Origin of the sequence: Flavobacterium sp. IMCC34852 (assembly GCF_030643905.1) — a bacterium.
Lineage (GTDB): Bacteria > Bacteroidota > Bacteroidia > Flavobacteriales > Flavobacteriaceae > Flavobacterium > Flavobacterium rivulicola.
Genome location: NZ_CP121446.1, coordinates 1,730,140 through 1,787,810, shown reverse-complemented (window position 1 = coordinate 1,787,810; position 57,671 = coordinate 1,730,140). Strand labels below are relative to the sequence as shown.

The following is a 57,671-nucleotide window of genomic DNA, read 5'->3' as shown; positions in this document are numbered from 1 at the left end:
CTGCACAAGGTGTTGACAGTATTGTTCAAGGAGATTGTCCTAACTCGTTCACTGTAACCAGAACTTGGACTTTCACTGATGCTTGTGATAACACTTCAACTGTATCGCAAACTATTACTGTAAATGACACTGTTGTTCCAACATTTAATGAGGTGGCACCAGCTAATACTACTGCTTCATGTGATAACATTCCTGCTGCAGCTGTATTAACCGCTACGGATAACTGTGGAACTGCAACGGTAGCAATGGTAGAAACAATTATTCAAGGTAACTGTCCTTCAAACTATGAAATTACCAGAACATGGACAGCTACCGATGCTTGTGGAAACACTAGCACACAAACTCAAACTATTGGAGTTTCTGACACTGTTGGACCGGTATTAATTACGCCATTAGATCCAAAAGTTGATGTAGAATGTACAGAAATCCCTGCGCCTCCTACATTAGAGTTTACTGATAATTGTTCAGCTGTTGGTACACCTGTATATACTGAAACCACATCTGAAGTTAATAATGGTTCTTATACCATTACCAGAACATGGGTTGTATCTGATGCTTGTGGTAACTTATCGCAAACTTACACTCAGTATGTTTATGTAAATCAAACTTCTGAAGTAGTTAATCTTACTGAGGTAGAGACAAGTAACAATCTTGACACAAATATACCTCTAGCCGATCAATTACCTGCAAATGTTATCGGTGGAGGAACATGGACGAATGTAAATAATGTTGGAGGATTTAATGCTGCTAACAATACATTTAATCCATTAGGAATAACACCGGGTGTATACTTATTCAGCTACACTGTTTATGACGGTACTTGTCCTACAGTATATAATTTACCAATATCTGTCGGTGAAGTTCGTGATTGTGAAAACATTATTATTCACAATGCCTTTACACCAAATGGTGATGCTTTCAATCAATATTTTAACATCGAAAATATTGAAGACATCACTTGTTATCCGACAAATAATGTTCAAATTTACAACCGCTGGGGAATTTTAGTTTATGAAACTAAAAACTATGACAACAATACCAGAAGATTTGAAGGTATCTCTGAAGGAAGAGTTACTGTAAGTAAATCTGAAGAATTGCCTACCGGAACGTATTTCTACATTATTGAGTGGACCACAAGTGAAGGTAATAAAGTTGTAAAAGACGGATATTTATACTTAACCAGATAAACCTACTAACTCCTGAGGGTGTAAAAACCCTCAGGATAAATAAAGAAAATATGAGAACAAAAATTTTAATTTTCGCTTTGATGTTAACGTGTTATACCGGTTTTGCTCAGCAAGACGCACAGTATACCCAATACATGTATAACACCATCAATATCAATCCAGCCTATGCAGGATCTAGAGGAGTTATGAGTATTTTCGGATTACATCGTACCCAATGGGTAGGATTAGACGGAGCGCCAACAACAAACGCTTTTTCCATCAATACTCCGATTAACAACAGCAATTTAGGCGTAGGAGTATCTGTCGTAAGTGACAAAATCGGACCTACTAAAGACAATACCATTTCAGCAGATTTGTCATATACGATTCAAACCTCTGACGAATATAAATTATCTTTTGGTATCAAAGCCAGCGGTAATATATTTAATTTAGATGTGAATCAATTAAATCCTGCCGATGCAGGCGATCCGAACCTACAAAATTTTGACAATGAATTTTCGCCAAACTTTGGAGCGGGTATTTATTTACATTCTGATAAATTGTACTTTGGTCTTTCGGTTCCTAACTTTTTACAAGATTCAAAATACAACGACAATGAAGTAGCGGTATTTCAGGAGAGAATGAATTTTTATGCGATTGGAGGTTATGTCTTTGACATTTCTCCTTCTGTTAAATTCAAACCCGCTTTCTTGACTAAATTAGTTACCGGTTCACCTTTACAAGTAGATGCTTCAGCTAATTTCTTATTCTTTGATAAGTTGATGCTTGGCGGTGCCTACCGTTGGGATGCTGCCGTAAGTGCCTTGGCCGGTTTTCAGGTTACTGATGGTCTTTTTATTGGCTATAGTTACGATATGGAAACAACTGAATTAAGAAATTATAACTCCGGTTCACACGAGGTATTTATTCGTTTCGAGTTGTTCAATAAAGTTAGTAAATTGGTATCACCTAGATTCTTCTAATAACACAACGATCATGAAAAATAAAATTATATATTTAGTACTATTGACTTTCGCTACTGTGAGCGGATATTCTCAAGGTGGAAGAACAGAGGTAAAAGGAAATAAGGAGTATGATAAATACGCTTATATTGATGCCATCAAAACTTATGAACGCATCTATGAAAAAGGGTATAAATCTCCCGATATGATACTCAAAATCGGTAACGCTTACTATTTTAATGCCGAATTAGAAAAAGCAAACAAATGGTATAGTGAACTATACACCACTAACCCTGAGCAAGAAGCAGAATTTTACTATCGTTTTGCCCAAACATTGAGAGCCGTTAAAGACTATCCCAAAGCGGATGCCATGATGGCCAAATTCAATGACAAAAGCGGTAACGACACCAGAGCCAAATTGTTCAACAAAAAGAAAGACTATTTAGCCGAAATCAAAAAGAATTCCGGTCGATATAAAATAGAAAATGCCGGAATCAACTCAAAGTACTCAGATTACGGACCGGCTTACATGGGAACCAAAGTAATTTTTACTTCGGCTCGTGATACCGGAAACTTCTCGAAAAGAATTCACACTTGGACCGGTCAGTACTTTACTAACCTTTACAGTTCAGCTCTAAGCGAAGACGGTTCTTTGAGCGGTGTAGATAAATTTGGTAAAAAAATCAATACCAAATACCACGAAGACACGCCGGCTTTTACCAAAGACGGAAAAACGGTTTATTTTACCAGAAATAACTATTTAGACGGAAGAGGTTTTGATGCTAACAAAGTAACTTTACTAAAAATTTACAAAGCCAATTTAGATGATGAAGGTAAATGGATAAATATTACACCTTTAAATTTTAACAGTGATAGCTATCAAGCGGCGCATCCTGCCCTATCTCCGGATGAAAAAACATTGTACTTTGCCTCAGACATGCCGGGAACTCGCGGACAATCTGACCTTTACAGAGTAAAAATTAACGAAGACGGAAGTTTAGGAACACCAGAAAATCTTGGCGATGCCATCAACTCTGAAGGTAGAGAAACTTATCCTTTTATCTCCAGTGATAATGAATTGTACTTTGCTTCAGACGGACAACCGGGCTTAGGTGGTTTGGATATATTTGTTACCAGAATCCCTAAAGACGGTAGTCTTAACTTCAAACAAGTTTTAAACATCGGTGAAGAAGGAAACAGTCCTAAAGACGATTTTGGTTTTATCATTGACTTTAAAAGCAAAAGAGGTTTCTTGAGTTCTAACAGAGATGGTGGACAAGGAAGTGATGACATCTATAAATTCTTAGAAACTCGTCCTATTTTCTGTGACCAAATTTTACATGGAGTAATCACCGATGAAGATACCAAAGCTGTATTACCCAATACTAAATTGGTGTTGATGGATGAAAAATTCAACAAAGTAAAAGAAACCGTTTCTGATGCTGAAGGTAAATATGAATTCACCGAAGTAGAATGCGGTGCCAAATACTATGTTAACGCTTCTCTTGAAGATTATGAAACCAAAGAAGTACCGGTAATCATTGGTACTGAATCAGGAAAAACGGAGTTGAACATTGAACTTAAAACTAAAACTTGTCGCGTGAAAGTTGGTGACGATTTAGCCGATTGTTTCAAAATTAACATCATCTATTTCGACTTAGACAAATGGAATATCCGTCCGGATGCTGCTGTGGATTTAGCTAAATTGTTAGACGTATTGAACCAAAACCCAACGATGAAAATCAATATCCGTTCACACACTGACAGCCGTGCTTCACATGCCTACAACGAAAAACTATCTGACCGTAGAGCAAAATCTACCAGAGATTGGTTGATCAAAAACGGTATTGCTGCCGATCGTTTAACTTCTGAAGGTTTGGGAGAAACAGAATTGGTTAACAAATGTGCCGATGGTGTTAAATGTTCTGAAGAAGAGCACCAATTAAACAGAAGAAGTGAATTTATCATCACAAGTCTATAACCCAAAAAACTTTTATAATTACTCTAAAAGCATCCGGAAACGGGTGCTTTTTTTTATCTTTGAAACATGAGAATTACCAAACTATTCAAAGATTTTTTTGAAAGCGAAAGAGCTGGCGGATTTGTACTGATAGCTTGTACGCTACTTTCACTGTTACTTACTAACTCATTTTTGAGCGAAAACTATTCAGCCATTTGGCATTTTAAAATCGGGCATCATTCCTTTGAACACTGGATCAATGACGGCTTAATGACCATTTTCTTTTTGCTGATTGGATTAGAATTAGAGAGAGAAATTTATGCCGGTGAATTGTCGAATATCAAAAATGCTTTACTGCCCATTTTTGCAGCGATTGGTGGTATGTTAGTGCCAGCTGGCCTCTATTTGTTTCTGAATTATGGCACCGAAACCCAATCGGGTGCCGGAATTCCTATGGCTACCGATATTGCTTTTGCTCTGGGAATTCTGTCTTTACTGGGAAACCGAGTGCCTGTTTCGCTAAAAGTCTTTTTAACCGCACTCGCTGTAATCGATGATTTAGGTGCTATTTTAATTATTGCTATTTTTTACACCAAAAATTTAGTCTGGAGTAATTTACTGATGTCTTTAGGCATCTTTGTTTTCTTATTGGTTTTAAACCGACTTAAAGTCCGCAACCTCATTCCATATCTGACTTTGGGTGTTGTTATGTGGTATTTCATGCTGAATTCGGGTGTGCATGCTACCATTACCGGTGTTTTATTGGCTTTTGCCATACCATTCGGAAACGGAAATACAAAATCAACTTCCTATATCTTACAGCACTTTCTTCACAAACCGGTTGCGTTTGTTATCTTACCGCTTTTTGCTTTGGCCAATACTGCTATTGTCTTGAATTCTGATTGGCATTATGCCTTGAGTCACAATTATACGCTGGGGATTGCCCTCGGACTAATTATCGGCAAACCGATAGGCATTTGGTTGTTCAGCTTTTTAGCCGTAAAATTGAAACTAAGCCATCTGCCATCCGACTTAAACTGGAAATCCATTTTTGGTGTGAGCTTTTTAGGCGGTATCGGATTTACCATGTCTATTTTTATCACGCTACTCGCCTTTTCAGATGCGGAACATATCAACAATGCTAAAATTATGATTCTGATTTCTTCCTTAATCGCCGGAATTCTTGGATTACTCTATTTGAAAGCAAGCTTAAAAAAATCGTAATTCGTAATTCATTTAATACCATTTCTTCTTTTTGAAATAGTAAATCATGCCGAGCAACAAAACAAGCATACAACCTAAAACTATAAAATAGCCATACTTCCAATGCAGTTCGGGCATATTATCGAAGTTCATACCGTAAACGCCGACAATAAAGGTCATTGGCATAAAAAATACAGAAACCACAGTTAAAGTTTTCATGACTTCATTCATCTTGTGGTTTTGTTGGGAAAAATAAAAATTAGAAGCGCTGTCTAACGAAGTAACATCATATTCGATTTGCTCTAACAATTCCAAACTCTCTTGATGCAAACGGTCAAAAAAACTATAATTTTCCATTTCAATTGCATTAAAAATATTGTCGTCTTTTATACTCTTGATAGAATACAATGAATCTCTCAACGGAATTATAGATCGCTTTAAAAAATTAAAATTATCTCGATGCTTTTCAACCAATTCCAAAATCATCGGATTGGTACTAGTTTTAGAAAGGTTGATTAAATCTTCTACTTTGTTCTCTTCACTTTCTATGGTCACATAAAAATTCTCCATAATAGCATCAAGCAATAAATATAAAAGATAATCAACTTTCTTTTCTCGAATTATACCCGAATGCGTTCTAAGTCGCTCTCTCAAGTAAGTGAAATGATCGCCACGCTTTTCTTGAAAAGAAACCAAAATTCCGTTCTTTAATAAAAAACTGATTTGTTCGACACTAATGTTATCACTGTTTTCTATAGGCAACAATGATTTGATATTAAAGAAAAGTACATCGCGATACTCGTCTAATTTGGTGCGTTTTGTGGTATTTAAAATATCTCCTAAAATAAAATTGTCAACTTTTAAATACTCACCTATTGACTTAATAACTTCAACATCATTCAAACCGTGAACATTGAGCCAATTTGATTGGGTTGTGTCAAAACATTTGTCTAAATCATCTACTTTGAACTCTTGATATTCTGTCAGATTATTCACGTCATAAACAAACATCTGCATCTCTGTTTTGATTTGTTTATGAATTCCGGTATAGTCTAAAAATGTTGGCTGAACTTTTCGCTCTTTTTTATATTTTATTTTTCTCACGAATTCTAAATTTGTTTAAAATTAAGCATATTTATTTTTTTCAAACTATTTTTACCAAAAATCATGCTTATGCAAACATTAATCATCAATATTAAAGAATTGTTGCAAGTCAGAGAAACTCACGTTGACAAAGTTTCGGGCAACGAAATGGCAGTTTTGCCGTCGATAAAAAACGCCTTCCTTTTAATAGAAGATGATACGATTGCAGCTTTTGGTTCGATGAATGATTGTCCGAAAATCAATGCTGACAAAACCATTGAGGCGGACGGAAAAATAGTTTTGCCAAGTTGGTGCGACAGTCACACTCACATTGTTTATGCCGGCAATCGCGAACAAGAATTTGTAGATCGAATTAATGGCCTGACTTATGAAGAAATTGCCAATCGCGGCGGCGGGATTTTAAACTCGGCCAAAAAACTCAACGAAACTTCTGAAGATGACATTTATAACCAATCCAAAAAACGTTTGGAAGAAGTCATCCAACAAGGCACCGGAGCTGTCGAAATCAAATCGGGTTACGGTTTGACGGTGGAAGGCGAATTGAAAATGCTGCGTGTGATTAAAAAATTAGCCCAAAATTATCCTATTGCCATCAAAGCTACTTTCCTTGGAGCGCATGCATTTCCTTTGGAATATAAAGAAAACCACTCGGCTTATATCGATTTAATTATCAACGAAATGTTACCCAAAATTGCTGAAGAAAAGCTGGCCGATTATATCGATGCTTTTTTAGAAACCGGTTATTTCTCCGTAGAAGAAACCGAGCGTATCATGGAAGCCGGAAAACAATACGGTTTGCGTTCCAAAATACATGTGAATCAATTCACCGCCATCAATGGCATTGCCGCTTGCGTGAAGCATAACGCACTTTCGGTAGACCATCTTGAAATTGTAACCGATGAAGATATAGAAGCTTTAAAAAACAGCGAAACGATTGCCGTTGCTTTACCGAGTTGTTCCTATTTCATCAGCATTCCCTACACTCCGGCGAGAAAAATGTTGAATGCAGGTTTGCCATTGGCCCTAGCTTCCGATTTTAATCCAGGAACGACGCCTTCAGGCAATATGAATTTTGTGGTAGCTACGGCTTGTATCAAAATGAAAATGACACCCGAAGAAGCGATAAATGCAGCCACTATCAATGGTGCTTACGCCATGGGATTGTCAGCGACTCACGGAAGTATCACTATCGGTAAAAAAGCCAATCTTATTATTACTAAACCGCTCAATTCCTTTTATGAATTGCCCTATGCCTTCGGCAGTAATTTAATCGAACAAGTACTGCTCAACGGAAAAGTGATTTCATAAAAAAAGTCCTGATTGCTCAGGACTTTTTCATTTCTATTAATTAATTATGGTTTATCTTAAAGAGAAACTGCTTTTAGAAACCAATTCGCCTTTGTCAAATACATTCACAAAGTAAGTTCCTTTAGCAAAATCTTTACCCGGTAATTGCTCTTTTACATCTACCGTTTTGTTCTCGTATTTCACTGTAGTAGTGAAACTGTAAGTTAGAGAAGTATCGCCAAACGAAATCGTGGCTTTATCTCCTAAAACATTGTTTTTGGCATCAATCACTTGAACATAGTAAACTTTGTCTCCTGATTTTGCAATCTTGTTCTCTGCAATAGTGAACCCAATTTGCAATACATCAGCTCTGCTGGCTTTGTCTGTTTCAATTTGCTTTCCTGAACTTCTTAATTTGTAAGCCGCTGTTTTCAAATTGGTCACCGACAATTTTTGTCCTTTTTCAACCGTTTTAGCCAACTCTTCATTTTGGCCTACCAATACTTGATTGTATTTTTTTGAATCTTCTAATACTACTTTTGTACTATCGAGGTCTGTAGTCAAGTCTTGGTTTTGGGCTTTCAAAACTTCTACTTCCTGCATTAGATTTTTCATTTTTACCTCTAATTGCTTGTACTGTTCTTTGTATTTTCTCAAAGAAGCTGCATCACCTTTAGCGGTTTTTAATTCGGCTATTAATTTTGTTACTTTGTCTCTTTCTGCAATCAGTTCATCGGTCATATCTTTGTTCTCAGCAATAGCTTCATCATAGGTCGCTTTTAGAGTTTCTAAGTCTTTTAAAACAGCTTCTTTCTCAGACTTAATTTCTACTACTGTAGTTTCCATCGTCTTCGCATCAGAAGTCAATTTGAAGATGTAAACCAAACTTCCCACTAATAATATAGCTAAGATTGCTACGATTGCCTTAAGTTTCGAATTACCGTTTTGATTTTCCATAGGTTATAAATTTTAATTTTAACAAAAGTAATAATATAAAGTAATAATATTTATTATAGTAACGTTAAATAAACAATTAAATTATATTTTTGAGCAAATATTCTTCAAATGGAAAGATTAATTCCTTTCACAATAACAGATTTGGCCAAGGTTACCAATCACAGAAGTGGCGAAGTAAAGTTTGGCGAAAAAATGTTAACCATTCCCAAAGGCGAAAATCCAATTGATTTTTTGAAAAGATGCGAAGCCAAATATGTATTGGTCGGAATTCCGGAAGATGTTGGTGTTCGCGCCAATTTTGGTCGTCCCGGTGCCGCATCAGCATGGCAAAGCGCTATCAGTAGTATTGCCAACATTCAGCACAACCGATTTTGCAAAGGAAGTCAAATTGTAGTGTTGGGAAAACTCGATGTGTCGACAGAAATGCAAGAAGCCAAAGAACTTGACTTTCACAAAACCGCCGATAGAAAATTACTAAGTACACTAGTTGAAAAAATTGACAAAGAAGTAGTTCATATTGTTACCACCATCATCAAATGCGGTAAAACTCCGATTATCATTGGCGGCGGACACAATAATGCCTATGGAAATATAAAAGGTACGGCTTTAGGATTGGGAAAACCCATCAATGCTGTCAATTTTGATGCGCACTCCGATTTCAGAATTCTTGAAGGAAGACACAGTGGTAACGGTTTTTCTTATGCGTATGAAGAAGGATTTTTGAAGAAGTATTTCATCTTTGGATTACACGAAAACTACACTTCCAAGAATGTAATTGATATACTGAAAAAAATGGAAGATCGTGTGAATTATAATACTTATGACGAAATAAAAGTACGCCAACAAAAAAACTTCCAACAAGAACTGAATACCGCTTACGATTTTATTAAAAACGATGCTTACGGTATTGAAATTGATTTAGATGCTTTACCCAATATCGCCAGCAGCGCTATGACCATGAGCGGTTTTTCTATTGAAGAATTGCGGCAGTTTGTATCGTTCTTCGGCAAAAATAAAAATGCAGCTTACATGCATATTTGCGAAGGCGCACCCGATTTAGGCGAAGAAAAAAACAACCATCTTATCGGAAAATTGATTGGCTATTTAGTGACTGATTTTATCAAGTCGAGAAAGGAATTGATATAATTACGAATTTGAAATTACGAATTACGAATTTAATCCAGAAACTGCAGCTCATTTGCCTTTCACTGAAATCCTACAATTCGTAATTGATAATTCATAATTCGTAATTAATTAACCTTATCTTTGCTTCGGCTTACACTTAATCGTAAGCAAATTTTATGTTATTCGAAGATTTATCATTATCCAACAGTATTCAAAGAGCTGTCTTTGAAGAAGGATACACCAACCCTACGCCTATTCAAGAAAAAGCGATTCCGATTATTTTATCGGGAAAAGACTTGGTAGGTTGTGCCCAAACGGGTACGGGGAAAACAGCCGCTTTTGCCATACCAATTATACACAACCTCCACAGAATAGTAGGTTCGTCTAAAAAGACCAAACAAATCCGTTGCCTTGTCGTTACACCAACTCGTGAGTTGGCCGTTCAAATCGGAGAAAGTTTTGACACTTACGGAAAGTATACTAATTTGAGACAATTAACCATATTTGGTGGTGTTTCTCAAGTGCCGCAAGTTGACCAACTTAAAAAAGGAGTCGATATTCTTATTGCTACACCGGGAAGATTGTTGGACTTACACAAACAAGGTTTTGTAGATTTTGATCACTTGCACTTTTTGGTTTTGGATGAATCCGATTTGATGCTCGATATGGGTTTTATCAATGATGTTAGAAAGATAGTGAAATTGGTGCCAACCAACAGACAAACGTTATTATTTTCGGCGACTATGCCAATGGCGATTCGCGAATTGGCGGACACATTTTTAAACCAACCCGAATATGTATCGGTAACTCCGGTTTCTTCTACGGCAGAAATTATTGAGCAGCAAATTTATTTTGTCGACAAATCAGACAAACGCGGATTGTTGTACCATTTGATACGCAATGAAAACTTGAGCAATGTATTGGTTTTTGTTCGAACCAAACACGGTGCAGATAATGTGGTTAAAGCTCTGAAAAAACACGGCGTCAATGCGGAAGCCATACACGGCGACAAATCGCAAACGGCGCGTCAAAGGGTTTTGGATCATTTTAAAAACAAAGAAATCTCCGTGTTAGTAGCAACTGATATTGCAGCGCGTGGAATTGATATTGAAAGTTTGCCTTATGTGATCAACTTTGATTTGCCAAACATTCCGGAAACCTACGTTCACCGTATCGGTAGAACCGGTCGTGCCGGAAATGGCGGCATTTCGATTTCATTTTGCGGGAAAGATGAAGAACCTTATTGGAAAGACATTCAGAAACTAATCAAGGTCAATGTAAAAATCATCAAAGACCATCCGTTTCCATGGAAAGACGAAATCCCGAATCCGGACGCTAAACCCGATTTGAGAAACAAAAAAAAGCCGGAAGGCCAAAACAAGTCGAGAAAATCAGAAGGTTCTAAGAAAAATAAAAAGCGTTGGTATTAATCAACGCTTTTTTATTTATTGACATTTCGTGATTTTAATTCCTTTTGTATTTCTTGTTCCAAAATTTTATTATTGGCCGAATTCCTGACAATTACATAAGTTATCAGTAGCGGAAAGAAAGTAAAAAATCCGAAACCATTTTTAACAGCACTGTAAATAACAATTCCCAAAGTAAATCCAACAATTACAGCATCGATTCTTTTATTGGTTTTAATTGTTTTTATTTTCTCCAAAAGCTCTAAATCACTTAAATCTGCTAAGTTTTGGGTATTCATATTTTAAATTTTTAATGTTGCGCTTATAAACTGACATTAGTCAACGCTTTCTTTCTTTTTGATGTTATTAGTAATCACCTGGAATAACTTTGAGGGTTCGAAAGGTTTGACCATAATGTCATTCATCCCGGCCGAAATGGCTTCCTCGGTTACTTCTTGCTTGTCAAAAGCAGTCAAAGCAATCACCGGAATATCGATTCCTTTTTCTCTAATTTTTCTGGTGGTTTCAAATCCGTTAATCAGCGGCATATTGATATCCATTAAAATCAAATCGAATCTTTCTCTTTCCAAAGCCACAATGGCTGCGTAACCATCATCAACTATGGTACAACTCATATTGCTGTTTTGGATGATTTTTTTGGTCACCATTTGGTTGATTTTATTGTCTTCAACAACCAATATATTATACAAATGACTATCGGATAAATCAACTTCTATATTATTGATAATTTCTCTGGACTTGTCCTCATCATATTCAAAACCGATAGTAAAAGTAAAAGTTGTCCCAACATTTTCTTCACTTTCCAAATAAATCTCACTGTCAAAAAGCTTTATCAATCTGGACACTATAGACAATCCTAAACCTGTGCCTTGGTAATCTTCTTCTTTGCGTTCGATTTGCACAAACTTATCAAAGATTTTTTCTTGGTGCTCTTTTGCGATTCCAATGCCGTTGTCTTTGACTTTGAATTCGATAAAATACTTGCTTCCTTCTACTTCTTTCAAGTCAGCAATAAGTGCTACATCACCATTCTTGGTAAACTTTAGCGCATTGCTGAGCAAATTCATAATAATCTGAGAAAGTCGAAGTTTGTCACCAATTAAAAACTCCGGTATCGCCGTGTCAATCTCAATGATTAGTTTGTTGTTATTTTTGTCAGCGATGTATTCAACCGAATTTTGTATGGTGGTGATTTCATCGGTGAGGTTGAAAATTAAATTCTCTAAAACCACTCTTTTTTCTTCTATTTTATTGATTTGAAGAATGTCATTAACCAGCGATAACAAATACTTGGCTGAAAACTTTAATGATTTCAGATGCGGACTGTTGGTCAACTCCTTGTGCTCATCAGTGATAATATTGGTAATTCCGATAACACCATACAAAGGCGTTCGCAATTCGTGCGTGATGGTGGAAACAAACTGAGACTTGAGTTGCGAGGCTTCTTCGGCTTTTTCTTTGGCTTCTTGCAAAGCTTCGTTGGCTTGCGTTAATTCTAAATTGGCTTGTTCTCTTAGTTTGATGTTCTTGTATAAAGTTAACAACAGCAAGAGTAAAATAATGAGAATTACGATAAAAAGGATTACGATTAATTTAGAATCCTTGAGTGATTTTTGTTGTTGTTCGTTCTCTTTTTCAATTTTACCTAACTGAATCTTATACTCTTGCAGCTCAATTTGAGTAGCGGCTTTTTTTAGGTTGTCTATTTTATCTTCCGAATAAACAATCTTGTTGAGTGAGTCTAATTTTTTTTGGTACAATTCCGCCTTTGCTGACTCGTTGTGCTGTTTGTAATGTCTGACAAGATTCTCGTAAATATTAATCAAAAAAGAATCAAAACCATTTTCCTCTGCAATAGTTTTGGCGGTTAAAAAATGCTCTTCTCCTTTGGCTTTTTGCTGGTTATTGCTGTCGTAAATTCCCAATAAAAGATGCAGCGACATTTTGGCTTCTTGATTGTCCTTTTTAAAAATCTGCTCTTTGATATCATTGATTTGGCGGTTACCTAAATCATATTTATGGATGGCAAAATAGGCACTGGCCAAATTTAACTTGGTGTATTCTATTTGGGCAGTATCTTTTATTTTAATCGCATAAAAAAGGGCTTTTTTATAATAGGTGATTCCTTTAGGTACATCAATATCATTGAAATAGTAAACACTACCCAAATTGCTGTAAATCCAATTGAACATCTTGTCGTTGTTGAGCTTTTTAGCATAAGCAAGCGCTTTGTTGTAAAACTCGATGGCTTTGGCTGTTTCGGAACATTCGTTAAAAATAGCACCGATAGTGTTATAGGATTGGGCAATCAGCAAGTCGTCATTGATGGCAAAAGCTTTTACCAACGCTTGTTTGGAAGATTCGAGTGCTTTGTCATAATTGGCATCACTAAAATCAACAACCGCTTGATTGAGGTGTTTTTTAATTACTTCTTTTTCCGCACTATTATCCTGCGAATAAACGGAGCAAAACGAAAGAAGTAAAAATAAAAATAAACAACAGTGTTTAATCTTATTCATTAGGTTAGTTAGAGTTCCCAAATATAGGCTTTTTATTCAAAAAAAAATCCTGATTACTCAGGATTTTAGATGTATTTGGTTAATTTCTAATCAACTTTCTATATTTAATTCGTTTCGGTGTAACATCAACTCCTAAACGTTTCTTTTTGTTTTCTTCATATTCAGAGAAGCCGCCTTCAAAATAATACACCTCAGAGTTGCCTTCAAAAGCCAGGATATGTGTACAAATTCTGTCTAAGAACCATCTGTCGTGACTGATTACTACAGCACAGCCGGCAAAGTTTTCTAAACCTTCTTCTAAAGCACGAAGTGTATTAATATCTAAATCATTGGTCGGCTCATCGAGTAACAATACGTTTCCTTCTTCTTTTAAAGTCATGGCCAGATGCAAACGGTTGCGTTCACCACCCGACAATGAGGCAACTTTTTTATTTTGATCGCTGCCACCGAAATTAAAGCGAGACAAATAAGCTCTCGAATTCACTTGTCTTCCGCCCATCATGATCAACTCTTGTCCGTCACAGAAATTTTCCCAAATAGATTTATTCGGGTCGATATTGGAATGGGATTGATCTACATAGGCAATCTTCACAGTATCACCAATGGTAAATTCTCCGGCATCGGGTTTTTCTTCACCCATAATCATTTTGAAAATAGTCGATTTTCCCGCACCATTCGGACCGATAATCCCAACTATTCCGGCTTGAGGTAAAGTAAAGTTTAAGTTATCGTATAGTAATTTGTCTCCGAAAGCTTTGGCAACACCTTTGGCTTCGATTACATTAGTTCCTAATCTCGGGCCATTCGGAATGTAAATTTCTAATTTCTCGTCGAGCTCCTTTTGGTCTTCGTTTAAGAGTTTGTCATAGTTCTGCAAACGCGCTTTTTGTTTCGTTTGTCGACCTTTGGCTCCTTGACGAACCCAATCCAATTCTCGTTCTAAAGTTTTTCTTCGTTTGGAAGCCACTTTTTCTTCTTGCTCCATGCGTTTTGATTTTTGGTCTAACCAAGAAGAATAATTGCCTTTCCAAGGAATACCTTCGCCTCTATCTAATTCCAAAATCCATCCTGCTACGTTATCTAAGAAATAACGGTCGTGCGTTACCGCAATTACCGTTCCGGCATATTGAGCTAAATGTTGCTCTAACCAAAGAACACTTTCAGCGTCTAAGTGGTTGGTTGGCTCATCCAATAACAATACATCCGGTTGTTGCAATAACAAACGACATAAAGCCACACGGCGTTTTTCACCACCGGATAAATGTTTGATTGGCGTATCGCCTTCCGGAGTTCTTAAAGCATCCATGGCTACTTCAAGCTTGTTGTCAATTTCCCAAGCGCCGGCAGCATCAATTTTGTCTTGCAAATCGGCTTGTCTGTCCATTAGTTTTTGCATCTTATCGGCATCTTCATAGACTTCCGGCAAACCAAACATATCATTGATTTTATTGAATTCATCAAGAATTGCCATAGTTTCGGCAACTCCTTCGCGAACGACTTCAATTACTGTTTTCGTATCATCTAAGATGGGTTCTTGTTCCAAATAACCAACGGTGTAACCCGGTTGAAAAACCACATCACCTTGGTAGTTTTTATCAACTCCGGCAATAATTTTCAATAACGAAGATTTACCCGAACCGTTTAAACCGAGGATTCCGATTTTGGCTCCGTAGAAGAAACTCAAATAGATATTTTTCAATACTTGTTTATCACTTCCTTGATATGATTTACTCAAGCGTTGCATGGAGAAAATCACTTTCTTATCATCTGACATAATTTATTTTAAATTTTAGATATTAGATTTTAAATTTAGGGTTTCAATCTGCCTACTGCGAACTGAACACTGATTACTATTTTAAACTCTTCCTTTGAGTGAACTGAAAACCCAAGCATTGGCTAAAAAGCCAACTCCCACGGCACCAAAACCCCAACCGGCTGTTTCATCGTAGCGAAATGCGCCAAGGGCAATTAGTAATAATCCCATAATTATCATTATAAAAGTAGCCCAACCCAAAACGGTATTTTTATTCATTGCCATATATTGTGGTATTTAATTTTAGGAGAGCAAATTTAGGTAAAAAAAGTGAGTTAAAAAAGGGATAAGAGATAAGGAAAAGGGATAAGAAAAATTAAAAAAACTTGTCCCTTTTTTCTATTTACTTTTATAGATAACACCATCTTTCATAACAAACACAACATTCAATACCGTACTAACCTCTTGCGTTGGGTCGAGTTCTGTTGCTATAATATCTGCCAAATAGCCCGCTTCGATAACACCGATTTTTTTATCCATATCCAACAACATGGCATTGGTAACCGTTGCTGATTGAATGGCTTTCATGATGGGCATTCCGGCTTCAACCATATAGATAAATTCTTTGGCATTTTGACCGTGTTCAAATACACCGGCATCGGTACCAAAAGCAATAGGAACACCTCTTTTGTAAGCTTTACCGAAAGTAGCCTGAATTTTTGGTCCAATCGCTAAAGCTTTGGGAACAATAATCGCCGGATAATAATTTTCTTTTTTTGCATTTTCTTCAACTTCTTTTCCGGCTGTGATGGTTGGCACCAAATAAGCGTTGTTTTTTATCATTAAATCCATAGTAGCTTCACTCATTTCTGTGCCGTGTTCAATAGTCTTAACACCAGATTTCACTGCTCTTTGCATTCCTTCATCGCCATGAGCGTGAGCGGCTACTTTCATACCGTAATCTTTAGCAGTACTAACTATAGCCGCAATTTCTTCTTCTGTGAACTGCGGATTCGAACCACTTTTGGCCATGCTTAAAACACCGCCTGTGGCTGTAATTTTGATCCAATCGGCACCATTTTTATAGCGTTGTCTTACCGCTTGTTTGGCATCATCTATACTATTTACTACACCTTCTTTTGGACCGGGATTGCCCATCAAATCTTTTCGATAACCACTAGTTGGATCGGCATGACCACCGGTAGAACCAATGGCTTTTTCGGCTGTAAAAATTCTCGGACCGGTTATCTTACCGCTATTTATAGCATTTCGCAAAGACACATTAACACCGGTTCCTCCCAAATCTCTGACGGTTGTAAAACCTGCCATTAAGGTAGTTTTGGCCAATACTTCGGCATTGTAAGCCACATCTGCATCATTTAATGTAAACTCTTCCAAGTAAGCTGTCGGACTGGTTTCTCCTTCTAAATGCACGTGCATATCAATCCAACCGGGCATAACAGTTTTGGTTTTTAAATCGATTACTGTCGTAATTTGGTCTGAAGGATTGAGAAATCCATCTTCTACACTACTGATGGTTTTTCCGGATACAACAATCGTTTTATTGGTCAGTACTTTACCATTTTTAGTATCGATAAGCTTGCCACACTGAATATAAGTTTGTTGTGCAAAAAGGAATGAGGAAAAAAATAATGAGGTAAAAAGAAACAGTTTTTTCATCAGTATAAAATTAGACTGATAAAGATAGTGATTTTTAAAAGATATAAACTATCTGAAAATGCTCGTCAACATTTCTTTGTACAAATCAGTATCTTCCAGATTGGCAGCACCAACTCCTTTACCTTTGATATCAATATCGCGCAGCGTTGCTATAATACTACTCACTTTTTTCATCGGATAGTTTTTAGCCGCACCAATATAATCATTGACAAAATACGGATTTACCTTTAACGCTTTGGCTACATTTCCCTGCGATTTATCTTTGAGACCATGATACTGAAGTAAAGCAGAAAAAAACGAAAAGACTTGTCCATTGACTACAACCAATGGATTTTCCTTTTGATTTTGCGCAAAGTAATTGGCAATTTGATAAGCTTTTAATTGGTTTTTATCTCCTATGGCTTTTCGGAATTCAAACACATTAAAATCTTTACTGAAACCAATGTTTTCTTCAATATGATGAGGAGTTATGGTACTTCCTTTGGGTAAAATAATTTCCAACTTGTTTAACTCGTTAGCTATTCTGCTTAAATCATTGCCTAAAAAAGCGACTAACATGGCATTGGCTTTGGGTTCAATCGAGTAACCTCTGCCTTGCAAAACACGAGTAATCCATTGTCCGACTTGGTTTTCGTACATTTTTTTACTCTCGTAAACCAAACCCATTTTATCAATAGTTTTGACTATTTTTTTGCGTTTATCAAGGGTTTTGTATTTGTAAGCCAATACCAAAACGGTTGTTGGTTGAGGATTTAAAGCATACGATTCAAGACTCTCAATGGTTCTTGATAAATCTTGGGCTTCTTTAACGATTACAACCTGGCGCTCAGCCATCATTGGATAGCGTTTGGCGTTGGAAACTATTTCATCAATGGAAGTATCGCGTCCGTAAAGCACCATTTGGTTAAAGCCTTTTTCGTCTTCCGTTAAAAGATTTTGCTCGAGATATTCTGTAATTCGGTCTATGTAATAAGGTTCTTCACCCATTAAAAAATAGATGGGCTTTATTTTTCCGGCTTTAATGTCATTGATGATTTTTACAACCTCATCCATTTTTATGGCATTTTGAATTTTAATTTTTGAATTTTAAATTACATTTGCTTTATGCAAAAACTGAATTTTCCTTCCTATTCGTTTCGCTTCAAAAATAGTGAAAATAAAGTGGCTATTTTTGATGACATCAGGAAAAAATTTATCATTCTCACACCCGAAGAATGGGTTCGCCAACACACTGTTCAGTTTTTGTTACAAGAGAAAAAATATCCGAAATCCTACCTCAACGTTGAGAAATTAATTAAGATTAACGATATAAATAAACGATACGATATTGTTGTTTTTCAGCCGAATGGCGAAATATTTTTATTGATTGAATGCAAAGCACCGGAAGTCAATATTACCCAAAATACTTTTGACCAGATTGCCCGATATAATCTCAAACTTAATGCAAAATACTTAATGGTAACCAATGGACTAAATCATTATTTTTGTCAAATGGACTTTGAAAAAGAACAATATATTTTCTTAAAAGAGTTACCGGATTTTACAAACTTATAAGCCTTGAAAAAAATAGCCGTAGTCATACTCAATTGGAATGGAGCCAAATTGCTGGAGCAGTTCTTGCCTTCAATAATAGCTTTTTCTAATGAAGCTAAAATATATGTCGCCGACAATGCTTCGACAGATAACTCTATTGAAGTGATTAAGACAAAATTTCCGCAAATAACTATCATTCAAAACGACGGTAATTTTGGCTTTGCCAATGGTTATAATGTGGCTTTGCAACAAGTAGAAGAAGACTATTACGCCTTAGTCAATTCGGATATAGAAGTTACTGAAAACTGGCTTGCCCCTATTCTATCTATCTTTGATAATGAACCTAACATAGGTATCATTCAACCCAAAATTTTAGACTATAAAAACAAAGCCTACTTTGAATACGCCGGAGCTGCCGGTGGTTTTATAGACCAATACGGCTATCCCTATTGTCGCGGACGAATATTTGACACTATTGAAAAAGATAGCGGTCAATACGATGATGAAACCGAAATCTTTTGGGCCAGCGGTGCGTGTTTGTTTATCCGAAAAGACATTTACCGAACCTTAAACGGTTTTGACGGTGATTTTTTTGCTCATCAGGAAGAAATTGATTTGTGTTGGCGTGCTTTCAACTTGGGTTTTAAAGCCAAATACACTCCGAAATCGGTGGTGTATCATGTTGGCGGCGCGACTTTAAACGAAAGCAATCCGAGGAAAACATTCCTGAATTTTCGTAATTCCTTGTTGATGTTGACCAAAAATTTACCCGGCAGCAAACTGTTTCCCATCATTTTTACCCGACTTTGCTTAGACGGTTTAGCGGGAATTCAATTTATTTTTAAAGGAAAATGGGCTCATTGTTGGGCCATAGTTAAAGCGCATTTTGAATTCTACCATTTGATAAACAGAAACTTAAAAAAACGCAACGCTCCAAATTCTGAAAACTATTACCATTCTAAAAGCATAGTATACCGTTATTTCATTAAGAACGGCACCGTTTTTGAGCCTTGATTTTAACAAGAGTTTATCATTCGCTAAAACTCGTCACATCCAAAATAATCGTATTTTTGTTCAAATTTTAATTAAACACTTATGAGAAAAGTAATTTTTGCCCTTTCGTTAGTTACTTTAACGCTGACTTCATGCGGAACTAAGAAAAAAATTGCCGCATTAGAAGCACAAAACAAGGAATGTCAAGACTTATTAAATTCAACTACCGTCAAATTGAATTTGTGTTTATCTGAAAAAGAAGCACTTTCTAAACAAAATGATTACTTAAAGCAAAACAACTCCGACTTGATCAACAATCAAAAAGAGTTGACCCTTTTGACTTCAAAAGGAGCTCAAAACTTAGAGAAATCTTTAGAGAGTTTGAAAGAGAAAGACTTAAAAATCACCCGTTTACAAGATGCCTTAACCCGCAAAGACAGTGTGACTTTGGCTTTGGTAACCAGTTTAAAAAGCTCTGTAGGTATTTCTGATCCTGACATTGAAGTAAATGTTGATAAAGGTGTAGTATTTATTTCCATAGCCGATAAATTGCTTTTCAAAAGCGGAAGTTATGTGGTAAGCGACCGAGCTAAAGAAGTGTTGGCCAAAGTAGCGAAAGTAATCAATGACAAACCAACTTTTGAATGTATGGTTGAAGGCCACACCGATAATGTTCCCTTTACCGGAAATGCCATTTTAGTAGACAACTGGGATTTGAGCGTTAAACGTTCAACCGCCATCGTAAGAGTGTTGACCAAAGACTTAAAAGTCAATCCAAAACAATTAATTGCTGCCGGAAGAGGCGAATACATTCCTTTAGTGGAAAACAATACTTCTGAAAACCGTTCCATCAACAGAAGAACCCGTATCGTGATTTTACCTAAAATCGACGAGTTCTATGAAATGATTGAAAAAGAAATGAAAAACCAGAAAAAATAGTGTTCAATATTCAGTGAACAGTGTTCAGATAAAAATCGTCCCAATTTCTTGGGACGCTTTTTTTATAGGCCATAATTCAAAGGCAGTGTATCTCCTAATCGCTTGAATTGAATGAATCCGGAGAAGGAAACATCTCGAGAACTTAAATTATTTCCATAAGGATCAACATAAATTGTTTCGGCATTGAACTGCACTATGGAATTTTCATTACCGTCAAATAATAATCCAAAAAAAGCAACCAAATTATCATTTTCAAAATCTATTTTTTGTCTCTTAATATCTACTTTATACCTATCGGCTTCTTTGGTTACCGTAAAATGATTTGAGGGATTTGTCAAGTGTCCTCTCAGAAATAATTGAAAATCATTTTTGCCCCAAATTCCATTGATTAAATTTCTATAAAAGTGCATTGGTGAACCTCTGTAAGCTTGTTCTCTTTTTTTGAGGATACGAGAACTATTTTCTATTTCCTCAAATCGAGTGTATCCGGCATAATAACTTCTCTTAATCGCATGCGGATTGAGTGATAATATAGAAAATTGCACCTCAAAATCCACCAATTCATAATTGATTTTGTAACCCAACGAAGGATTGACAATCACCAAAGGCTTGTTGGCATAAGCCTTTAACATAAAGGTTTCCTCATCATATTCCAACACTATATCATCTTCATTTTCAATAATTGTTTTTAAACCAAAAGCAGTTTTTCCTAAAAAATGTTCTTTAAAAATGGCCATTTTCTCCTTTCTGGAAAACTTGTCTTTTTTAACCACAACTTCACGTAAAGCGCCAATATCTTGGGTTAACTTTATGGTCAAATGTTCACTAATAGTATAACTTTCAACGTAAGTGGTAACATAACCAATATAACTAACCACTATAGGTCTTTTCAATTGAGGTTCATATACCAATATAAAATCACCATTATCATTTGTAAAAGTTGATAAAGTTGTTCCTTCGTAATAAACATTTGCAGCTGCCAAAGGCTGATTTAAATCATCGACTACTCTGCCTTTGATGTATTGTGCAAAAGAAAAATTGAAACATAAAAAGTACAGGAGAAGATAGTGTAATCTCATAGGCTAAAAAATATCCGGATCGCCTTTGCCTTCACGAATAACAACCGGTTCATAGCCAGACAAATCAATTATAGTAGAACCAACATTATCTCCGTAACCGCCATCGATTATCAAATCTACTTTATGTTGCCACTTTTCAAAAATCAATTCAGGATCGGTGGAATATTCTAATACTTCGTCATCGTCGTGTATTGAGGTTGAAACAATGGGGTTGCCCAACATACGAACAATCTCTAATGCAATATTGTTATCGGGTACACGAATACCAACGGTTTTCTTTTTTCGAAATTCTTTGGGCAAATCATTATTCCCCGGAAGAATAAAGGTGTAAGGCCCGGGTAGCGCTCTTTTCAGAATTTTAAAAGTCGAAGTATCAATTTGACGAACATAATCCGATAGGTTACTTAAATCGCTGCACACAAAAGAAAAGTTAGCCTTTTCCAGCTTAATGCCTTTGATTTTGGCAATGCGCTCTAAAGCTCTTGAGTTGGTAATATCACAACCCAAACCATAAACCGTATCCGTAGGATAAATAACTAAACCGCCATCTCGAAGCACTTTCACTACCTTTTTTATAGCCGCTTCGCTGGGTTTGTCTTCGTATATTTTGATAAATTCGGCCATAATTATGATTGTTAGACTACTTAGAATTTTAGACCTTTTAGAGCGTATTTTTGAGTTTGACTAGCCAATAACTTCAAGTTTAGCAAATCGCAACAATAATTTCTTAATGCCACCTACTTCAAACTTGATTTCCGCTTTCCTGTCGGCACCAATGCCTTCGAGGTTTACAATTTGTCCTTTGCCGAAGCGCTCGTGCATTACCACATTGCCTATTGCTAATTTGCTGTCAAACAAATTGGTATTGCCCGGTGCCTGACTCGATACCGGTTTCAATTTACGAATATTTACTGAAGATGTTGGTTCTTCTCCGTAAGTTTTTGGTGGTGTTCCTGCAACGGGTTTTGCCAAACGCAATTTCGACTTATCGATGTCGCCAAAAATATCTAAGTCAATGGTTGGTTTGTAACTGTAACCACCTCGGTCCATCGGATTGATGTACTCTAAATATTGATCGTCAATTTCTTCTATAAAACGCGAAGGTTCGGCATCAGTTAATTTACCCCAACGGTATCGTGATTGTGCATAAGTCAAATACGCTTGGTGTTCGGCACGGGTTAAGGCTACATAGAACAAACGGCGTTCTTCTTCGAGTTCGCTGCGGGTATTTAAACTCATCGCACTTGGAAACAAATCTTCTTCCATTCCCACCACAAACACATACGGAAACTCCAAACCTTTTGCCAAGTGAATCGTCATCAAAGCCACTCTGTCATCATCGCCGGTATCATTATCTAAATCGGTGGCCAAGGCGACATCTTCTAAAAATTCAGACAAAGCACCGCGCGCTCCGTCAATTTCCTTTTGCCCTTCGATAAAATCTTTAATACCGCCCATTAAGGTTTCGATATTTTCTATACGAGCTATTCCCTCGGGTGTGGCGTCTTTTTTAAGTTCCTGAATCAAACCTGTTTTCTTGGCCACATGCTCTGTCAAGACAAAAGCGTCTTGCTGCTCATTAATCACCTGAAAACTTTTGATCATCGTGACAAAGTCTTCTATTTTTTGTTTGGTTCCCGAATTGAGTTTTAAATCGATTTTATCGATATGCTCCATGACTTCAAAAATGGAACGCTTGTAATGATTAGCAGCAACGGTTAATTTCTCGACAGTCGTATCACCAATTCCTCTGGCCGGATAATTGATGACACGTACCAAAGCTTCTTCGTCTTTCGGATTAATGACCAATCTCAAATAACACAAGACGTCCTTGATTTCTTTTCTTTGGTAGAAAGACAAACCGCCGTAAATTCGGTACGGAATGTCTCGCTTACGCAACGCATCTTCCATCGCACGGGATTGCGCGTTGGTGCGGTATAAAATGGCAAACTGACCATTCATCATTTGGTTGCGCATTTTTTGCTCGAAGATTTCTCCGGCTACAAAACGGCCTTCTTCGCCGTCGGTAATGCTTCGGTGGACTTTTATTTTGGGACCAAAGTCGTTCGCGGTCCAAACCACTTTTTCCAACTTGGTCTTGTTCTTATCGATAATCGAATTGGCGGCTTCTACTATGTTCTTGGTCGAACGATAGTTTTGCTCCAAACGATAGGTTTTTACATTGTCGTAATCCTTCTGGAAGTTGAGAATGTTATTGATGTTGGCGCCGCGAAACGCATAAATACTTTGCGCATCATCGCCTACGACACAAATATTTTGGAATCTATCAGAAAGTGCACGAACGATTAAATACTGCGAATGATTGGTATCTTGGTACTCATCGACTAAAATATATCGGAAACGATCTTGGTATTTGGCCAACACATCCGGAAAGCGGTTTAACAACTCATTCGTCTTTAGCAATAAATCATCAAAATCCATAGCGCCGCTTTTAAAACAACGCTCTACATAATTTTGATAAATTTCACCCATACGAGGCTTTTTGCTCATCGCATCGGCTTCCATCAATTCGGGATTGTTGAAATAGGCTTTAACCGTAATCAACGAGTTTTTATAAGAAGAGATTCTACTGTAAACCTGCTTGGGTTTGTAGATGTCTTTGTCCAATTGCATTTCTTTGATAATCGCCGAAATCAACCGAACACTATCCTGCGTATCATAAATGGTAAAGTTCGACGGATAACCTAACTTCTCTGCTTCTATTCTTAAAATCTTAGCAAATACGGAGTGGAAAGTTCCCATCCAAAGGTTTTTAGCCTCGTTGTTTCCAACGATATCCGAAATACGCTTTTTCATTTCGCGTGCGGCTTTGTTGGTAAACGTTAAGGCCAAAATATTAAACGCATCGACACCCAAACTCATCAGATACGAAATACGAACTGTCAACACACGCGTTTTTCCCGAACCGGCGCCTGCAATGATAATCATTGGGCCATCCTTTTGGAAAACGGGTGCTTGTTGGGCTTCGTTGAGTTGGGAAATGTATTGTTGCATTTTTAGGTACTAAGTGACTAAGGTTCTGAGGCTCTAAGATTATGATTCTTAATGGACAAATTTAGCATTACTAAACTTGAATTGCAATACAGATTTAAGGGTATTTCTTTATATTTGTCAACAATTTTTAGTCGATTATACCATGAGCACCGATAAAATCCTTGAGTTAGCTTTTTACACCTTACCGGCTTTGATTACGGGTGGTGTTGCCTATTATCTATTCGATAGTTATTTCAAAGACCAGCAGCATACGCGTCGTTGGTTGGCGCAGAAAGAAAATCAGAAACAGGCTTTGCCTTTGCGATTACAAGCTTATGAGCGCATGGCTTTGTTTTTGGAACGCATTAATCCGGCAAAGTTATTGATTAGAGTAGCGCCTTTGAACGACGATAAAGTGGCTTATCAGAATTTATTGATTCACCATATCGAACAAGAATTTGAGCACAATTTGACCCAACAAATCTATATCACCGATGAATGTTGGACGATGATTATGACCGCAAAAAACACCATTATTCAAAACATCAGAAAAACGACAGCCGATACTTCGGTAACTGATGCAGACAAACTACGAGAAAAAATACTGAGTAACTTACTTCAAGACGAAGTCGCCACCAATGTAGCTTTGGCGTTTATGAAAAGTGAAGTCAGTGAAGTTTTAGGATAAAAAAAGCCCCGAATGTTTCGGGGCTTTTTTATGATTTATTGTTTTGACTAATTGTCTCTAATAACGTGAGCGACTCCGGTTAAAGTATGCAATCCGGTACTATCGGTAAAAGTACCGCTGAAAGTCATATCGATATATTGACCAATAGCGCCAACCTGATTTAAATTAAACTGAATCGTATTGGTAGTAGTTGACCCTATATAACCAACTCCGCTGCCTTCTATTGAAAATTGGGCTGTAGTATATACTCCCGGAGTATTGGTATCTCCCCAAATATATAAACCTCCGTTAACACCTGAAGCATTTAAGCTTAAAGCATATTGATTAATTGTTCCCGGTGTTGTAGTACCGCCATTGACCTGCTGAATTAAAAATACCGGAGCACCACCATCAACTTGGTAAGAAATAAATTCATCTACTGCAGTACAAGCTTGAAGATTTCCAATATTAGTAATTGGTGAGGTAAAATTATAAGCTATTGAATCGGTCGTTTGCAGATTTTCCAAATCATACCCTTTCAAAGTAAATTGCGTGTTACTCGGACAATAGATTTCATTAAAACTAAAAGCACCATTAGTCACAGGTGAAACAGAATTACCTCCTGCTCTGTTAAGTATTACATAGCCATTAGTTACATTGGTATTATTACATTTTACTAAATTCCCAACTACCGTTGAACTCAATGTTGTAGGCGAATTACTAATAACAATATTAGGCAAAGTGGTATTGGTTGTAAATGGTCCGATTGAGGTCGTGTAAATAACATTATTGCTATTACAAGAATCATAATCAGGATAAACATTTAATACTAAAGTTTGATTTGCCGGAATTAATCCTGAAACTTGACCGTTAATATCGGTATAACCCATTACAGGCCATGTATTCCCATTAGCAATTAATCCGACGCCAACATTCGAAATCCCATTACCATTAGCATCCACTACAGTAAGTGTTAAAGTAACTGTTGGAAATTGGGCATCACAATTCCACCAAGAAAAATGCGACACTTCTCCAACGTATTTGTTGCCTACTTTAGTGGCCACACCCTCTTCTTTCCAATAGCCTTTTTCTTCATCAAAATGCCATAACGGAATGGAGCTTGGTGCGGTTGCAACTTGACTATTATCAATTTGCATAGTGATTTCGGCAGTATGACCTTCTTTTATATTTAACTTTTGTCCGGTACTGCCTCTGAGTTCAACGTTCAACATCCCAAAAGTTTCTAAAATGGCTTGCTCATTGGTTTCGGTTTGAGCATATAACATTCCGGGCATTAATTTGCTGATGTTTTCATCGGTTGGTGTCAAATGAAACATTGCTACTTGTACGCTGCCCGAATAATCATTCCCATTGGCATCAACAAAAGCACCGTCAAAAACCACTTTAGTTCCCGAAGGCAAAGCAACTTCACTGGAAACACCTGATTGAATGGTTTCTAAAGGAGTATTTGGAATCAACATAATCTTTACATTGTTTTTTCCGCTTGTCGGAACCATTGAACGTGAACCATCGATATAGCCGGTTTTTGTTGCCGTGATGTAAGCAAATCGCTGGTACACATTAGCACCATTAATAATAAAAACTCCGTTAACATCGGTTTGCGTTGTAGAAGTACCTATTTTAATAGTTACACCTTGTAGCGGATTATTGTTGGTATCGACTACTTGACCTATAAAATCACGATTGGCAGCACTTCCGAAATTTTGAGTAAAAGTATCATCATTCGGACCTGAATTGGAATTGTCATCATTAGAATCGCAACTTGAAAAAGTAACTACTAACAGCAGTAAGTACAAAAAGGAATGGATTTTTTTCATAACGTTAGGTTTTGTTTAACGAAAGATAGTAAAAACCTAAATTGGTTGCGTCAGAAAAATAAGAAACAAAAAAAATCCTGATTTTCACCAGGATTCTTGCTCTTATTTAAATTTTGAAACACCGTCTTTTAGCCAAGCTAAATACTCGTCGATGTTTGGAGTGTAAGCCACCGGAGTATTCAGTTCCTTTTCGTTTAAATCTAAAAGAACATATAGCGGTCTGGAATTATTATTAAATCGGGTAATTTGGAATTCACTCCATTTTTTTCCAACAGTAGTTATTTCTTTTCCTTCTTTGGTAACATATTGCTCAGCTTGTGGTAACTCTTTTTTGTCATCGCCATATAGCGAAATCAATACTAAATCATTTTTTAAAATCTCCAATACTTTTTCATCAGACCAAACATTATTTTCCATCAATCGGCAATTCACACATTGTTTTCCAGTAAAGTCAATCATAATTGGTTTATTGACCTTTTTGGCATAGGCAACTCCAGTTTGATAATCGGTAAAAGAAACCAAATTATGTACAGTTAATTCAGCTCCGTCAGGTAATTTAGTATTGCTTTCAACAGTCGTTTTGCTTCCAAAACCTTGTGGGCTTTCACTATAAGTCATTGGTGGTGGAAAAGCTGAGATTAGTTTTAACGGGGCACCCCAAAGTCCGGGAATTAAATATACTGTAAAAGCTAAAGAGGTAACTCCTAAAAGCATTCTTCCTACTGATAGATGTGATAATGGGCTATCATGAGGCAAAGTCATTTTTCCAAAAAGGTACAAGGCTAAAGCACCGAAAACAGCAATCCAAATAGCTATGAATACTTCTCTGTGTAACAAATGCAAATCCATTCCGATATCAGCATTTGATAAAAATTTAAAGGCCAAAGCCAATTCAATAAATCCAAATACAACTTTAACCGTATTCAACCAACCACCTGATTTTGGCATATTACCCAACAAACTTGGTGTCAATGCAAAAAACATAAATGGTAATGCTAATCCGAATCCGAATCCTAACATGGCGATAGAAAGAATTAGTGCACCACCATCAGAATTTAAAGAAGTTCCGAAAACAAAGCCCAAAGCAGGTCCGATACATGAGAACGAAACGATAATCAAGGTCAAAGCCATAAAGAATATCCCTATCAATCCACCTTTATCTGAAGCCTTATCAACTTTATTGGACAAACTGGAAGGCATTGTAATTTCAAAAGCACCAAAGAAAGAAATGGCAAAAATCACAAAGATTAAAAAGAAAAAAATATTCAAATAGACATTGGTTGAAATCTCTGAGAAAATATCACGGCTGATTCCCTCAAAAATATGAAACGGAATGGTTATGGCAAAACAAATAAGAACTATGCAAGCTCCATAGAAAATGGCATTAAATCTGCCCTTTGATTTGTTATCTGATTGCTTCAGGAAGAAACTCACAGTCATTGGAATCATTGGATAAACACAAGGTGTAAATGTAGCTGCAAAACCACCAAGAAGTGCAAAAATAAAAATCGTCCACAGTCCTTTATCATCTGCTTCCTTTGGTTGGGCAACCTCAACAGTAGTTGTTGATTTAACTTCTGCTTTTGCTACTTGTGTTGTGTCAACTTGAGTTGTATCAACACCGACAACCACAGCTTCCGGGTTTGCCGTTACTGTTTTTGGTAGCGAAAAAGTAAAAGCATTGTCCTGATTGATACAAACTTCTTTACAAACTTGGTAATCAATCGTGGCTTTTATAGTTGTCAGATTCGGATTTAAGATTTTTACTTTTTGGATAAATGTTACTTTCTTTTCAAAGTAATATTCGTCAACCTCAAAAACATCGTTGTATTGTTTTTTATAAGGACTTTCTTTGACTTTGCCTACTAACTCATAGTTTCCTTTGGCGTCTTTGAATTTGAATTCGGCCGCTAATGGTCCGCCTTCCGGAGTGAATTGGGAATATACGTGCCAATTGTCTTCGATTTTTCCTTCCATCACCAAATTGAATTCGGTGTCGCTGATTTTTTCAACTTTACTGCTCCATTTTACGGGATTTACGATTTGGGCATTGACATTGGCGAAAGCCAAAAAACTCAAAAGAAAAAATAGTACTTTCTTCATTAGTTAGTGTAGTTTATTTTTAAAATTTTAGTTGTGTTTGCTGTTATTTTAAACCGTTCATCTTGTCTTTTCCCTACTATCCAAACGATTTTATCATCGGAACAGAGCAACCAAATATTGGCTTTCTCCGGCAAAGAGAACTTTTCATCTTTGAAATACTTGCTCAATTTCTTTTTCCCGGTCATGCCAAAGGGTTGAAAAATATCTCCTTCTTGCCAACGGCGAAGCGTTAAAGGAAATTGTAACAAATCTTCATCGACAAAGATAACATTAGTTGATTGAAGTGAAATGTCACTTACGTTACAAAAGCTAAGTTTTAAGGGAATTTTAACTTCGGTTTGCCCTTTTTGAATCCAAAACATTTCATCGCTTGTGGTATTTTGCTTTGGGAATAACAACAAAGAATCCCTGTTTTTCAAGAGAATGTGCGTGTTTGACAAAACTTGCTTCCCGGATTGGGCCTTGATTAAATCATAAACCGAAGACCAATCGGCAAAGCCAAAAGGTTGCAGCCATTCGAACAAATAGGCTTTGTAATTTCGGTATTTAAGCAAGTTGGGTATGTCAATAACCGTGTGGTTCTCTTCTTCACTGACTACTTTTTGGTACAAATTATTAGCCGCATCTTGTGCCAATGATTGGGTTTGTTTCAAATGCGTAATCGTATTTTCAAAAGACGACAACAAACTCGGATTCAGTTCTTTCAGAATCGGAATCACATCGTGGCGCAATTTATTACGCAAATATTTATCCGAGGCATTGCTACTGTCTTCACGCCAAGTGATTAGATTTTCTTTGGCGAAAGCTTCAATGTCATTTCTCGAAAAGGCTAATAAAGGCCGAACAATTTTATCGTTTTGCTCGGGAATTCCCGTCAAACCCTCAATTCCTGAACCACGTGTAAAATTGATTAAAAAGGTTTCCAAACTGTCATCGAGATGATGCGCCGTTAGGATGTAATCAAAATTATGGTTGGCTAAAAGTGTGTAAAACCACTCATAACGAAGGTTTCGAGCGACCACTTGAATGGAAAGCTTGTTTTGTTCGGCGAAAGCTTTGGTGTCGAATCTTTGAATGAATATTGGAATTTGTAATTTTTCTGCTTGAGATTTTACAAAATTTTCGTCTTCGTTACTTTCTTCTCCACGCAATTGGAAATTACAATGTGCTACGGCAAAATCAAGTTTAGATTGACAACAAAGATTTACCAAAACCATGCTGTCAATACCACCGCTTGTAGCTAATAGCAATTTCTTTCCCTTTAGAAAAGGAAGGTTTGTATCGATGTGGTTTTGGAATTTTGATAGCATATTTTAAGTCAAAAGGGATTAGGGAAAAGGGATAAGTTATTCCTCTAGCTTTTTAATCAACGAATTTAACATTTTTTCGACTTCAACGGAAAGTTCTTTGATTTCTTCTAAATCATTAACCTTTACAAAATCTAAATTAACAGCTATTTCCAATTGAGTTTGGTTTTCAAATAATGAACCACGAGCAATTTGTAAAAATCTCGAATAATCTTTTCTATAATTTCTTCCGTAACCTTCAGCAATATTGGAAGGAATAGAAATCGCACTTCTCTTAATTTGTGGAATCAATCCATACTTTTCATTCACCGGTAAGTCAGCAACCAATTTATAAATCAATGTTACCAAACTCATCGATTTCTGCCAAACAATTAAATCTCTATAACTTGTCATATCTCTAAATTTAAAACTTTTCCCTTTTCCCTTATCCCTTAACTCAAAACCTCAAACATCGCTTTGGCTTTCAGCAAACACTCTTCGTACTCTTGTTCAGGAACTGCTTGCGAAGTAATGGCGCTACCAACGGAAAAAGACAAATATTCGTTTTTGGAATTGTATAAAATGCTTCGGATAACGACATTGAAATCGAAATCGTTATTTGGGGTAAAATAGCCAACGGCACCGCTGTATAAACCGCGTTTGGTTTCTTCCAGTTCTTCGATGATTTTCATGGCGGAGATTTTGGGTGCACCTGTCATGCTGCCCATAGGGAAAGTCGTTCGGAGGATTTCTACAGGCGACATTGAATGATCAACAGTCGAAACCAAAGTCGAAATCATTTGATGCACTTGCTCAAAAGAATAAATACCACAAAGCTCTTCTACGGCAACCGAACCTTTGGTGGCGGTGTGTGATAAATCGTTTCGGACTAAATCGACTATCATAATGTTTTCCGAGCGTTCTTTTGGGTTTTGGGCCAAATCGGTTTTTGATTTTTCGTCTAAATCTTTTTCCGCATAACGCTTGGCTGTGCCTTTTATGGGTTGGGAAATAACTTTATCAGCTTCTTTACGCAAATAACGTTCGGGTGAAGCGCAAAGCAAATATTGGTGGTTGTTTTTAAAATAAGCGGCAAATGGCGGATGCGAGATGTTATTTAGTTTTTGATATATGGCTAACGTGTCAATCTTAGCGTTTTCGGCATAAAACTCCATACAAAAATTGGCTTCGTAAATATCGCCGCGGTGAATGTGGGAAAGCATTTCGGTGACTTTGGCGATGTAGCTTTCTTTGGAGATGCGTTGTTCTATTTTGGGTTGTCGGTTGTCGGTTGTCGGTTGTTGGTAAGTTAGGATTTCTTCGATATCAGATTCCATTTCATCATCACACATTCGGAGGTAATGAATGCTTACTTCATCGCCTTTTAACAAAAATAATTTTTTGGGTTGAAAAAAAAATAAATCCGGAAAATCTAAACCGTCAAAATTATTGGATTGCAAGGCTTCCGTATCATTTTTTAAATCATAAGACAAATAACCGAACAACCAATCTTTGGTTTGTTGTTGGTATTGTTTTACCTCTTCAAAAGCGTTGTGATGGTCTGTTTTTATTGAAGTAAAAGCATCAACAGCTAAGACACAATCATAGCTTGAATACTTTTGCTGATAATCATTGGAATCCAAAAAAACTACTTCTCGAAACTGTTGTGACCAAGCCAATAATTGGCTCTTAAAAGTATCGATCTGTTCAATTCTTTGGGTAATAATAGTTCTCAAGGAAACTTTTTTTAATGGCTTTCAAAATTACGATAAAAATAATTCTCGGAACGAACGAACAAAGGCGAAAATTTGGCACGCTTTTTAGTAGGACTAAAAATAACGTTTAACCAGTAATTCATTTAAAGCTATTGATAGAAAACTACTCCGACCTGCTCAAAAAATAATACGTATTGGAATTGTAACTATTAATAACTAATTAAAATGAATGAAACATGAAACACTTATCAAAACTAAGTTTGGCATTACTACTATTAGGAATTGCCTTTGCGTGCAAACAAGCGGAAGCGGAAGATAATACCGCAACAGAAATGAATGTTGCCGCCGACACAACTGCTGTAAGCACTTCTTCTAACGCTGCGGTTGAAAAAAAAGAATCTAACCGAAAGTTTGTCCGAACAGCCGATTTAAAATTCAAGGTTAAAAACGTAGCCAAATCGACTTATGCCATTGAAAGCATCGTTAGCAAACACGGTGGTTTTGTCACTTTTACTGATTTAAAAAGCACGGTCAACGAACACGACGAAACTCAGGTAAGTCAGGACAGCATTTTGGAAACGACCAAATATACCGTTGACAACACCATTACCCTTCGCGTTCCGAATACGCAATTGGACACGGTATTGACTTCCTTAGCGAAAGAAGTTGATTTCCTCGACAGTCGATTGATCAAAGCGGATGATGTGGCTTTGCAATTGTTATCGAATAAACTGGCGCAAAAACGGTTGACCAAAAGCCAGCAACGTTTGGAAAAAGGCATTGATTCCAAAGGCAAAAAGATCAACGACATTACCAACGCCGAGGACAAAGTGCTCGACCGCGAAACCGAAAGCGATGAGCAAATCATTAAAAATTTATCGTTAGAAGATCAGGTAAATTTCAGCACGGTGACTTTGTATTTGTACCAAAGAGAAACGGTGAAAAAGGAATTGGTATTCAACGAGAAAAACAGCAATGCCTATCGACCGCATATTGGTTTGCAAATTTGGGACAGTTTAAAAACAGGCTGGTTTATGTTAGAGGGAATTATTGCTTTTGTGACCCAACTTTGGGCATTGATTTTAATTGGAGGTTTAGGCTATCTCGGATACAAGCGATTTATTAAGAAATAGACCTTAGTCAATTGACTTTTAAATAAATACCATTAGTTTGGCTTTTGGTATTTTTTTGTTTAACTTTGATAGACCAACCAAAAAACTTCAACATTTATGAAAATCGCTACCCTTATTATTCGAGTACTTATTGGATTATTTTTATTGTTTGCCTCAATCAGTTTCTTTTTGAAATTAGCACCCGAAACCGAAGCCACCGGAAATTTTAAAGCTTTCAACACCGGTTTAGTAGCTTCTGTTTATTTGATTCCTTTAGCCAAAGGAGTTGAATTGTTATGCGGTTTGGCATTTGTCATAGGTAGATATGTAACTTTGGCGAATATTGTTGTTTTGCCGGTTACGTTGAATATCTTATTAATCAATTATTTCATGTCACCCGAAAAATTGCCGATTGCAGCAGCCCTTTTCTTAGGGAATCTGTTCTTAATTTGGCGCTATTGGGATAATTACAAAACAGTCTTCACACCATAAAAAAACGTCCCGATAATCGGGACGTTTTTGTTATCATTCAATGGCTAACTAGTTTTGACTTAAATAAGCAGCAGTACTTAAACGGTCAGCAGTCATAGCGTCTTCTCCTTTTTGCCAGTTGGCCGGACAAACTTCACCAACAGTTTGTACATGCGCATAAGCATCAATTAATCTCAAATACTCGTTTACGTTTCTTCCTAATGGCATATCGTTTACACTTTCGTGGAAAATTTTACCAGTTTCGTCAATTAGGTAAGTCGCTCTGAAAGTCACATTGGAACCTTCTAATATTTCATCGTTCAACTCGGCATCATAAACCCATTCCGCGTCTAAAATATCTAAAGCAGCGGATAAATTTCTGGTGGTATCAGCCAATAACGGATAAGTTATTCCTTCAATTCCGCCGTTATTTTTAGCCGTATTTAACCAAGCAAAGTGCACTTCATTGGTATCACAAGAAGCACCGATTACGATAGTATTTCTGTTTTCGAACTCAACTAAAGCAGTTTGAAAAGCGTGTAATTCCGTCGGACATACGAAAGTAAAGTCTTTCGGGTACCAAAATAAAAGTACTTTCTTGTTGTTTTTGGTGGCTTCTTCAAGCACGTTGATTCTCAGATTTTCTCCCTTGTGAGAGATGGCATCTACAGTAATGTTGGGGAATTTTTTACCTACTAATGACATAATGTGTATGGTTTAAATGTTATTTTTTTTCGTGGTGCAAAAGTACTCTGTTACTAGCATTAAAAAAAGCACCTTTGATTATATTTTTTAAATGGGTTAACATCTCATACTTTGACCAAAATTCAAGACAAACGTATTTAAAAATTCAGATTAAAAACATGATTTTTGTTATCTTATCTTATATTTGTTTTTTACTTAACATAACCTTGATAAAACCATGTCATTATCCAATCTGTTCCGAAAAAAATCGACGTCAGTAATTCTTAAAGAAGGTGGCGACGGAGAACATTCGGGTTTAAATAAAGTACTTACTGTAAAAGATTTAACCTTCTTCGGTATAGCGGCCATCATTGGTGGCGGAACCTTTAGCGCTATTGGTAATGCTTGCTTTTCAGGCGGTCCGGGTGTGGTTTTCTTGTACATCATTTGTGCGATTGCCTGCGGTTTCACTGCTATGTGCTATGCCGAATTTGCCTCCCGTGTACCGGTTTCAGGCAGTGCTTACACTTATGCCTATGTGTCTTTTGGCGAATTGTTTGCCTGGATAATCGGTTGGGCGCTATTGATGGAATACTCTATCGGAAACATTTACATTGCTTTTTCCTGGAGTGGTTATTTCACCAACTTACTCGAAAGCTTCCATTTGCATTTACCCGAATGGCTGACCATAAACTACAAATCGGCCCAAGATGCTTTGCTGGCCAACAAACCCGGAGAAGGCTTAACCGCTTGGAATACGGCTCCAACGCTTGGCGGACTGAGAATCATTTTTGATTTACCCGCAGTAGTGATTAATGTGCTGATAACCTATTTGGTTTACAAAGGCACCAAAGAATCTAAAAACTTCAGTAATGCCATGGTGTACATCAAATTAGCCATCATTCTTTTGGTCATTATTGTTGGCGCCATGTATGTGGATATCGACAATTGGACGCCGTTTATGCCGAATGGTTTTGGCGGTGTAATGGCCGGTGTTTCGGCTGTGTTCTTTGCTTATATTGGTTTTGATGCTGTATCGACTTTAGCCGAAGAAAGCAAAAACCCACAACGCGATTTACCACGCGGGATGATTTATTCGTTGGTAATTTGTACAATTGTTTATATCATTTTAGCTTTGGTTTTAACCGGTATGGTAAAATACGACTTACTCGGTGTAAGCGATCCATTGGCTGAAATCTTTGCGCTAAAAGGCGTAAAATGGATGTTGTTCATTGTTTCGATTGCGGCTGTAGTGGCTATGACTAGTGTAATGTTAGTTTTCCAAATGGGACAACCTCGAATTTGGATGACCATGAGTCGTGACGGATTAATGCCCAAGAAATTTGCCGAAATACATCCTAAACACAAAACACCCGGATTCGCAACCATAGTAACCGGATTGGTTGTGGGGATTCCGATTTTCTTTACGGATGAAAACTTTGTCCTCGACTTTACGAGCATCGGAACTTTGTTTGCCTTCGTATTGGTTTGTGGCGGTGTATTAATGTTGTCTCCACAAAGCGAAGCCGAATTGGCCGAACGCGCGACTAAAGGTAAATTCCGAATTCCGTATATCAATTCGAAGTACATTTTCCCTTTAATTTGTTTGGGTGCTTTTGGTGCGGTACAATACTTTTTACCGACTTTCTTCCCGAATACTTTTAGCTATTCCGATAACTTTTTTGCTGAGAATGCGCCAATGGTAGTGTTTATAATACTATGTATTGTAATGGCGGTATTGGCTTTCCTTAAAAACTTATCGCTCATACCATTACTCGGACTCATCTCTTGCTGTTATTTACTAACCGGAATGGCGGTTTCTAACTGGCAGTGGTTTGGGATTTGGTTGGTTATTGGGTTATTCTTCTACTTTATTTACGGATATAAGAACAGTAAACTTAATAAGGGATAAGTCTAAAGGGAAAAGAAAGAAACTTTTCCCTTATCCTTCTTCCCTAGTCCCACTTTTGACAAACACACTTCAACTTATGATATTCAAAAAAATAACTCTTTCACTGATTGCGTTGACTTTTACCTTTGCTAACGCTCAAGAAAAAACGGAAACCCCAAAATGGGATGTTGCCAAACCCGGTGACAGTTTCAACTACAAAACCCAAAACTTCACGACTACCGAAGGTACTTGGATGAACCTTGATGTTAGTCCGGATGGTACAACTATCGTTTTTGATATGTTGGGCGATATTTACAGTATGCCGATTGCCGGTGGCAAAGCCAAAGTGTTGCGTTCCGGAATTCCGTTTGAAATACAACCCCGTTTTAGTGCCGATGGGAAGAAAATTGCCTTTACCAGTGATGCCGGTGGCGGTGATAACCTTTGGGTAATGAATGCCGATGGGACCAATGCCAAACAGGTTTCGAAAGAAGATTTTCGCCTAATGAGCAATCCGGCTTGGATGCCCGACGGAAATTATATCGTGGGCAGAAAAAACTTTACCTCTCAACGTTCTGCCGGTGCCGGAGAAATGTGGCAATATCACATCAGTGGCGGTAGCGGTGTACAACTTACCAAACGCAAAAACGACCAACAAGACGTTAACGAGCCCAATATTTCTAGAGATGGTAAGTATTTGTACTTTAGCGAAGACATGTATCCGGGTGGTTACTTTCAATATAATAAAGATCCGCATAACGAAATTTATGTCATCAAGCGCTACGAATTCGAAACCGGAAAATTAGAAACCATCACCGGTGGTCCGGGCGGTGCAGCGCGTCCGCAAGTGTCGCCTGACGGTAAGCTATTGGCTTTCATTAAGCGAATCGGAACCAGTACCGTTTTGTACTTACACGATTTAGAAACCGGTGAAGAATGGCCGGTGTTTGACAAACTCGACAAAGACCAACAAACCGCTTGGGCCTTATTTGGCGTGTATCCTAACTTCAATTGGATGCCTAATAATGAAGATATCGTAATATGGTTTGGTGGCAAAATCAATAAAATCAATACCAAGTCTTCAACGGTAACCAACATTCCTTTTTCGGCAGAGGTATCGATTGAGGTGGCAGACCGAGTGCATTTTAACACCCCGATTTCAGATACTGATTTCACCGTAAAAATGATACGCGATGCCGTGACTTCGCCTGACGGAAAAACACTTGCGTTTAGAGCTTTAGGTTACCTTTGGACGAAAGCTTTACCTAACGGAACACCTAAACGTTTGACCAACGGCACCGACTTTGAAGCCGAACCGACTTTTACCTCCGACAGCAAAAGCATCGTTTATGTAACCTGGAACGATACCGAATTGGGCAGCATTCGCAGAATTGGTTTAGACGGGAAAAACTCGGTGAAACTGACTTCTGAAAAAGGCATTTACAGAACGCCTTCCCTATCGCCTGACGGAAAAACCATAGTGTACCGCAAAGAAGACGGCAACCTCGACCAAGGTATGGCTTTCTCTAAAAAACCGGGAATTTATACTATGAGCAGCAGTGGCGGGAAAAGTAAGTTTATTGGTTCGAGTGGAGAATATCCTTTGTTTACCAAAGACGGCAACCGCATTTTCTACCAAACCGGAGGCGTGTTTTTCGGGAACTTGACCAAAGAATTGAAAAGTGTGGATTTGAATGGCAAAGACGAAAGAACCCACATCAAATCGAAATATGCTAATAGATTAGTGCCGAGTCCCGACAACCAATGGATTGCTTTTATGCACTTGCACAAAGCCTATGTAGCCCCTTTGAACATGAACGGGCAAGAAAGTGATTTAGACAATAAATCGACAGCCGTACCGGTTTCGGAATTGTCTAAAGATGCCGGAATTAATTTGCATTGGGCTACCAACAGCCAAAAAGTAATGTGGACTTTGGGTGATACTTATTACACCAACGAATTAAAAGACCGCTTTACTTTTTTACCGGGTTCACCTGAGAAAGTAGAGAAACCAACCGATACCGGAATTAAAATTGGTTTGACTTCTAAAGTCGATAAACCCAAAGGAAAACTAGCGTTAACCAACGCTCGTATCATTACCATGAATGGCGATAAAGTGATTGAAAAAGGAACTGTCATTGTTAACCAAAACCGCATTGAAGCGGTTGGAAATGCCGGTGAAGTTACGGTTCCTGCCGATGCCAGAGTATACGATTTAAGCGGCAAAACATTAATGCCGGGTATGGTCGATGCCCATGCCCACGTAGGTGCTTTCCGTTACGGATTGACGACCCAACAAAACTGGCAGTTTTATGCTAATTTGGCTTTTGGGGTCACCACTTCACATGATCCGTCTTCCAATACCGAATCGATATTTACCCTTTCAGAAATGGTAAAAAGCGGTGCTATTGTTGGGCCCAGAATTTATTCAACCGGTTTTATTTTATACGGTGCCGATGGCGATTTTAAAGCGGTTGTAAACGGACTTGACGATGCGCGTTCGTCTATCAAACGCACCAAAGCTTTTGGGGCATTATCAGTGAAGAGTTATAACCAACCGCGTCGTGACCAACGCCAGCAAGTATTACAAGCCGCTCGTGAAGAAGGCATTAATGTAGTACCCGAAGGCGGTTCGAATTTCTTCCACAACATGACGATGGTCATTGACGGTCATACCGGAGTGGAACACAATATTCCGGTAACGCCGGTGTATAAAGATGTGTTAGAAGTTTGGGGCAAAAGCGGTGTGGGTTACACGCCTACGCTTATTGTAAACTATGGTGGCTTGAATGCCGAGTATTATTGGTACCAAAAAACCAACGTATACGAAAACAAAAAACTATTGCAATTCACCCCAAGAAGCATCATCGATTCGCGCTCGCGTTTCCGTACGATGGCGCCTGAGGAAGAATACCAAAACGACCATATCCTGACTTCACAAACCGCCAAAAAAATGGCTGATAATGGTGTGAAAGTCAATATGGGAGCACACGGACAATTACAAGGTTTGGGTGCCCACTGGGAATTGTGGAGCATCAACCAAGGTGGTATGAGCAACTTAGAAACCTTAAAAACCGCCACCATCAACGCCGCCAACTATATTGGTGCCGGTAAAGACATTGGTTCACTGGAAGCCGGTAAATTGGCCGACATTTTAGTCTTAGACAAAAATCCTTTAGACGATATTCAGAACTCGGCCACGCTGCTTTATACCATAGCCAACGGCAGAATGTACAACTCCGAAACGATGAACGAAGAAGGCAACGAGCCTAAAGCCCGTAAAAAATTCTATTGGGAAAACAGCAAATACAACGCGGCCTTCCCATGGCACGAAGAAACCGAGAGTTTTATGGAGCACCATTGTTGTGATGCGATTCATAATTAAGTACGAAGTGAAAAGTACGAAGTACGAAGTAAAACCATTCGCGAAAGTGAGTGGTTTTTTTTTTGAGGAGTTGTTTAGTTACACAGAGATTCACGGAGAAAATTGGAGATACACAGAGCGCTGAATACTGAACACTGAATACTGAATACTGAACACTGAACACTGAACACCAATCACTGATTCCCCATTACTCCCCAAACCGCCTTAAATGCTTTCATGACATTACCATGACGTTACTATGACGTTACTATGACGTTGATATGACGCAACAGCTGTATGAATATTAGCTTTTAATGGCGTATTTATAAGAATTTTATGTTAATAACTTAAGGTAAAATCCCTATTGATGGGGATTGGTTGGTGGTGGGAAATTGGTTAAATTTGAAAACATAGCTGATGATAATCATACTTATCGGCACGTTAGCGGTTATTTCTTGGCCATTCAGCATCCAGAGATCGAAATGCTGAATTTAATTTATTTATTTTACATGGAACAAACTCAAGAAGATTTGACATTTTATTTTGAAGAACGCGAAAGAAGAAAAAAAGCATTTAAAACCTTTTTCCGTAAGCTACTAAACTTTTTCCACAATTACCTGAGTTCTCTTGTTGTAATCCCCGCAACTCTTGGAGGAATTTGGCAGGCGTTAGAATTAATCAGTATTAAACTTCCTCTAATTCGTTTTTTTTCTGTTAGCCAAATAATTGCTGATGGCATTTTAGTTGTTATTTTTTCTTTTGTTGTAATAATGGGAATCATTTTTTTAGCGGGATTATATATCATTGATCCTCCAAAGAAACCATATAAGACAATTAAAATTGGTGAAGAAATTTCTGTTCTCTTGGGAGATGTTCTTACTTTTACCTTTTGCTTTGGTGCTTTCTACTTATTGACAATATATGCTGGTCGAAATTTAGATGATAACAATACTAGTCAAAATCTGTGGATGTTATTTCTCGCAATAGTAGGTTTCTTAATTCTATCATTTGTAATCTTTATTAGATATGCTTCTTTGAAATTTGAAGAACCACGTGAAGGCGGTTACGGACACTACATGCTATCATATCCAGTGTTAGGATTTTGGTTGTTTTTCTTAGGAAAGGTTTTTATAATGTTTCACGTAATATTGCTTGTTCCAAGAGATTTAATTAACACACAGCAGATTGATTGCAAAGTCGATAAACTTTACCCTAACAAAATCCATAAGTTACAATACTTTAATGATAAGTATGTCTTCATAGAAGTTTATGACACTATTCAGGGAAGAAAATCAAAAGACTCAGTTGCAACTAAAGTTTTAATATTAAATTTCGATGAACTATTGGAAGAAGATAACTGTAAAAAAGATTCTGTTCCAAAGTATTCTCAAAAAATTAAATATTGATTAGGAAACAACCGCTAACAGCCGTTAACCGCTATTGCTGGATTTTCGTGGTTTCACGTCTGTTTTTCACGTAAAACTATTATCTTAGCTGACAGTACCCAGTTCGCTGGCTTCGCAACAGTCGGTTAGCGGCGAAACGTTATCGGCAACCCTATGGCGACACACTACGAAAATGAGCAATATAATTTGCAATAACCAAAACCTCTTATAACTGAATTATGACAGCACTCAATAAACCCAGAATAGAATCAATAGACATCTTACGAGGCGTTGTAATGGTTATAATGGCATTAGACCACGTTAGAGATTATTTTCATTATGGCTCATTTTTTATTGACCCAACAAATTTGCAGACTACAACCCCGTTGCTATTTTTTACTCGTTTTATTACCAATTTCTGTGCACCTGTTTTTGTATTCTTGTCGGGGACTTCTGCCTTTCTCTATGGGAGTAACAAATCAAAGCCAGCACTTTTTAAATTTCTTTTTACTCGTGGTATTTGGCTCATTTTTCTTGAAATAGTGGTTAATACATTTATTTGGACATTTGATGTTACTTATAGCCTTCAAATATTTCAAGTGATTTTTGCAATAGGATTTAGTATGATATGTCTTTCATTTCTTATTTACCTTCCCAGAAAAGTGATTTTGCTTGTAGGTATTATTCTAATTGCAGGGCATAATGCTTTGGATAATATAGTAATGCAAGGACAAAGTTTTCAATCCATTATTTGGTACTTTTTACACCAAGATAATGCGTTAGTCTATGGTTCAAATCATTTGGTTATTTTGCATTATCCACTTATTCCTTGGATTGGACTAATGGCATTGGGTTACTTGTTTGGTTCATTTTATAAAAAAGATTTTGACGTTTCACTTCGCAAAAAATGGCTGTTTAGATTAGGCTTAGGGTCTCTTTTTCTTTTTGTTATTTTAAGAGGATTTAATGTATATGGCGATTTAATGCCTTGGTCAGTTCAAGATACAACCACTAAATCAATCCTATCTTTTTTTAAGGTCACAAAGTACCCACCTTCTCTGTTGTTTCTTTGTATTACACTTGGACCTGCAATGTTATTTTTATATGCCTTTGAAAATATAAAAAATAAGATAACAGATTTCTTTTTGGTCTTCGGAAGAGTGCCATTATTCTATTATTTTTTACATATGTTGGTAATCCACATTTTGGCAATTATTGGTATTTTAATTTTTGGTGGCAATTGGCAGGATATGATTGTAACAGGTAAAAGCTTTATGAGTGAAACCCTCAAAACTTATGGATATTCACTTTTCATCGTTTATGTAATTTGGATTAGTGTTGTCTTACTTCTCTATCCGCTTTGTAAAAAATATATGACCTATAAATCAAATAATAAAGACAAATGGTGGCTGAGTTATTTGTAACTGAAATACAACACTGGCTGACTGTAAGAAGGGCAGCCGATAACACGGTGTAAAAAAAATAGCGGTTTAAGTTGTGGCGGAAACTGAATTTCGTTTTCTATCTTCGTTTGTTACGGAGAGTTTAACTGTTCAAAATCCGCTACTTCTTTTACACCAAACCGTTATGCGCTAGTTCACAAAAATCGCTAAAACCTTCAAGAATGCTATTAGTAAAGTATATTCAAGATGAAAGCACAAAAACACTAATTTTTTATATTATTGTTTCCATTGTGATTGGGTTTCTTATAAGTAAGTGGATAATTTCAAATAGAAAAAAGGCAGAGGAAGAAAATGAGTATTACCATTTTCTTTCAGATTATAGACTATATGGCGCATTAATTATTTTATTGATTGGATTTGTAGCAACAGTCGCTGAATTACTAAAACGAGTTTGAGTTTTATTATTCTTAATTTAAGCTTGAATTCACCAAACCAGCTCATAACAGCAGTTGACAACCATATTCTACAAGAGAAAATAAGCTGAAAAATGAAATATATAAATGAAATAGATTCTGAAGGCTTTGCAATTATTGATAATGTTTATTCTGAAAATGAAATTGAAAAAATCATTTCAGAAATAGAAAAAGTTACTGAAACAGAAAACAGAAATGCTACTTTTAGAAAATCCGAGGATTTATTTGCTATTCGTCAATTTCACAAAGAAATTCCAGCAACTCTAAAATATATTTTCAATCATAATTTGAAAGAAATCATAAAGTCAATCTTTGGAGAAGGTTATTTTATAACAAAATCAATTTATTTTGACAAACCGGAAAAATCAAATTGGTTTGTAGCTTATCATCAAGATTTAACTATTTCTGTCGACAAAAAAGTTGAAACAGAGAATTTTGAAAATTGGACAAATAAACAAAATCAATTTGCGGTTCAACCGCCTAAAGAAATTTTAGAACAAAATTTCACAATAAGAATACATCTTGACAAAACAACAAAAGACAACGGTGCGTTAAAAGTTCTTAATAAATCTCACGCAAAAGGAATTGTAAGAACTGAAAACATAGTAATTGAAAACGAAACAGAATCAATTTGCGAAGTTGAAAAAGGCGGAATAATGATTATGAAACCTCTAATTTTTCATGCATCAAGCAAAACAACAAATAACGAAAGACGAAGAGTAATTCATATTGAATTTAGCAACCAAAAATTACCCAATCAATTAGAATGGAGTGAAAAAGAATATTTTGAACTGAACTAAATTGCTTCGATATTGCCGATCGCACAACAGCCGTTAACCGCTATTGCAAGATACTCTTGACTTATACTCTTTTTTTTACGTAAAAAGTTTATCTTAGCAGACAGTACGCAGTTCGCTGGCTTCGCAACAGTCGGTTAGCAGCGGCACGTTAGCGGTAATTGTGTGGGAACTTTGCAAACCGACAATATCCATTTAAAAAAAACGTATGAGATTTTTAATAATCATTTTGATATTAATGTTTGGAAGTTGTTCTAAGAATGAAACAACTAAAACTGGAAGATTGAAGATTATTCCTGTCTACTGTAAATATGATAATAGACACATTCCTAAAAACAAATTTAAACTATTTAAAAAAGAGGAAAATAGCAGTAAAATTAAAACAATTGAAGAATATGAAATACTAAGTAACAATTTCATTATTTTAAATTTGGAATACGGTAAATATTACATTGAGTATGTGACAATTTACAACCAAAAAAACACTGTACAATTGACTATAAATGAACCAGAATTAAAAAAAGTAGAACTTTGTTTAGACTACCTAGACTATGAATCAAATAAAAATGTTCTACTTATAGATGAATTAAAGAATGGAGAAAATTTGCTTTTAGAATTTTTCCATGAAGGTTGTTTCAGTACGTTCGATAAACCAGTAAAATTCAATCTTTCAAAGGTTAACAACAAAATTGTTGCTGAATACAATGGCAAAAGATATACTTTAACAAAAGCACAAATTGAGCTATTTAGAGAATTTGAAATAGAATTAAGAAGTAATCATACCGGTTGGTGTTCTTCACAAGACACATATCATTTATTTAATAATAAAAGTTACCAAATTTACGAAGTAAAAGATAGCAGTGGCCTATGGCGCGGATTTGATAACTTACTCAAATTACTCAAAATAACTACCACCAACAGCAGTTTGGGATAATAGTCGGAGCATTCAAAAACCTAACGCAATTTTTTAATCAAAATATAAAGCAATGATAAAGTCTTTTCCCCTTTTATTCCTTTTTTTTATCACATCCTTTTCGAGTGCACAAAAAAGTACTGTCTGGTATAACCATACTTTATTAGATGTAAAGAATTTGGAAAGTAGTGTAGCTTTTTACACTCAAGTCTTTGAGGCAGACACTATACCGTATCCCTTTCCTCCAAGCCCTCTATACGATGTAAAATGGTTGAAATTTGGTGATGGTACTGAACTCCATTTATCACAGTGGCTCAATGTCACCACTAAAGATACCAGTGAAGTACCTTCGGAACCAAAATATGTAGGTTTTGTACACCTGGGTTTTATGGTAAATTCTATGGATGCTTTTCTTAAGAGGCTTATGGAAGTGAGCAGCGATTACAAATCAGGCAATTACAAGCACCCAATTATTGACAGAATGCCCAACGGTGCGAAAACTATCGAGATTAAAGACCCTGATGGAAACGAAATACACGTAATAGAAGCAATGCCTACAAACAGTAGTACGAACCGCTAACAGCAGTTTGTAACAACCCATTAGCAGTAATTTTAAAACAAATCGGAGCATTCAAAAACCTAACGCAATTTTTAAAAGAAAAATGAAAAAAATCAATACTATCATTTTGGGGCTCTGTTTCACAGCACTATCCTTCGGACAAAACGCCATCAAAACTGAAGAATCACAGTTAAAAGAATTAATTATTAAATCTTTTGACGAAATATGGTCTGAATTAAATTCTAAAAACATAGATAAATATTACACCAAAGATTTTCTGCTTTTGGAAAATGGCGAAGTGTGGAATAATGACACTATTGCCAAATATTTAGACAAAGCGGTCCTTAAAAAACCTAAGCCTACCCGAGTGAACTCCATTGAAATTATTGATGTGAAAGTCTCCAATGGAACGGCATGGATTGCCTATAAAAACCATGCGGTATTTACGGTTGATAATAAAATAATCAGAAAAGCGTATTGGCTGGAAAGTGCCACCGCCATTTTAACAGAAAACAGCTGGAAATTAGACATGCTTCATTCCACGAGAGTAAAAAATGAATAAAATAAAGACGACACTACGCTACCTTTCTCTTATTAGTTTCTTCGCCACTTTCACTTCTTGTAATGGGCAAAATAAGGCTATTCAACCGGAAGAGAAGAAAATTGAAATCGGGGTAACTGTTGCTCAAGTTGATCAAACAATTTGGGCTATTTATCAAGACAAGCAATCCAATTATTGGTTCGGAAGTAAAGAGAATGGTGTATTTTATTATGATGGACAACATGTAAAACACTTCACTACAAAAGAGGGTTTGGTTAGCAATGCTATACGGGGTTTTCAAGAAGATTCAGAGGGCCATATTTACATTGAAACCGAGCGAGGGGTTAGTCAATTTGATGGTCAAACTTTCAAAACCTTGCCCATAGCCAACCCCGATTCCCCTTCGAATGATTGGGTTTTAGAACCTGCTGATTTATGGTTCAGAATTGGGTCTACCAATAATGGCGTGTATCGATTTGACGGAACATTTTTACACCTCTTAAAATTTCCAAAATCTCCTGAAGAAGAGGCCTTTTACCGGAAATATCCCAATACCGGCATAAGACCCTATGGACTTTATACCATCTACAAAGACCGTAAAGGATTGATGTGGTTCGGAACAGCAAGCTTAGGGGTGTGCCGATATGATGGCAAAACGCTGAGTTGGCATTATGAAGAGCAATTACAGACCACACCCAATGGGGGCGATTTTGGAACTCGTGCCATCTTTGAAGATAAAGAGGGCATGTTTTGGATTAATAATACCCGTTTTCGGTACAATTTAAAACCGAATAGTACTATTAATACAGACTTCCAAAAAGAAGACGGCATTGGGTATTTGGACGAAAAAAATAAAAAAGCATTTCCCTTTTTTCTATCCATAACCGAGGATAACGAAGGCAACCTATGGATGGCCACTTATGAAGAAGGGGTTTGGAAATACGACGGAAAAGAACTCATTCACTACCCTATCCAAGAGGACAAAACCACTGTATTGCTTTTTACAATCTACAAAGACAACAAAGGGGTGCTTTGGCTTGGCAGTCATAACGCTGGGGTTTATCAATTTAATGGTCATTCTTTTGAAAAGTTTTTAAAATAAATACAGCCATGAAAAAATACTTTAGTTTGATAAACCCACTACTCCTGTTGACGCTAAACCTTTCTTGCGTTAATCAGAAATCAACCGAAAAAGAAGTAAGTAAATCTGAATTAGTAAGCACTTCAAAAACAGATACTTTACAATTTACTTCCGGAATACGAGCTATCTTTCAAGACAGTAAAGGCAACTATTGGTTTGGAAGTCATGAGGAAGGCATAAGCAAATATGACGGGAAAACATTTGACTATTTTACAATCAATAATGGTTTATTAGACAATCAAATCCGTTCCATTGAAGAAGACAAGAATGGAAAAATTTGGTTTGGAACGGCAAAAGGGGTAAGCGTATATGACAAAGGAAAGGTTACCCATTATGCCACAAATATCAACAAACCAAAATATGACTGGAATGAAACCCATGGAGATTTATGGTTTAATGCTGGTGAAAGAGACGGAATAAATCGTTTTGACGGAAAGGATATGCACTATCTGATTTTTCCAAAACCCAATAATCATGATACTGATAATGTGTATGGTGTAACGGATATATCCAAAGCTAAAGACGGCAAAGTTTGGATTGCCACTTATGGAGCACTGTTCAATTATGATGGCAAAAAGGTCAATAGCTTTGACCATGAAAATTTAAAACTCAAAGAGAATGAACTTTTGCATATAAGAAGTGTATTAGCCGATTCAAAAGGACGCATTTGGATAGGAAATAACGGGATAGGTGTTTTACTAAAAGAAGGGGAAACAATAATTAATTTTTCTGAAAAACATCATTTAATTCATCCAACAAGTACCAGACGAGGCGATAAATCACAACCGGGTACAATGGAACACGTTTTTGCTATTGAAGAAGATTCTAAAGGTAATATATGGTTTGGCGATAGAGATACCGGAGCTTGGCAATATGACGGGAAGACTTTGACCAATTATATTATAGACAATAATCTCAAATCGAAAATGGTTTGGACTATCTATAAAGACCATAATAACCGTTTGCTTTTTGGAATGGCAGAAGGAGGAGTTTATAGCTTTAACGGAGAGTCATTTGAAAAGCAATTTTAAAAAATACTAACGCAGAATAACCCGACTGCTCGAATTTACAAACGAGCGAAGCAACTGCCGAAGGAATCTGTGCTTAATTAAAAAAAGGGAAAAGGGAAAAGGGATAAGGAAGATAACTGCTCACTGACCACTGAACACTGCCTACTGAACACTGAATTTAACCGCAAAGGTCACAAAGTAAAAGATGTTTTAATTTATTAGTTATTTCACTGAACACTGCCTACTGAACACTCATAATAGCAAGTGCATGTTTTTCACAACTGAAAAGTATGCACTTTTATTGTGTGCATAATTTTCAAAACGAAAAAGTATGCACTTGTATTGTGTGCATAATTTTCAAAACGAAAAAGTATGCACTTTTATCGTGTGCATAATTTTCAAAATGAAAAAGTATGCACAAGGGGATTCTAATGCATAATGATGAAAACCGTAAAGGCAGTAAGTTTTACAAAAGTATATTTACCCTTAAACCAACTCAAAACAGGCTAATCGTAAGAAATTTATGTTGATAACTTGATTTAAATTACCCATTGATGGGGATTGATTGGTGGTGGGGAATTGGTTAAATTTGGGAGATAAGGAATGATTGAGTTTTATAACATTCTTATCTATTAGTTAGGCGTCAGCTTACGTGCGAACTGAAAAAAATAACAAATTGAAAAATATTTACAAAAATCTTTTTTTCATAATTCTTACAGTTTTATTTATTTCTTGTAAAGAAGAATATAAAACTCAAATGACAATGACCACAAATAAAGTTGATAGTTTAGAAATTGGCTTATCAGGTTCTTGGGGAAGTGCAAAAATTAATTGGGGAAACGGAACGACAATAAACTCTAATGATTTATGGTCTTTACCTATATATTTTAAGAATAGTTATTCCGACAGAATAAACCACACTATAACAATAAATGGTAGTAAACTAAATACTATTAAAGGTTTAGTTTGTTTCAACAACCAAATAACAAGTTTGAATATAAGTAATTGTCCAAAATTAGAAACATTAGACGTTCTAAAGAACAAATTGAATAATATTGATGTTAGAAAAAATACTGAATTAACTTTATTAAATTGTACTTGGAATAAACTTAAAAGTTTAGATGTTAGTAATAACACTTTACTTGAAAATTTATCTTGTGAAAATAACCAGCTAAAAAGTTTAAATGTGAGTAATAACAAAAAACTAATGTCAATTTTTTTACGTTCAAACCAATTAAATGATAAGCAATTAAATCTGTTCTTTGAATCTTTACATAATAACAAGATGTTTCGAAAGACCGTTTATATTGGAGGAAATCCAGGGACTGAAAAATGTAACATTAGTATAGCGACAAATAAAGGCTGGAAAGTAGATATTGAACCAATTGAATTTGAATAAAAAAGCCGAACGCCTAACAGCTGTTTCTCGTAATTGCGAGTTTTGTGGTAAGTTCACGTTCACGACTCGCAAGAATTTTTATCTTTAACAGAAAATATAAAGTTCCGAACTTCACAACTGACAAGAAGCGGCGGAACGTTACCAGCAATATTAATCAACTATCGTTTAAAAATGAACAAAATCACAGTCGCTTCAGTTATATTTTTCATAGCATTAAATTCAACTGCCCAAAATCTATTTCCAACTAAAGTAGAAAATTGTAAAACAGATAAATTCTGCCTTGATTGTGGAGATGAGAAAGCATCTTATAAAGTTGACAAATTTGAGAAAATGATTGAAACAATAAACCATGAGTTAAATCTCAAAGGTGTAAAAGGCAGTTTAAAAGTTCAGGTACTTGTTGATTCCAGAGGAAATGGCTGCGTTTTAAGCCACACAGATAAAACCAACAATTTGATTTCTCAAAAAATTGTAGAAGAGTTAAATAATTTCAATAATTGGATACCAGCTAAGACCGCAAAGAAAAAAGAAGAGAAAGTTTCAATAACATTATTATTCAGTGTTAAAGATGATGTTTTATCTGGAAAAATTGAGAGAGTTGATATGGCTGAGTTTAAAGCGTCTTTTGATAAACCTACAAGTCCAGAAATCTTTAACAAAACTTATGTATATAAAAATGAATCTTTATCGAAGTATAAGTTTACCATTTGGAATACTAAAAACTCAGCACTGTCTGATAATGGATTAGATCATTTTACTTTAGACCAAAACGGAACATTATGGTTATTAGTAGATAACAATGTTCAAACTTTCAACGGAAAAGAGTTTAAGACATTAGAATTGAATGAACTAAACCCTGGAGTTAAAGAAGATTATTTTGCAATAGCATGTGATAACAAAAATTCAATTTGGTTTGATGGATTAAAAAGTATTTATAGTTACAACACTCAATGGAACAAATATGATGTAAAGAACATTGGTATTGATGGGGCTTGGGATATTGTTAATAATGATAAAACAGATGAGCTTTTCTTTTGCTCGGAAAAAGGTTTAACAATCTTATCCAAAGGAAAATGGCAAACAATTAATAAAGGTACTTTGCCTGAGCTACCATCCAATAGGGTTTATTATTCAAAAAGAGACAAATCAGGAAGAATTTGGATTGGGACGTTTGATGGAACAGTGATGATTGATAATGATGGTAAGGCTACAAGCTATGAAAAAACTGAAACAATACTAAAAGGCAAATGTATTACTGCCATGGACGAGGATGAAAATGGAAACTTGTATTTTACATTATTTGAATTTAACCGAAAAAACAAGCAAAGTGTGAATAATGATGAAGGAATAGCAATAATGACAAAAGATGGGAACTTTAGACAATATACAACAGAGAATTCTGGAATGCCTTTTAATCATACAACTTGTATACTATATGACAAAAATGAAAAATGTCTATGGATTTCTACTGACAGGGCAGGATTGATAAGATATGATCTGAATGGAACGTGGGAAAACTATCATAATGAAAATTCAGAGATTCCTACTTCATATATTTCAAAAATGGTTTTTGACAAGAATGGCAATCTTTTTTTAGCAACAAGACAAGGTTTGGTAAAAATTGAAAAAAAGTAAATACTGCAGGTAACAGCCGTTTGACATAATAGCTGGTTTGTTTTTCTTGGAAAATACTCTGAACTTCAGCATTTCTTATTACATTTTTCTTTAACTTGCTGCTACTACGCCAAGCGCAGAAACGTTAGCAATCAGCTTTGAACTCCTTAACAATAGACTAATCAATGAAAATCAAAATCTATCTTTTTATCACATTTTTTGGATTTAACTGCCTAGGACAATCAAAAATTGATAAGCAAACTTCTGCAATTCTTGAAGAAGGAAAAATGCTATATAAATCCGAAATGGCTTCATGGTATGGAAGCGACATTTTTATGGAAAAATATAGTGAAAAAGAAAAAGTTGGTGGCTATTTATCATACACCGAAAATGAAATCTCAAAGTGTATTTTCTTCTCAAAAGGAGAAAATCCAAAAGTTTTGGGGACAATAGACTTTGATAATACTTTTAAAATTGAAACAGCAAAAACAGATTTGGTAGAAAGAGAATTAACCGAAAATGAATTTGCTTTATTCAAAATAAGAACAGAAGCTTTAAGAATAATTAATTCTGATACTTTATATAAAACATACAAAAACACAAATCTCAATCTTATTCCAATAATCACTAATAAAGAGAAAAAAGTATTTGTTTTAACTGGCCCAAAAATCAATGGTGTTATGTTATTTGGAAATGATTATTTACTCACTTTTGACAAAAACAATAAATTATTAAATCAAAAGAAATTACATAATAGCCTCATCCCTATCGAATTTGGCGGTAAAAATGAAATAGAAAGTACGATTCATAGCCATGTAATAGATGATTTGATAACTTCAACAGACATTTGTACGCTAATGTTATATGGAAAATTTGCGAAAATAAATACTCATTATGTTATGTCAAAAAAGTATGTTTCAATATGGGATTGCAAAAAAGAAACTCTGATAGTAATGACTAGAGAAGCTTTTGATAAAATTAAATAATAAAATGGCGATTTGCTAACAGCAGTTTGCAACAACTGTGCGGCATGGTTTGTCCACCGAATTTTCTCCGAAAATTCAAAGCCAAGTTTTAGCTACGCTCAATTCGCCCTGCGGCTCGGGTGTACTTGAAATCATCAGTAATAAATCATAGTAGTTTTTACCAGACAAGGAATTAAAAGAATTATAAATTAACACAATCACAATGTCCAAAATCAAAATAACGCCTTTATTTATAGCCTTAGTTGTTTTAGAAGTATTTTTACTATTTCTAACTTTCAATTATTTAGCAATGGATAATAATGGTGGCAATGCGTTAGGCGGTATTATTGCTTTGACAGCCACATTTATAAATGGGTTCCTAATTGCGATTGAACAAACGATAGTGCAAATTAATGGGAATACTAAAATGCTTTGGGCAATTGAAATAGTTATAATTATTGCAGTAATAACTTATGTTGCCATATACGGTATATCGATTGGCTAGGTAATAACAACGATTAAAAAAACCGACAGCGCGGATTTGCATACAAGCAAAGCGACTGCCGAAGGAATCCGTGCCTACCAACTCGGATCTCCGAAAATTCAAAAAAGTAGTTTTATATTTGAAATCATCAGTCATAAATCGTCGCAGCAGTTACAAGCCGCGGCACGTTATGTGTAATTTTAAACCTCAATCGCGGTGACAGAAACTATAAATAATTCGTAAAATGAAAATTTTATTAGCCTAAAAAACACTATCAAAATTATGCTTCCACTTGACAATGAATTTTCATTATTATACATACTATATCTGACGTTATTTATTTATATTTTTTATAGGGTTTTTAAGTTTTCGCGTAATAGATTTGGACTTATAGCAATAGCTATAGTAAGTATTTCTATAAATTTAATTTTATACTTGGACGAGGAAAATTTTAAAGGAGGCGGTTCGCTAGGCGTACTATTTTATTCAGGAATTGTACTTATGGGAACGACTGTTGCGGTGATCATTAATAACCTAGTATTTAACAGAAAAAATAAAAACAGCACATAACAGCGCTTATCAGCTTTAGCCGGTTTTTATTGAATTGCACTTCTTCCTTCACAAAAAAAAATTATCTTAGCTGAAAGTACGCAGTTTGCCGGAATCGCAACTATCACAAGCCACAGAACGTTAAATGCAAGTCTAACATATATCGTAGAAAATGATAACCTTCTTAAAAAAAATATTTAATCAATCACAGAATCATTCCAAAATGAATAGCAGTATTTTAAATTCTACATTACAAAAATCAAAAGAGAACAAAGAAATTATTTCAATCTGGCAATACAATGGAGACAAAGGTTCCATTGTAGGTTATGTAACAGAAATAAGTGAAGAATATATCGGGTTTAGACATTTTAATAGATTTGGAAAACAAGATGGTATTATGTTCATTAAACTTGCCAATATTAAAACCATAGATTTCAATGATGATTATACAAGGGTAATGGAATGCCTTATACAATACGCTGACATTATTGATAAACCTTCAAATTTCAGTATTAACTTGAATAAATCCGACTATTGGCAATATAATGCTGTTTTACAATTCTATAAAGCTAAAGATCAAATGGCTAGTTTTGAAATTAATGGAGGTGAATTTTTCACAGGATTTGTCAAAGAGGTTTCCGAAGAGGATTTCGTACTCAATTGTGTAGCTAAAAATGGTGAAGATTTAGGAACATCTTTATACAGAATTGAAGATATTACTGAAATAAGATTTGATGATATTGACGACAGAAGAAGATTGTTGTTATACAAATGGAGAAAAGCCAGCTTATAACAGCGCTTTTTTATTGAATACGACTCCTTTTTTCACTTAAAAACTTTATCTTAGCTAACAGTAGGCAGTACACCGGCTTCGCTACAGACTTATAGACTGAAAACGTTAGCGGTAAGACTCAGAAAAATGATGCTGAAATGAAAATCCCGAATAGAAGAACACTAATAAATACCGGAAGTTTATTCGCTATTTCCTTAATTGTAATTGTTTTGACAATTTTAAGTGTTTGGTTTTATGGAATTGGAAAACATCAAACAGTAATTGAAAACTCTTTACTATCAACTTCAATTTTATCAATTGCTTTTTTTCTGTTTATTTCAATAAGTTTATATAATGGAACAAAATTGAAAGACAATATTGGTAAAATAACTGATAAATTCAACATCAATAAAATAGAACCTCTAAAAGAGATTACTACAAATAACACCGATGGTTTTGACGTTGCAGATGGTATTGGCGGAATTGTATTAAGCATAATTTTGTGGATTATTACAACTATTGTGATCAGTTATCTTTTTTTCTTTTTAGGAGCTATAATTTGGTTATCTATTCTAATATTCTTGGCAATGTTGTATTGGATATTCTTCAGAGCTTTAAGGTTAATATTTAAAAAATCTGCCGAATGTAGCGGAAATGTTGACAGAAGTATTTTCTATGGAATTCTATATACAATGCTTTACAATTTTTGGATCTATGTAATAATATTTTTAACGGAATATTATGGAAAGTAAAAGTCCTACCGCTAACAGCAGTATGCAACTACTGCGCGCTTGGGATTATTCCGAATTTTCTCTGACCCCGAAGTTTCGGGGCAAAAAGGAATTTTATATTTGGAATCATCAGTAATAAATTGTCGCAACTATGACAATGTGCGGCACGTTATCAGCAAGGTTATCAGAAAACAATGAAAAATATTGCATTACTTATATTAACAGTTTATTCATTTCAAGTTTCGGCACAGAAAATCCGACCTGAGATTAAAAATCTTGTTCAAAAAATTGAAAAGTACAACGAACTTCAATCAGAACACGTTGGAATTGGTGGTCAAACAACAGACCAATACCGAAATTTTGAAAAACTCAAAAACAAAGCTACTATCAACGAGCTTCTAGAATTACTTAACCACAAAAACTCGGTAGTAAAAGGTTACACAAGTTGGGCTTTAGCCGATAAGAAATACCCAAAACTTTCAAACATATTTACAGAATTTCTTAGAACCGGAGAAACAGCAACCACGCAAGACGGTTGTATAGTTTCAACAGATGAATTAGCGCGTGAATTTTATCACAGAGTATTATATCAACATTTCGAAAACAAACTCACAGAACAAGATAGTTTATTCTTTCAATCTCAAATAAAGCAACTTGATAGTGTCATTTTATATGGTAAACATAAAACCGATTTAATGTCAAAAGCACTTGAAAATAATAATGGAAATCCAAAGACATATGAAAGAATTAAGTACTTCGCACTTAATGAAAAAAATATAGAAGCAATAGAAGCTTTAGCCATTTATCAAAGAAAGGAAGATATCCCTGAATTTAAGAAACTCGGAGAACTTGCGTTTTCTGCTATTGCAAAGTTTCCAGACGATGAATTTTGGGACTTTTTACTTTCTTACAATCTAAAGTTTGAATCAGATAGTTATATGTTAGCGGTATCTGCTTATAAAACAGAAAAATCTGCTGAAGTTCTAACTAACATATTGAAAACCATTGATAAAAAATCGATTGCGTATTTAAGTGAAGTAATTACTAAAAACTATTGTACACATTATCAATCGTTAATACTGTATATCTGGGAGAACTACAAGATGATTGATTTAAGAGCAACAAAACTTATAATTAAAGATATCCCAGAAAAAGCTTCAATCTCTTTTGCTAAGGGACTTTTATCAAGTCAAGATTATAGACTTTTAGAATTTGATAACGATTATGGTGATAGTGAAATGATACTTCCTTTGATTTTTGAAAACATAAAAAAGTATCAAAATGATAAAATTTTAAATATCTGTAAATTAAATATTAACTCAACAAAATTTATTAAACTTGGTCTCTTTTTAACCTTTATAAAAGATAATAAGTTAACTGAAACCAATAACGAAATTCTTAATAGATTGGAGCAAAAAAACATCCCTTTTGAAGTTTTCCATTTAACAGAGACAATTTTATCATTTAAAAATCCGAATGACACGGAAAAGATAATCAATTTACTCCGAGCAAATCAGAAAGATTGGGATCGTGGAAATTGGTCGGAACATTTCAGGAATCTTTTTAAAGAATATGCCATTTCGTTTGACTAAAAAATATGGAAGAAAAAATATACGATTGGGAAGACAAACGAAAAAACTATTTACTTGTAGCAATAATTTGTTCAGTTATTGGATTGTATTTCTTTCTAGGCGTAATAACTGGAAGTTATATTTTTAAGAATTCAGAGTTAATCACAATTGAAGAGTTGGTAATTTCCGAGAGTCCGAAATTCATGGAGACTAAAGGAAAAAACGGGAGAAAGTGGATTGAATTTAAATGTTTAAATACTAAAGCGAATTTTAAAATCGAGAATTTTGATTATAAGTGTGTTGACGACGACGAAATTATTGATAATATAAAAATTGCTGACACAGTTGCAATTACTATTTCAAAAAAAAAATTAAGCAATATTAAAGAAGACTCTTCATGTGAAATTCACGGACTTGTGAAAAAGAATAAACAATATCTTAACCTTGAATGTAGAAATAAAGCTGACAATAATGACGGAACAATGGGATTTATAATGGCTTTTACACTTACTATTATGACCGGACTTGTAGCATCGTTTTCTAACAAACCAAAAATATTTGATAAATTTGATCCTGAAGTACTCATTTGGATAGTGATGATAATTCTTTTTATTCTTCTGCGTTTAATATTATAAAGCACAGAACCAACAACAGCTGTTTCGCGCTAATGCTGGTTTTTTTTGAATTAAAGTTCTTTCTTCGCATAAAACTATTATCTCAGCTGAAAGTACGCAATTCGTTAGGTTCACAACTACTTGAAGAGACTGCACTTAACAAAAACATACAACCCTTCCCTATGAAAACCCTTGTATTGCTTCTCTTAAGTTACACGTTATACAGTCAAAGTCCCGACTTAAAAATTTTTAAAGGACAAACCTATCAAATTAGTTATTCCGACGAATGGAAATTAGACGAAACCGGTAGAAATTCAACCGAATTTTATTTGTTCTATTCCCCTGTAGTCGAAAATTTTGGGAACAATATTAATTTATTAATTCAGGACCTCAGCGGTCTGAACTTAGACCTTGACGGTTATACTGACCTCTCGGTCAAGCAAATTGAAGCACACGGTAAAATACTAAGTTCGCTCCGAAAGACAAAAAACAGCATTGATTATCAAGAACTTGCTTTTGAAGTGCTATATAATAACTTTGCCATCAAATGTTTTCAATTTTATTTTTTGAAAGAGGCTAAAGCTTATGTATTGACTTTTACGGCTGAAAAAAACCATTATGACAATATTATAAAGGAAGCTCAAAAAGTCATGGAATCATTTGTGTTACCTTAAAGTGAATCATGACAGTATCGCAGTAAAATAGATGAATTCAAAATTTAAAATCATAAAAAAATACCTCATATTTGAAGCTATAATTGAAACTATCGGCTTTTTAAAACTTTTGTCCTATGAAAAAAATTCTTTTGATTACTACGTTTTTATGCTGCTGTCATACCTTTTCTCAACGAAATGAAATTGCTTGGAATAAGGCAAAAGAAGCCATCAAATTAATGGATGAAGGCAAAATAGACGAAAGTATTGTCATACTGCAAGAGT

General features: G+C 35.8%; 51 protein-coding genes (2 of these 51 only partly in view). 34 read left to right on the top strand and 17 right to left on the bottom strand.

Going from position 1 to position 57,671, the window contains the following annotated elements; genetic code table 11:
- The 4 genes from P7V56_RS07770 to nhaA form a co-directional block, all read left to right on the top strand.
- Positions 1-1,187: the final stretch of an HYR-like domain-containing protein gene (locus tag P7V56_RS07770; RefSeq protein WP_304986209.1), read on the top strand. Its footprint begins 9,574 nt before the window's first position; the window shows 1,187 of its 10,761 coding nt (coding positions 9,575-10,761); the start codon falls outside the window, past its left edge; it ends in the stop codon at positions 1,185-1,187.
- Between the two features lie 50 nt (positions 1,188-1,237).
- Positions 1,238-2,149 carry a PorP/SprF family type IX secretion system membrane protein gene (locus P7V56_RS07765; RefSeq protein ID WP_171222578.1) on the top strand — a complete coding sequence of 304 codons (912 nt, stop codon included), beginning with the start codon at positions 1,238-1,240 and terminating at the stop codon, positions 2,147-2,149.
- A gap of 13 nt (positions 2,150-2,162) precedes the next feature.
- Positions 2,163-4,109, top strand: a complete 1,947-nt coding sequence (locus P7V56_RS07760) for an OmpA family protein (protein ID WP_171222577.1) — start codon at positions 2,163-2,165, stop codon at positions 4,107-4,109.
- A 66-nt stretch (positions 4,110-4,175) separates the two neighbouring features.
- Positions 4,176-5,312, top strand: a complete 1,137-nt coding sequence (gene nhaA / locus P7V56_RS07755) for a Na+/H+ antiporter NhaA (RefSeq protein ID WP_171222576.1) — start codon at positions 4,176-4,178, stop codon at positions 5,310-5,312.
- Positions 5,313-5,324: 12 nt separating this feature from the next.
- Here the strand turns inward: nhaA and corA are convergent, their stop codons facing one another.
- Positions 5,325-6,395: a magnesium/cobalt transporter CorA gene (gene corA, locus P7V56_RS07750; protein ID WP_171222575.1), complete on the bottom strand. Its 1,071-nt coding sequence runs from the start codon at positions 6,393-6,395 to the stop codon at positions 5,325-5,327.
- Between the two features lie 69 nt (positions 6,396-6,464).
- Here corA and hutI point away from each other — a divergent pair, with 69 nt between their 5' ends.
- Entirely contained in the window at positions 6,465-7,703 is a 1,239-nt protein-coding gene (gene hutI / locus P7V56_RS07745) for an imidazolonepropionase (protein WP_171222574.1), read from the top strand.
- A 51-nt stretch (positions 7,704-7,754) separates the two neighbouring features.
- Here hutI and P7V56_RS07740 read toward each other — a convergent pair whose 3' ends face one another.
- Positions 7,755-8,639 (bottom strand): DUF8428 domain-containing protein, encoded by an 885-nt coding sequence (locus P7V56_RS07740; protein WP_171222573.1) that lies wholly within the window; start codon positions 8,637-8,639, stop codon positions 7,755-7,757.
- Positions 8,640-8,747: 108 nt separating this feature from the next.
- Between P7V56_RS07740 and P7V56_RS07735 the strand changes: the two genes are divergently transcribed.
- Both P7V56_RS07735 and P7V56_RS07730 read left to right on the top strand, forming a co-directional pair.
- Complete coding sequence (locus P7V56_RS07735; protein WP_171222572.1) at positions 8,748-9,785, top strand: formimidoylglutamase; 1,038 nt, start codon at positions 8,748-8,750, stop codon at positions 9,783-9,785.
- Between the two features lie 155 nt (positions 9,786-9,940).
- On the top strand, positions 9,941-11,194 hold the full coding sequence (locus P7V56_RS07730) for a DEAD/DEAH box helicase (protein ID WP_171222571.1): 1,254 nt from the start codon (positions 9,941-9,943) through the stop codon (positions 11,192-11,194).
- A gap of 11 nt (positions 11,195-11,205) precedes the next feature.
- On the opposite strand, the gene P7V56_RS07725 is transcribed toward P7V56_RS07730, so the two are convergent.
- From P7V56_RS07725 to holA, 6 genes are all read right to left on the bottom strand, one after another.
- Entirely contained in the window at positions 11,206-11,469 is a 264-nt protein-coding gene (locus P7V56_RS07725) for an FUSC family protein (protein WP_171222570.1), read from the bottom strand.
- 36 nt (positions 11,470-11,505) lie between these two features.
- Positions 11,506-13,710, bottom strand: coding sequence for a response regulator (locus tag P7V56_RS07720; RefSeq protein WP_171222569.1), 2,205 nt, complete (start codon positions 13,708-13,710; stop codon positions 11,506-11,508).
- Positions 13,711-13,789: 79 nt separating this feature from the next.
- Positions 13,790-15,484, bottom strand: coding sequence for an energy-dependent translational throttle protein EttA (gene ettA / locus P7V56_RS07715; RefSeq protein ID WP_171222568.1), 1,695 nt, complete (start codon positions 15,482-15,484; stop codon positions 13,790-13,792).
- Between the two features lie 81 nt (positions 15,485-15,565).
- Positions 15,566-15,748, bottom strand: a complete 183-nt coding sequence (locus P7V56_RS07710) for a CAL67264 family membrane protein (protein ID WP_171222567.1) — start codon at positions 15,746-15,748, stop codon at positions 15,566-15,568.
- 114 nt (positions 15,749-15,862) lie between these two features.
- Complete coding sequence (locus P7V56_RS07705) at positions 15,863-17,143, bottom strand: metal-dependent hydrolase family protein (RefSeq protein ID WP_171222566.1); 1,281 nt, start codon at positions 17,141-17,143, stop codon at positions 15,863-15,865.
- 48 nt (positions 17,144-17,191) lie between these two features.
- Positions 17,192-18,196, bottom strand: coding sequence for a DNA polymerase III subunit delta (gene holA, locus P7V56_RS07700; protein WP_171222565.1), 1,005 nt, complete (start codon positions 18,194-18,196; stop codon positions 17,192-17,194).
- Between the two features lie 51 nt (positions 18,197-18,247).
- On the opposite strand from holA, the gene P7V56_RS07695 reads away from it, so the two are divergent.
- From P7V56_RS07695 to P7V56_RS07685, 3 genes are all read left to right on the top strand, one after another.
- Positions 18,248-18,697, top strand: coding sequence for a type I restriction enzyme HsdR N-terminal domain-containing protein (locus P7V56_RS07695; protein WP_171222564.1), 450 nt, complete (start codon positions 18,248-18,250; stop codon positions 18,695-18,697).
- A 3-nt stretch (positions 18,698-18,700) separates the two neighbouring features.
- On the top strand, positions 18,701-19,690 hold the full coding sequence (locus tag P7V56_RS07690) for a glycosyltransferase family 2 protein (protein WP_171222563.1): 990 nt from the start codon (positions 18,701-18,703) through the stop codon (positions 19,688-19,690).
- A gap of 81 nt (positions 19,691-19,771) precedes the next feature.
- The gene (locus tag P7V56_RS07685; protein ID WP_171222562.1) at positions 19,772-20,608 is read left to right on the top strand and encodes an OmpA/MotB family protein; all 837 of its coding nucleotides are present in this window, start codon (positions 19,772-19,774) and stop codon (positions 20,606-20,608) included.
- A gap of 62 nt (positions 20,609-20,670) precedes the next feature.
- Here P7V56_RS07685 and P7V56_RS07680 read toward each other — a convergent pair whose 3' ends face one another.
- Genes P7V56_RS07680 through P7V56_RS07670 form a run of 3 tightly spaced genes read right to left on the bottom strand, consistent with a single transcriptional unit; the run spans position 20,671 to position 24,702 of the window.
- On the bottom strand, positions 20,671-21,687 hold the full coding sequence (locus P7V56_RS07680) for a carboxypeptidase-like regulatory domain-containing protein (RefSeq protein WP_171222561.1): 1,017 nt from the start codon (positions 21,685-21,687) through the stop codon (positions 20,671-20,673).
- Between the two features lie 3 nt (positions 21,688-21,690).
- A complete protein-coding gene (locus P7V56_RS07675) occupies positions 21,691-22,311 on the bottom strand; it encodes an L-threonylcarbamoyladenylate synthase (RefSeq protein WP_171222560.1) in 621 nt (206 codons plus the stop codon).
- A 60-nt stretch (positions 22,312-22,371) separates the two neighbouring features.
- Positions 22,372-24,702: an ATP-dependent helicase gene (locus P7V56_RS07670; protein WP_171222559.1), complete on the bottom strand. Its 2,331-nt coding sequence runs from the start codon at positions 24,700-24,702 to the stop codon at positions 22,372-22,374.
- A gap of 142 nt (positions 24,703-24,844) precedes the next feature.
- On the opposite strand from P7V56_RS07670, the gene P7V56_RS07665 reads away from it, so the two are divergent.
- Positions 24,845-25,369: a DUF7935 family protein gene (locus P7V56_RS07665; RefSeq protein ID WP_171222558.1), complete on the top strand. Its 525-nt coding sequence runs from the start codon at positions 24,845-24,847 to the stop codon at positions 25,367-25,369.
- A 47-nt stretch (positions 25,370-25,416) separates the two neighbouring features.
- Here the strand turns inward: P7V56_RS07665 and P7V56_RS07660 are convergent, their stop codons facing one another.
- From P7V56_RS07660 to P7V56_RS07640, 5 genes are all read right to left on the bottom strand, one after another.
- Positions 25,417-27,186 (bottom strand): Ig-like domain-containing protein, encoded by a 1,770-nt coding sequence (locus P7V56_RS07660; protein ID WP_171222557.1) that lies wholly within the window; start codon positions 27,184-27,186, stop codon positions 25,417-25,419.
- Between the two features lie 102 nt (positions 27,187-27,288).
- Positions 27,289-29,289 (bottom strand): protein-disulfide reductase DsbD family protein, encoded by a 2,001-nt coding sequence (locus P7V56_RS07655; RefSeq protein ID WP_171222556.1) that lies wholly within the window; start codon positions 29,287-29,289, stop codon positions 27,289-27,291.
- A complete protein-coding gene (tilS, locus tag P7V56_RS07650) occupies positions 29,289-30,599 on the bottom strand; it encodes a tRNA lysidine(34) synthetase TilS (protein WP_171222555.1) in 1,311 nt (436 codons plus the stop codon). The genes P7V56_RS07655 and tilS overlap by 1 nt, the downstream gene beginning before the upstream one ends.
- 36 nt (positions 30,600-30,635) lie before the next feature.
- Positions 30,636-30,989 (bottom strand): four helix bundle protein, encoded by a 354-nt coding sequence (locus P7V56_RS07645; protein WP_171222554.1) that lies wholly within the window; start codon positions 30,987-30,989, stop codon positions 30,636-30,638.
- A 38-nt stretch (positions 30,990-31,027) separates the two neighbouring features.
- Positions 31,028-32,311: an anthranilate synthase component I family protein gene (locus tag P7V56_RS07640; RefSeq protein ID WP_171222553.1), complete on the bottom strand. Its 1,284-nt coding sequence runs from the start codon at positions 32,309-32,311 to the stop codon at positions 31,028-31,030.
- A 215-nt stretch (positions 32,312-32,526) separates the two neighbouring features.
- Here P7V56_RS07640 and P7V56_RS07635 point away from each other — a divergent pair, with 215 nt between their 5' ends.
- Both P7V56_RS07635 and P7V56_RS07630 read left to right on the top strand, forming a co-directional pair.
- A complete protein-coding gene (locus P7V56_RS07635; RefSeq protein WP_171222552.1) occupies positions 32,527-33,423 on the top strand; it encodes a DUF4349 domain-containing protein in 897 nt (298 codons plus the stop codon).
- A gap of 96 nt (positions 33,424-33,519) precedes the next feature.
- A complete protein-coding gene (locus tag P7V56_RS07630) occupies positions 33,520-33,894 on the top strand; it encodes a DoxX family membrane protein (RefSeq protein WP_171222551.1) in 375 nt (124 codons plus the stop codon).
- A gap of 48 nt (positions 33,895-33,942) precedes the next feature.
- On the opposite strand, the gene P7V56_RS07625 is transcribed toward P7V56_RS07630, so the two are convergent.
- Entirely contained in the window at positions 33,943-34,578 is a 636-nt protein-coding gene (locus P7V56_RS07625) for a peroxiredoxin (protein ID WP_171222550.1), read from the bottom strand.
- Between the two features lie 217 nt (positions 34,579-34,795).
- Between P7V56_RS07625 and P7V56_RS07620 the strand changes: the two genes are divergently transcribed.
- The 21 genes from P7V56_RS07620 to P7V56_RS07520 all read left to right on the top strand — a co-directional run.
- Positions 34,796-36,469: an amino acid permease gene (locus P7V56_RS07620; protein ID WP_171222549.1), complete on the top strand. Its 1,674-nt coding sequence runs from the start codon at positions 34,796-34,798 to the stop codon at positions 36,467-36,469.
- 76 nt (positions 36,470-36,545) lie between these two features.
- A complete protein-coding gene (locus tag P7V56_RS07615) occupies positions 36,546-39,833 on the top strand; it encodes an amidohydrolase family protein (RefSeq protein ID WP_171222548.1) in 3,288 nt (1,095 codons plus the stop codon).
- A 488-nt stretch (positions 39,834-40,321) separates the two neighbouring features.
- Positions 40,322-41,218, top strand: a complete 897-nt coding sequence (locus P7V56_RS07610; protein WP_171222547.1) for a hypothetical protein — start codon at positions 40,322-40,324, stop codon at positions 41,216-41,218.
- Positions 41,219-41,436: 218 nt separating this feature from the next.
- A complete protein-coding gene (locus P7V56_RS07605) occupies positions 41,437-42,621 on the top strand; it encodes an acetyltransferase domain-containing protein (protein ID WP_171222546.1) in 1,185 nt (394 codons plus the stop codon).
- 200 nt (positions 42,622-42,821) lie between these two features.
- Positions 42,822-43,055: a hypothetical protein gene (locus P7V56_RS07600; protein WP_171222545.1), complete on the top strand. Its 234-nt coding sequence runs from the start codon at positions 42,822-42,824 to the stop codon at positions 43,053-43,055.
- A 92-nt stretch (positions 43,056-43,147) separates the two neighbouring features.
- On the top strand, positions 43,148-43,873 hold the full coding sequence (locus tag P7V56_RS07595; RefSeq protein WP_171222544.1) for a phytanoyl-CoA dioxygenase family protein: 726 nt from the start codon (positions 43,148-43,150) through the stop codon (positions 43,871-43,873).
- Positions 43,874-44,078: 205 nt separating this feature from the next.
- On the top strand, positions 44,079-44,804 hold the full coding sequence (locus P7V56_RS07590) for a hypothetical protein (protein ID WP_171222543.1): 726 nt from the start codon (positions 44,079-44,081) through the stop codon (positions 44,802-44,804).
- 52 nt (positions 44,805-44,856) lie between these two features.
- Positions 44,857-45,363 carry a VOC family protein gene (locus P7V56_RS07585; protein ID WP_262887775.1) on the top strand — a complete coding sequence of 169 codons (507 nt, stop codon included), beginning with the start codon at positions 44,857-44,859 and terminating at the stop codon, positions 45,361-45,363.
- Positions 45,364-45,445: 82 nt separating this feature from the next.
- The gene (locus tag P7V56_RS07580; RefSeq protein ID WP_171222541.1) at positions 45,446-45,904 is read left to right on the top strand and encodes a DUF4440 domain-containing protein; all 459 of its coding nucleotides are present in this window, start codon (positions 45,446-45,448) and stop codon (positions 45,902-45,904) included.
- Entirely contained in the window at positions 45,897-46,985 is a 1,089-nt protein-coding gene (locus P7V56_RS07575) for a ligand-binding sensor domain-containing protein (RefSeq protein ID WP_171222540.1), read from the top strand. The genes P7V56_RS07580 and P7V56_RS07575 overlap by 8 nt, the downstream gene beginning before the upstream one ends.
- A gap of 8 nt (positions 46,986-46,993) precedes the next feature.
- A complete protein-coding gene (locus P7V56_RS07570) occupies positions 46,994-48,055 on the top strand; it encodes a ligand-binding sensor domain-containing protein (protein WP_171222539.1) in 1,062 nt (353 codons plus the stop codon).
- Between the two features lie 655 nt (positions 48,056-48,710).
- Positions 48,711-49,433 (top strand): leucine-rich repeat domain-containing protein, encoded by a 723-nt coding sequence (locus tag P7V56_RS07565; protein WP_171222538.1) that lies wholly within the window; start codon positions 48,711-48,713, stop codon positions 49,431-49,433.
- A gap of 171 nt (positions 49,434-49,604) precedes the next feature.
- Positions 49,605-51,068, top strand: coding sequence for a ligand-binding sensor domain-containing protein (locus P7V56_RS07560; protein WP_171222537.1), 1,464 nt, complete (start codon positions 49,605-49,607; stop codon positions 51,066-51,068).
- A 164-nt stretch (positions 51,069-51,232) separates the two neighbouring features.
- Positions 51,233-52,033 (top strand): hypothetical protein, encoded by an 801-nt coding sequence (locus tag P7V56_RS07555; protein WP_171222536.1) that lies wholly within the window; start codon positions 51,233-51,235, stop codon positions 52,031-52,033.
- Between the two features lie 202 nt (positions 52,034-52,235).
- The gene (locus P7V56_RS07550) at positions 52,236-52,517 is read left to right on the top strand and encodes a hypothetical protein (protein ID WP_171222535.1); all 282 of its coding nucleotides are present in this window, start codon (positions 52,236-52,238) and stop codon (positions 52,515-52,517) included.
- Between the two features lie 751 nt (positions 52,518-53,268).
- Complete coding sequence (locus P7V56_RS07545) at positions 53,269-53,838, top strand: hypothetical protein (RefSeq protein WP_171222534.1); 570 nt, start codon at positions 53,269-53,271, stop codon at positions 53,836-53,838.
- A gap of 137 nt (positions 53,839-53,975) precedes the next feature.
- Positions 53,976-54,569: a hypothetical protein gene (locus tag P7V56_RS07540; protein ID WP_171222533.1), complete on the top strand. Its 594-nt coding sequence runs from the start codon at positions 53,976-53,978 to the stop codon at positions 54,567-54,569.
- A 173-nt stretch (positions 54,570-54,742) separates the two neighbouring features.
- On the top strand, positions 54,743-56,140 hold the full coding sequence (locus tag P7V56_RS07535; protein ID WP_171222532.1) for a hypothetical protein: 1,398 nt from the start codon (positions 54,743-54,745) through the stop codon (positions 56,138-56,140).
- A 5-nt stretch (positions 56,141-56,145) separates the two neighbouring features.
- Positions 56,146-56,754: a hypothetical protein gene (locus P7V56_RS07530; RefSeq protein ID WP_171222531.1), complete on the top strand. Its 609-nt coding sequence runs from the start codon at positions 56,146-56,148 to the stop codon at positions 56,752-56,754.
- A gap of 161 nt (positions 56,755-56,915) precedes the next feature.
- Complete coding sequence (locus P7V56_RS07525) at positions 56,916-57,407, top strand: hypothetical protein (RefSeq protein WP_171222530.1); 492 nt, start codon at positions 56,916-56,918, stop codon at positions 57,405-57,407.
- Positions 57,408-57,523: 116 nt separating this feature from the next.
- A protein-coding gene (locus P7V56_RS07520; protein WP_171222529.1) for a tetratricopeptide repeat protein crosses the window boundary here: on the top strand, positions 57,524-57,671 show its start. It continues 911 nt past the right edge of the window; 148 of the gene's 1,059 nt are visible here — the first part of the coding sequence; it begins with the start codon at positions 57,524-57,526; the stop codon falls past the right edge of the window.

What these genes read in the sequence shown, in the direction of transcription:
- P7V56_RS07645 (WP_171222554.1), bottom strand. Translation starts at nt 30,989, where the DNA reads ATGACAAGTTATAGAGATTTAATTGTTTGGCAGAAATCGATGAGTTTG.
- P7V56_RS07550 (WP_171222535.1), top strand. Translation starts at nt 52,236, where the DNA reads ATGTCCAAAATCAAAATAACGCCTTTATTTATAGCCTTAGTTGTTTTA.
- holA (WP_171222565.1), bottom strand. Translation starts at nt 18,196, where the DNA reads ATGGATGAGGTTGTAAAAATCATCAATGACATTAAAGCCGGAAAAATA.
- P7V56_RS07720 (WP_171222569.1), bottom strand. Translation starts at nt 13,710, where the DNA reads ATGAATAAGATTAAACACTGTTGTTTATTTTTATTTTTACTTCTTTCG.
- P7V56_RS07525 (WP_171222530.1), top strand. Translation starts at nt 56,916, where the DNA reads ATGAAAACCCTTGTATTGCTTCTCTTAAGTTACACGTTATACAGTCAA.
- P7V56_RS07595 (WP_171222544.1), top strand. Translation starts at nt 43,148, where the DNA reads ATGAAATATATAAATGAAATAGATTCTGAAGGCTTTGCAATTATTGAT.
- P7V56_RS07725 (WP_171222570.1), bottom strand. Translation starts at nt 11,469, where the DNA reads ATGAATACCCAAAACTTAGCAGATTTAAGTGATTTAGAGCTTTTGGAG.
- P7V56_RS07590 (WP_171222543.1), top strand. Translation starts at nt 44,079, where the DNA reads ATGAGATTTTTAATAATCATTTTGATATTAATGTTTGGAAGTTGTTCT.
- P7V56_RS07560 (WP_171222537.1), top strand. Translation starts at nt 49,605, where the DNA reads ATGAACAAAATCACAGTCGCTTCAGTTATATTTTTCATAGCATTAAAT.
- P7V56_RS07540 (WP_171222533.1), top strand. Translation starts at nt 53,976, where the DNA reads ATGAAAATCCCGAATAGAAGAACACTAATAAATACCGGAAGTTTATTC.
- P7V56_RS07735 (WP_171222572.1), top strand. Translation starts at nt 8,748, where the DNA reads ATGGAAAGATTAATTCCTTTCACAATAACAGATTTGGCCAAGGTTACC.
- P7V56_RS07545 (WP_171222534.1), top strand. Translation starts at nt 53,269, where the DNA reads ATGAATAGCAGTATTTTAAATTCTACATTACAAAAATCAAAAGAGAAC.
- P7V56_RS07695 (WP_171222564.1), top strand. Translation starts at nt 18,248, where the DNA reads ATGCAAAAACTGAATTTTCCTTCCTATTCGTTTCGCTTCAAAAATAGT.
- P7V56_RS07610 (WP_171222547.1), top strand. Translation starts at nt 40,322, where the DNA reads ATGGAACAAACTCAAGAAGATTTGACATTTTATTTTGAAGAACGCGAA.
- P7V56_RS07575 (WP_171222540.1), top strand. Translation starts at nt 45,897, where the DNA reads ATGAATAAAATAAAGACGACACTACGCTACCTTTCTCTTATTAGTTTC.
- P7V56_RS07530 (WP_171222531.1), top strand. Translation starts at nt 56,146, where the DNA reads ATGGAAGAAAAAATATACGATTGGGAAGACAAACGAAAAAACTATTTA.
- P7V56_RS07630 (WP_171222551.1), top strand. Translation starts at nt 33,520, where the DNA reads ATGAAAATCGCTACCCTTATTATTCGAGTACTTATTGGATTATTTTTA.
- P7V56_RS07675 (WP_171222560.1), bottom strand. Translation starts at nt 22,311, where the DNA reads ATGGCCGAATTTATCAAAATATACGAAGACAAACCCAGCGAAGCGGCT.
- P7V56_RS07600 (WP_171222545.1), top strand. Translation starts at nt 42,822, where the DNA reads ATGCTATTAGTAAAGTATATTCAAGATGAAAGCACAAAAACACTAATT.
- P7V56_RS07670 (WP_171222559.1), bottom strand. Translation starts at nt 24,702, where the DNA reads ATGCAACAATACATTTCCCAACTCAACGAAGCCCAACAAGCACCCGTT.
- P7V56_RS07625 (WP_171222550.1), bottom strand. Translation starts at nt 34,578, where the DNA reads ATGTCATTAGTAGGTAAAAAATTCCCCAACATTACTGTAGATGCCATC.
- P7V56_RS07615 (WP_171222548.1), top strand. Translation starts at nt 36,546, where the DNA reads ATGATATTCAAAAAAATAACTCTTTCACTGATTGCGTTGACTTTTACC.
- P7V56_RS07580 (WP_171222541.1), top strand. Translation starts at nt 45,446, where the DNA reads ATGAAAAAAATCAATACTATCATTTTGGGGCTCTGTTTCACAGCACTA.
- P7V56_RS07665 (WP_171222558.1), top strand. Translation starts at nt 24,845, where the DNA reads ATGAGCACCGATAAAATCCTTGAGTTAGCTTTTTACACCTTACCGGCT.
- P7V56_RS07730 (WP_171222571.1), top strand. Translation starts at nt 9,941, where the DNA reads ATGTTATTCGAAGATTTATCATTATCCAACAGTATTCAAAGAGCTGTC.
- hutI (WP_171222574.1), top strand. Translation starts at nt 6,465, where the DNA reads ATGCAAACATTAATCATCAATATTAAAGAATTGTTGCAAGTCAGAGAA.
- P7V56_RS07635 (WP_171222552.1), top strand. Translation starts at nt 32,527, where the DNA reads ATGAAACACTTATCAAAACTAAGTTTGGCATTACTACTATTAGGAATT.
- P7V56_RS07585 (WP_262887775.1), top strand. Translation starts at nt 44,857, where the DNA reads ATGATAAAGTCTTTTCCCCTTTTATTCCTTTTTTTTATCACATCCTTT.
- nhaA (WP_171222576.1), top strand. Translation starts at nt 4,176, where the DNA reads ATGAGAATTACCAAACTATTCAAAGATTTTTTTGAAAGCGAAAGAGCT.
- P7V56_RS07555 (WP_171222536.1), top strand. Translation starts at nt 51,233, where the DNA reads ATGAAAATCAAAATCTATCTTTTTATCACATTTTTTGGATTTAACTGC.
- P7V56_RS07760 (WP_171222577.1), top strand. Translation starts at nt 2,163, where the DNA reads ATGAAAAATAAAATTATATATTTAGTACTATTGACTTTCGCTACTGTG.
- P7V56_RS07765 (WP_171222578.1), top strand. Translation starts at nt 1,238, where the DNA reads ATGAGAACAAAAATTTTAATTTTCGCTTTGATGTTAACGTGTTATACC.
- P7V56_RS07605 (WP_171222546.1), top strand. Translation starts at nt 41,437, where the DNA reads ATGACAGCACTCAATAAACCCAGAATAGAATCAATAGACATCTTACGA.
- P7V56_RS07740 (WP_171222573.1), bottom strand. Translation starts at nt 8,639, where the DNA reads ATGGAAAATCAAAACGGTAATTCGAAACTTAAGGCAATCGTAGCAATC.
- P7V56_RS07710 (WP_171222567.1), bottom strand. Translation starts at nt 15,748, where the DNA reads ATGGCAATGAATAAAAATACCGTTTTGGGTTGGGCTACTTTTATAATG.
- tilS (WP_171222555.1), bottom strand. Translation starts at nt 30,599, where the DNA reads ATGCTATCAAAATTCCAAAACCACATCGATACAAACCTTCCTTTTCTA.
- P7V56_RS07535 (WP_171222532.1), top strand. Translation starts at nt 54,743, where the DNA reads ATGAAAAATATTGCATTACTTATATTAACAGTTTATTCATTTCAAGTT.
- P7V56_RS07570 (WP_171222539.1), top strand. Translation starts at nt 46,994, where the DNA reads ATGAAAAAATACTTTAGTTTGATAAACCCACTACTCCTGTTGACGCTA.
- P7V56_RS07620 (WP_171222549.1), top strand. Translation starts at nt 34,796, where the DNA reads ATGTCATTATCCAATCTGTTCCGAAAAAAATCGACGTCAGTAATTCTT.
- P7V56_RS07660 (WP_171222557.1), bottom strand. Translation starts at nt 27,186, where the DNA reads ATGAAAAAAATCCATTCCTTTTTGTACTTACTGCTGTTAGTAGTTACT.
- P7V56_RS07655 (WP_171222556.1), bottom strand. Translation starts at nt 29,289, where the DNA reads ATGAAGAAAGTACTATTTTTTCTTTTGAGTTTTTTGGCTTTCGCCAAT.
- P7V56_RS07705 (WP_171222566.1), bottom strand. Translation starts at nt 17,143, where the DNA reads ATGAAAAAACTGTTTCTTTTTACCTCATTATTTTTTTCCTCATTCCTT.
- P7V56_RS07680 (WP_171222561.1), bottom strand. Translation starts at nt 21,687, where the DNA reads ATGAGATTACACTATCTTCTCCTGTACTTTTTATGTTTCAATTTTTCT.
- ettA (WP_171222568.1), bottom strand. Translation starts at nt 15,484, where the DNA reads ATGTCAGATGATAAGAAAGTGATTTTCTCCATGCAACGCTTGAGTAAA.
- P7V56_RS07685 (WP_171222562.1), top strand. Translation starts at nt 19,772, where the DNA reads ATGAGAAAAGTAATTTTTGCCCTTTCGTTAGTTACTTTAACGCTGACT.